Annotated in this window: 45 protein-coding genes, 1 other RNA gene and 1 pseudogene (2 of these 47 only partly in view); 42 read left to right on the top strand and 5 right to left on the bottom strand. The window is 35.7% G+C overall.

The genetic code is table 11. From position 1 onward, the window contains the following. The 6 genes from gpmI to A6J77_RS09040 form a co-directional block, all read left to right on the top strand. Window positions 1-217 carry the end of a 2,3-bisphosphoglycerate-independent phosphoglycerate mutase gene (gpmI, locus tag A6J77_RS09065; protein ID WP_083070162.1) on the top strand. It extends 1,316 nt beyond the left edge of the window, so only the last 217 of its 1,533 coding nucleotides appear in the window; its start codon lies off the left edge, out of view; its stop codon occupies window positions 215-217. 92 nt (window positions 218-309) lie between these two features. Further along, the gene (gene eno, locus A6J77_RS09060; RefSeq protein ID WP_083070161.1) at window positions 310-1,611 is read left to right on the top strand and encodes a phosphopyruvate hydratase; all 1,302 of its coding nucleotides are present in this window, start codon (window positions 310-312) and stop codon (window positions 1,609-1,611) included. 186 nt (window positions 1,612-1,797) lie between these two features. Continuing rightward, window positions 1,798-2,040 (top strand): hypothetical protein, encoded by a 243-nt coding sequence (locus A6J77_RS09055; protein WP_083070159.1) that lies wholly within the window; start codon window positions 1,798-1,800, stop codon window positions 2,038-2,040. 769 nt (window positions 2,041-2,809) lie between these two features. Next, window positions 2,810-3,076, top strand: a complete 267-nt coding sequence (locus tag A6J77_RS09050) for a hypothetical protein (RefSeq protein WP_083070157.1) — start codon at window positions 2,810-2,812, stop codon at window positions 3,074-3,076. 308 nt (window positions 3,077-3,384) lie between these two features. Further along, entirely contained in the window at window positions 3,385-5,025 is a 1,641-nt protein-coding gene (locus A6J77_RS09045; RefSeq protein ID WP_083070155.1) for a peptide ABC transporter substrate-binding protein, read from the top strand. Window positions 5,026-5,221: 196 nt separating this feature from the next. After that, on the top strand, window positions 5,222-6,895 hold the full coding sequence (locus A6J77_RS09040; protein ID WP_083070154.1) for a peptide ABC transporter substrate-binding protein: 1,674 nt from the start codon (window positions 5,222-5,224) through the stop codon (window positions 6,893-6,895). A 415-nt stretch (window positions 6,896-7,310) separates the two neighbouring features. Here A6J77_RS09040 and A6J77_RS09035 read toward each other — a convergent pair whose 3' ends face one another. After that, on the bottom strand, window positions 7,311-7,685 hold the full coding sequence (locus tag A6J77_RS09035) for a DUF3899 domain-containing protein (RefSeq protein WP_083070152.1): 375 nt from the start codon (window positions 7,683-7,685) through the stop codon (window positions 7,311-7,313). Between the two features lie 61 nt (window positions 7,686-7,746). Between A6J77_RS09035 and opp3b the strand changes: the two genes are divergently transcribed. The 10 genes from opp3b to A6J77_RS08985 all read left to right on the top strand — a co-directional run bounded on the left by opp3b (window position 7,747) and on the right by A6J77_RS08985 (window position 19,100). Continuing rightward, window positions 7,747-8,691, top strand: a complete 945-nt coding sequence (opp3b, locus tag A6J77_RS09030) for an oligopeptide ABC transporter permease (RefSeq protein WP_083070151.1) — start codon at window positions 7,747-7,749, stop codon at window positions 8,689-8,691. Window position 8,692: 1 nt separating this feature from the next. Continuing rightward, the gene (gene opp3C / locus A6J77_RS09025) at window positions 8,693-9,733 is read left to right on the top strand and encodes an oligopeptide ABC transporter permease (protein ID WP_039935894.1); all 1,041 of its coding nucleotides are present in this window, start codon (window positions 8,693-8,695) and stop codon (window positions 9,731-9,733) included. Between the two features lie 14 nt (window positions 9,734-9,747). Continuing rightward, window positions 9,748-10,929, top strand: a complete 1,182-nt coding sequence (locus A6J77_RS09020; RefSeq protein WP_083070149.1) for an ABC transporter ATP-binding protein — start codon at window positions 9,748-9,750, stop codon at window positions 10,927-10,929. Continuing rightward, a complete protein-coding gene (locus A6J77_RS09015; protein ID WP_107309486.1) occupies window positions 10,922-11,863 on the top strand; it encodes an ABC transporter ATP-binding protein in 942 nt (313 codons plus the stop codon). Before A6J77_RS09020 ends, A6J77_RS09015 begins: the two co-directional genes overlap by 8 nt. Before the next feature lie 105 nt (window positions 11,864-11,968). After that, window positions 11,969-12,202, top strand: a complete 234-nt coding sequence (gene secG, locus A6J77_RS09010; RefSeq protein WP_003143098.1) for a preprotein translocase subunit SecG — start codon at window positions 11,969-11,971, stop codon at window positions 12,200-12,202. Between the two features lie 158 nt (window positions 12,203-12,360). After that, entirely contained in the window at window positions 12,361-13,119 is a 759-nt protein-coding gene (locus A6J77_RS09005) for an alpha/beta hydrolase (protein WP_083070147.1), read from the top strand. A gap of 4 nt (window positions 13,120-13,123) precedes the next feature. Continuing rightward, window positions 13,124-15,637, top strand: a complete 2,514-nt coding sequence (rnr, locus tag A6J77_RS09000) for a ribonuclease R (RefSeq protein WP_083070146.1) — start codon at window positions 13,124-13,126, stop codon at window positions 15,635-15,637. A 28-nt stretch (window positions 15,638-15,665) separates the two neighbouring features. Next, window positions 15,666-16,139 (top strand): SsrA-binding protein SmpB, encoded by a 474-nt coding sequence (smpB, locus tag A6J77_RS08995; RefSeq protein ID WP_083070144.1) that lies wholly within the window; start codon window positions 15,666-15,668, stop codon window positions 16,137-16,139. 242 nt (window positions 16,140-16,381) lie between these two features. After that, entirely contained in the window at window positions 16,382-18,352 is a 1,971-nt protein-coding gene (locus tag A6J77_RS08990) for a fructose-1,6-bisphosphatase (RefSeq protein ID WP_083070301.1), read from the top strand. 19 nt (window positions 18,353-18,371) lie between these two features. Further along, window positions 18,372-19,100 (top strand): histidine phosphatase family protein, encoded by a 729-nt coding sequence (locus A6J77_RS08985; RefSeq protein WP_083070143.1) that lies wholly within the window; start codon window positions 18,372-18,374, stop codon window positions 19,098-19,100. A 231-nt stretch (window positions 19,101-19,331) separates the two neighbouring features. Here A6J77_RS08985 and A6J77_RS08980 read toward each other — a convergent pair whose 3' ends face one another. After that, window positions 19,332-20,672 (bottom strand): ISL3 family transposase, encoded by a 1,341-nt coding sequence (locus tag A6J77_RS08980; protein ID WP_083070141.1) that lies wholly within the window; start codon window positions 20,670-20,672, stop codon window positions 19,332-19,334. Window positions 20,673-20,982: 310 nt separating this feature from the next. Here A6J77_RS08980 and A6J77_RS08975 point away from each other — a divergent pair, with 310 nt between their 5' ends. Continuing rightward, window positions 20,983-22,089: a hypothetical protein gene (locus A6J77_RS08975; RefSeq protein WP_127885818.1), complete on the top strand. Its 1,107-nt coding sequence runs from the start codon at window positions 20,983-20,985 to the stop codon at window positions 22,087-22,089. Window positions 22,090-22,150: 61 nt separating this feature from the next. Here A6J77_RS08975 and A6J77_RS08970 read toward each other — a convergent pair whose 3' ends face one another. Beyond that, window positions 22,151-22,372 carry a CsbD family protein gene (locus A6J77_RS08970; protein ID WP_059135182.1) on the bottom strand — a complete coding sequence of 74 codons (222 nt, stop codon included), beginning with the start codon at window positions 22,370-22,372 and terminating at the stop codon, window positions 22,151-22,153. Between the two features lie 178 nt (window positions 22,373-22,550). On the opposite strand from A6J77_RS08970, the gene ssrA reads away from it, so the two are divergent. The 7 genes from ssrA (at window position 22,551) to A6J77_RS08940 (ending at window position 33,282) form a co-directional block, all read left to right on the top strand. Then, window positions 22,551-22,915, top strand: a transfer-messenger RNA (tmRNA) gene (ssrA, locus tag A6J77_RS08965). A gap of 410 nt (window positions 22,916-23,325) precedes the next feature. Continuing rightward, window positions 23,326-27,528, top strand: coding sequence for a hypothetical protein (locus A6J77_RS08960; protein ID WP_083070137.1), 4,203 nt, complete (start codon window positions 23,326-23,328; stop codon window positions 27,526-27,528). A 434-nt stretch (window positions 27,529-27,962) separates the two neighbouring features. Then, complete coding sequence (locus A6J77_RS08955) at window positions 27,963-29,282, top strand: IS1380 family transposase (RefSeq protein WP_059349306.1); 1,320 nt, start codon at window positions 27,963-27,965, stop codon at window positions 29,280-29,282. A 337-nt stretch (window positions 29,283-29,619) separates the two neighbouring features. Beyond that, window positions 29,620-30,219: an HAD family hydrolase gene (locus A6J77_RS08950; protein ID WP_227645173.1), complete on the top strand. Its 600-nt coding sequence runs from the start codon at window positions 29,620-29,622 to the stop codon at window positions 30,217-30,219. Between the two features lie 76 nt (window positions 30,220-30,295). Next, window positions 30,296-30,433, top strand: coding sequence for a hypothetical protein (locus A6J77_RS09380; protein ID WP_193756659.1), 138 nt, complete (start codon window positions 30,296-30,298; stop codon window positions 30,431-30,433). Window positions 30,434-30,827: 394 nt separating this feature from the next. Next, the gene (gene abc-f, locus A6J77_RS08945) at window positions 30,828-32,300 is read left to right on the top strand and encodes a ribosomal protection-like ABC-F family protein (RefSeq protein ID WP_083070135.1); all 1,473 of its coding nucleotides are present in this window, start codon (window positions 30,828-30,830) and stop codon (window positions 32,298-32,300) included. 85 nt (window positions 32,301-32,385) lie between these two features. Further along, window positions 32,386-33,282: a macrolide 2'-phosphotransferase gene (locus tag A6J77_RS08940; RefSeq protein WP_227645172.1), complete on the top strand. Its 897-nt coding sequence runs from the start codon at window positions 32,386-32,388 to the stop codon at window positions 33,280-33,282. Between the two features lie 218 nt (window positions 33,283-33,500). On the opposite strand, the gene A6J77_RS08935 is transcribed toward A6J77_RS08940, so the two are convergent. Beyond that, window positions 33,501-33,713, bottom strand: coding sequence for a hypothetical protein (locus tag A6J77_RS08935; protein WP_048729520.1), 213 nt, complete (start codon window positions 33,711-33,713; stop codon window positions 33,501-33,503). A 74-nt stretch (window positions 33,714-33,787) separates the two neighbouring features. Between A6J77_RS08935 and A6J77_RS08930 the strand changes: the two genes are divergently transcribed. The 6 genes from A6J77_RS08930 to A6J77_RS08905 all read left to right on the top strand — a co-directional run bounded on the left by A6J77_RS08930 (window position 33,788) and on the right by A6J77_RS08905 (window position 45,622). Continuing rightward, window positions 33,788-35,107, top strand: coding sequence for an IS1380 family transposase (locus A6J77_RS08930; RefSeq protein ID WP_083070125.1), 1,320 nt, complete (start codon window positions 33,788-33,790; stop codon window positions 35,105-35,107). Window positions 35,108-35,366: 259 nt separating this feature from the next. Next, window positions 35,367-35,624: a TIGR04540 family protein gene (locus A6J77_RS08925; protein ID WP_083070112.1), complete on the top strand. Its 258-nt coding sequence runs from the start codon at window positions 35,367-35,369 to the stop codon at window positions 35,622-35,624. Then, on the top strand, window positions 35,621-37,537 hold the full coding sequence (locus A6J77_RS08920) for an Eco57I restriction-modification methylase domain-containing protein (protein WP_083070110.1): 1,917 nt from the start codon (window positions 35,621-35,623) through the stop codon (window positions 37,535-37,537). The genes A6J77_RS08925 and A6J77_RS08920 overlap by 4 nt, the downstream gene beginning before the upstream one ends. Window position 37,538: 1 nt before the next feature. After that, window positions 37,539-40,865, top strand: coding sequence for a DEAD/DEAH box helicase family protein (locus A6J77_RS08915; RefSeq protein WP_083070108.1), 3,327 nt, complete (start codon window positions 37,539-37,541; stop codon window positions 40,863-40,865). Window positions 40,866-40,954: 89 nt separating this feature from the next. Next, complete coding sequence (locus A6J77_RS08910; RefSeq protein ID WP_083070107.1) at window positions 40,955-41,887, top strand: DUF4268 domain-containing protein; 933 nt, start codon at window positions 40,955-40,957, stop codon at window positions 41,885-41,887. Between the two features lie 81 nt (window positions 41,888-41,968). Continuing rightward, window positions 41,969-45,622: a hypothetical protein gene (locus tag A6J77_RS08905; RefSeq protein WP_083070105.1), complete on the top strand. Its 3,654-nt coding sequence runs from the start codon at window positions 41,969-41,971 to the stop codon at window positions 45,620-45,622. Between the two features lie 368 nt (window positions 45,623-45,990). On the opposite strand, the gene A6J77_RS08900 is transcribed toward A6J77_RS08905, so the two are convergent. Next, complete coding sequence (locus tag A6J77_RS08900) at window positions 45,991-47,331, bottom strand: ISL3 family transposase (RefSeq protein WP_083067782.1); 1,341 nt, start codon at window positions 47,329-47,331, stop codon at window positions 45,991-45,993. A gap of 419 nt (window positions 47,332-47,750) precedes the next feature. Between A6J77_RS08900 and A6J77_RS08895 the strand changes: the two genes are divergently transcribed. From A6J77_RS08895 to accD, 12 genes and pseudogenes are all read left to right on the top strand, one after another. Then, window positions 47,751-48,698, top strand: a complete 948-nt coding sequence (locus A6J77_RS08895) for a nucleoside hydrolase (protein ID WP_083070103.1) — start codon at window positions 47,751-47,753, stop codon at window positions 48,696-48,698. A gap of 10 nt (window positions 48,699-48,708) precedes the next feature. Then, window positions 48,709-49,373: pseudogene (locus tag A6J77_RS08890) on the top strand (DNA alkylation repair protein). Between the two features lie 96 nt (window positions 49,374-49,469). Continuing rightward, complete coding sequence (locus A6J77_RS08880; protein WP_083070098.1) at window positions 49,470-49,814, top strand: DUF2187 domain-containing protein; 345 nt, start codon at window positions 49,470-49,472, stop codon at window positions 49,812-49,814. Between the two features lie 865 nt (window positions 49,815-50,679). Then, the gene (locus tag A6J77_RS08875; protein WP_003142776.1) at window positions 50,680-50,904 is read left to right on the top strand and encodes an acyl carrier protein; all 225 of its coding nucleotides are present in this window, start codon (window positions 50,680-50,682) and stop codon (window positions 50,902-50,904) included. A 45-nt stretch (window positions 50,905-50,949) separates the two neighbouring features. Next, entirely contained in the window at window positions 50,950-51,906 is a 957-nt protein-coding gene (gene fabK, locus A6J77_RS08870) for an enoyl-[acyl-carrier-protein] reductase FabK (RefSeq protein ID WP_102950034.1), read from the top strand. Window positions 51,907-51,985: 79 nt separating this feature from the next. After that, window positions 51,986-52,918: an ACP S-malonyltransferase gene (fabD, locus tag A6J77_RS08865; protein ID WP_083070096.1), complete on the top strand. Its 933-nt coding sequence runs from the start codon at window positions 51,986-51,988 to the stop codon at window positions 52,916-52,918. A gap of 3 nt (window positions 52,919-52,921) precedes the next feature. Continuing rightward, window positions 52,922-53,668: a 3-oxoacyl-[acyl-carrier-protein] reductase gene (gene fabG, locus A6J77_RS08860; protein WP_026465984.1), complete on the top strand. Its 747-nt coding sequence runs from the start codon at window positions 52,922-52,924 to the stop codon at window positions 53,666-53,668. 12 nt (window positions 53,669-53,680) lie between these two features. Beyond that, window positions 53,681-54,922 carry a beta-ketoacyl-ACP synthase II gene (gene fabF / locus A6J77_RS08855; protein ID WP_083070095.1) on the top strand — a complete coding sequence of 414 codons (1,242 nt, stop codon included), beginning with the start codon at window positions 53,681-53,683 and terminating at the stop codon, window positions 54,920-54,922. 3 nt (window positions 54,923-54,925) lie between these two features. Next, window positions 54,926-55,435 (top strand): acetyl-CoA carboxylase biotin carboxyl carrier protein, encoded by a 510-nt coding sequence (accB, locus tag A6J77_RS08850; protein ID WP_083070093.1) that lies wholly within the window; start codon window positions 54,926-54,928, stop codon window positions 55,433-55,435. Between the two features lie 23 nt (window positions 55,436-55,458). Next, window positions 55,459-55,932 (top strand): 3-hydroxyacyl-ACP dehydratase FabZ, encoded by a 474-nt coding sequence (gene fabZ, locus A6J77_RS08845; protein ID WP_003142766.1) that lies wholly within the window; start codon window positions 55,459-55,461, stop codon window positions 55,930-55,932. Between the two features lie 52 nt (window positions 55,933-55,984). Further along, complete coding sequence (gene accC, locus A6J77_RS08840; RefSeq protein ID WP_083070091.1) at window positions 55,985-57,355, top strand: acetyl-CoA carboxylase biotin carboxylase subunit; 1,371 nt, start codon at window positions 55,985-55,987, stop codon at window positions 57,353-57,355. Between the two features lie 27 nt (window positions 57,356-57,382). Then, on the top strand, window positions 57,383-57,671 hold the start of the coding sequence (gene accD, locus A6J77_RS08835) for an acetyl-CoA carboxylase, carboxyltransferase subunit beta (RefSeq protein WP_083070090.1). It continues 611 nt past the right edge of the window; the window shows 289 of its 900 coding nt (coding positions 1-289); its start codon is at window positions 57,383-57,385; the stop codon falls past the right edge of the window.

The following is a 57,671-nucleotide window of genomic DNA, read 5'->3' as shown; positions in this document are numbered from 1 at the left end:
CATCTTTGCTGACCACGGAAACGCGGATACAGAATTAAATGAAGATGGTTCACCAAATACAGCGCATACGACAGTACCAGTGCCATTAATTGTCACTGAAAAAGGTATTGAATTACGCACTGATGGTCGTTTAGCCGATGTTGCGCCAACAATGTTAGATTTATTGAACGTTGACCAACCAGCTGAAATGACTGGTGAAACTTTAATTAAGCACTAAACAATGAATATCCGTACCTACCAATTGGTGGGTATGGTATAATATGAATGTAACAAATTTAAAAATTATTTTGAATTTAAAGGAGAGAAATTATGTCTGCAATTACTGATATTTATGCACGCGAAGTCTTGGACTCACGTGGTAACCCAACTGTAGAAGCTGAAGTTTACACTGAAGCTGGAGGTTTTGGTCGAGGAATCGTTCCTTCTGGAGCTTCAACTGGTGAACATGAAGCCGTTGAATTACGTGACGGAGACAAAGAACGTTACTTAGGTAAAGGTGTTCAAAACGCTGTAAACAACGTGAATAACGCTATCGCTGATGCAATTATCGGACTTGACGTAACTGATCAAATCGGTATTGACGCTGCCATGATCGAATTAGATGGTACAGCTAACAAAGGTAACTTAGGTGCTAACGCTATCTTGGCTGTTTCAATCGCTGCTGCCCGTGCTGCTGCTGATGAATTAAACATCCCATTATACAACTACTTAGGTGGTTTCAACGCTAAAGTATTACCAACACCAATGATGAACATTGTAAACGGTGGTTCTCACTCAGATGCACCAATCGCTTTCCAAGAATTCATGATTATTCCAGCTGGCGCTTCTTCATTTAAAGAAGCTTTACGTTGGGGTGCTGAAACTTTCCACGCATTGAAAAAAATCTTATCTGGCCGTGGTTTAGAAACTGCTGTTGGTGATGAAGGTGGATTCGCTCCTCGTTTTGACGGTACAGAAGATGCTGTTGAAACTATCATCCAAGCAATCGAAGCAGCTGGTTACAAACCAGGTGAAGACATATTCTTAGGTTTCGACTGTGCTTCTTCAGAATTCTACGAAGATGGCGTTTACAACTACGCTAAATTCGAAGGTGAAGGTGGAGCTAAACGTAACGCTGAAGAACAAGTAGCATTCCTAGAAGAATTAGTTGCTAAATACCCAATCATTACTATCGAAGATGGTATGGATGAAAATGACTGGGACGGTTGGGCATTATTAACTGAAAAATTAGGTGAAAAAGTACAATTAGTCGGTGACGACTTATTCGTAACAAACACTGAAATTTTAGAACGCGGTATTACTAACCACGTTGGTAACTCAATCTTAATTAAAGTTAACCAAATCGGTACTTTAACTGAAACTTTCAACGCTATTGAAATGGCTAAACGCGCTAACTATACAGCTGTAGTATCTCACCGTTCAGGTGAAACAGAAGATTCAACAATCTCTGATATCGCTGTTGCAACTAATGCTGGTCAAATCAAAACTGGTTCATTATCACGTACTGACCGTATGGCGAAATACAACCAATTATTACGTATCGAAGATGAATTAGGCGATTTAGCTGAGTACCAAGGTCTAAACGCTTTCTACAACTTAGAAAACAAATAATTTCTCTTAAATTAGGGCAATTGCTTGCACCTATTTAAGTCTCCATGACACTTTCGAATATTCAGACAGTTAGTACTTTTACCCCTTATTTACTAATAAGGGGTATTTTTTTATGGAAACAATTTTTTTATGGAAACAGACACATTTATTGAACGTTCAAAAATAACCAAATTAGAAGATTTATAGATGCTACATGTTAAGTGTATGATAGTTTCAATGCAGAAAAAGTATTACAGTGCAGGTTTACATCAAAACAATTTTGAAATAGGATACAATTCAAAACTAAAAAATAGCAAAATTCAAAAAAGGAATAATACTATAGTAACAATATCAGGTGAATTTGAAAAAAATATTTTAACTAAGGTACAACTGGAAGTATCAAATAAATTGAATCAATACCGATTACAAGAACTTTCTACAGAAGATTGAAGACACTAAAGATAAAATTAATAAGGGTTTAGAAGGAATTTCAAAAGAGAGTGTTAAGAAGATATGAGGAGACACAGAGAAATCAAATGACTGCAAATGAAGCTGACTTAAAGAACAAACTAATATGAATAAAAGGAATTATTATCATTTCAATGGTGATAATTTTGAGGTTACGAATAAAAGTATCTGGAATCAATTAGTAATGTACTTAGATGTGTTAGATACAGTGATAGGACTGAACAGTACAAAATACGATAAGCTTGCTTTTAATGCTTAAGTTTGTGAAATATTGTATAAAATTTATGGCAAATTAATTTCTTACTTTGAAAAAGGAATAGAGTAGTTGATTCAATCGAATTTAGCTACTAATTTTATGATTAAAAATAAGAATTATATGATCATAAAAGCAAACAGAGATTTCAAGCAAGAAACTTATATTAATTACACCAATTTACATAAGTTATCGATTTTAAAATTTAAAAAGGATTTTTAGGAGCGTAATTAATAGTGAGGATATTCATGGTGTATTTTTTAATAGCGTTTATGATTTTTCTAGCAAGAAATTGATAAGTTTCTCTGATGGTAGAAATTCATTAGTTCGAATAAAGTTTCATATAAATAATTTTTCCGTAATTATGTACGGGTCTAGTCCACATTTTTTGTTTTATTCGGTATACATAATGCAGTTCAAAAATTCAGAATTGGCAAACTATTATTAAAATCATAATTTTTGTGTAAAATAAAGGATGAATATTTGGGAGGAGTAATTATGTTTATAGTAGATTTAATTTCTAACATTCTCACTGGAATTGGAGCTATTCTATTCTGGCTATTAGCAATTTGTTTTATTCCTGTGATAATAGTAAGTCTTGATGATAATTTAAAAGTTAAATACCATAGCTTTGTTAATTTCTATAAGAAAACCTTTATGTGGTTACTTTTAATATTTGGAGTCTTTTTTGTTTTTATTATAATAATTTGGCTAGTTTCATTAACTATCGCTATTTTCGAGGGTATATTCCTCTTTTGGCTATAGTAACAGATTTGAAAACAAATAATTTCTCTTAAATTAGGGCAATTGCTTGCACCGATTTAGTCTCCATGACACTTTCGAATATTCAGACAGTTAACATCCTAGCGCAGGTACTTCGGTATCTGTGCTTTTTTTGCCTCCATCAACTTCAACTTAAGTGAAAACTGCGCATGTAATGTTGCATAAAATTTTAGAAATTCGGGCACGATTGTTTTTTCTGATAAATATTATAGCTTGATACCATTGACATAATAAAATAATGAGATAAAATGATATTTATATTAAAAATATGTTAGAAGTGGGAGATTTCAATGAAAATAAAAAAAAGTTTTTTGGTTACGCTAGCAACTGCGACTTTATTAGCTGCTTGTGGCAGTAATGGGGGGAATACCGAAGCAGCAGATGGGCAAGCGAGTGCAGTAGTTAATTACGTAGCACCAACTGAAATTGCTACGATGGACTCAGTATTAGTAACAGACATGAACAGTGCCAACTATATTGGACATGTTCAAGACGGCTTATACTGGGAAAGTGATGTAAATGAAATCCAGCCAGCCTTAGCTGAATCATTGCCTGAGGTTTCTGATGATGGGTTAACTTACACGATTAAAATGCGTGAAGATGCGACTTGGTCAAATGGCGATCCAATTACAGCACACGATTTCGTATATGCTATTCAACGATTAGCTAATCCAGATACGGCAGCACCATACTCATACTTATTAGCAGGATTTGAGAATGCAGAAGGTGTTTTAAGCGGTGAGCAAGCAGTTGAAGAATTAGGGGTAGAAGCATTAGACGATTACACAATTGAAATTCGTTTAGAAACACCAATTCCATATATTGAAAACCTATTAGCCTTCACACCATTATACCCTCAAAATCAAGCCTTCGTTGAAGAAGCAGGGGATGCATACGGTACTGATTCAGAAAATCTTGTTTTCTCAGGTCCATTTACAATGATTGATTGGGATGGTACAGGTTTAACTTGGTCATTAGTGAAGAATGACGACTATTACAATGCTGATGATATTGCCATTGATGAAGTAGATGTTCAAGTTGTCAAAGAAGTTTCAACTAACGTCAACCTATTTGAAGCTGGCGATGTTGACAACTCACTATTAACAGGTGAGTTAGCTAAGCAATATCTAAACCATGAAGATGCTGTACAACAAGCTAAAGCTAGAAACTACTGGGTATCCTTTAACTATAATAACGAAGTATTCCAAAACAAAAACCTTCGTGAAGCTATCGACTATGCAATCAACAATGAAGAATTAGCAACTAATGTTATCGGTGATGGTTCAAACCCCGTATCTACATTTGTACCAGAAAACTTTATCTTTAACCCAGAAACAGAAGAAGACTTTGTTACGGAAGTTGCAAGTGAAGATAAATACGATCCAGAAGAAGCAACAAGATTATGGACATTAGCACAAGATGAATTAGGTGTTGAAACGTTAACACTGAATTTACTAGGTGATGATGACGAGAAAAGTAAAACAACTGCTGAATATATTCAAGGACAAATTGCAAATAACTTACCAGGCGTCACTCTAACATTACAAAATGTACCTAAGAAAAACCGTTTAAGCCAGGAAGAAGCACGTGATTACGACCTAGTTATTACAGGTTGGGCTGCTGACTTTGCGGATGGTATTAACTTCTTTGAATTATTTGAAACTGATGGGCCATACAATCGTGGTGACTACTCAAATGAAGCTTATGATGCAGAAATTACAGCCGCTAAAGGTGAAAATGCCAATGATCCTGTAGCACGTTGGGAAAATTTTGTTGCCGCTCAAGAAGTATTAACTGAAGATGCAGCTTGGATTCCTTTATACCAAGAAGTAGAAACACAATTAAGAAATCCTAACTTAGAAGGCATTACTTTCCGATCTGTTGGTAACGAATTTGATTTACGTACAGCCACTTTAAACAATGCAGAATAAATACAATAATTGAACAAGTGACAAGACAACCGTTGATAAGATATCAACGGTTGTCTTTATTTATGAGTGGATTATGAATATTTTATGAAAATAATGAGAAGAAAAGATTGACAACGTATTCAAAATCTAGTAAATTATCTCCATGTTGTAATAAATATCTAATTAAGCAATTTGCTTAAATATGGAGGATGTTCTTATGGAAAGAAAAAGTTTATTTAAATCACTTGCAGTGATTGGTTTATCAGGTTTAGTACTAGCAGCCTGTGGTAATAGTAGTGACAATTCAGGTTCAAATGGTTCAGGCGAAAGCGAACAAGTATTGAACTGGACGACAACTTCTGAATTACCAACAATGGATACAACAATGGTAACAGATACAGTTTCATTTGATATGATGAACAACGTTAATGAAGGTTTATACCGTCAAAACGCTGAAGGTGAATATGAAGCTGGTGTATTAGACGGCGAACCGGAAATTTCTGAAGACGGTTCTGTATACAGATACAAAATTAAAGAAGATGCTACATGGTCAAATGGGGACCCTGTAACAGCTAATGACTTTGTATATGCATGGCAACGTTTAGTTGATCCTGATACAGCAGCGCCATACTCATACTTAGCGGACGGTATCATCCAAAATGCAACTGAAATCATCGCTGGCGAAATGGAACCTTCAGAATTAGGTGCTGTTGCAGTTGATGAAAAAACATTAGAAGTAACATATGCGAAACCCGTGCCATATTTGGAAGGTTTACTATCAATGGCACCATTCTACCCACTTAACCAAAAATATGTGGAAGAACAAGGTGATAGCTATGCAACTAACTCAGATACAGTTTTATATAATGGACCATTTGCCTTATCTGATTGGGATGGTACAAACTTGAACTGGTCATTAGTGAAAAATGATAGCTATTGGGATGCAGATAATGTTCAGTTAGATACAATTAAATACCAAGTATTAAAAGAAACTTCAACAGCACTAAACCTATTCGATTCTGGGGAAATTGACTATACAACAGTTTCGGGTGAATATGTGGCTGCTCGTGAGGGTGATCCAAACATGGATAACTCACCTGAATCATCAGTATTCTTTATTAAGATGAACCAAGAACGTAACGGTGAAGAGACACCATTAGCAAATACAAATATTCGTCGTGGTATCTCACAAGCGATTGATAAACAATCATTTGCAGACCAAGTGTTACAAAATGGCTCACTACCTGCTGACTATTTAGTACCAGAAGGATTAGCAAGTAACCCATCAACAGATGTTGACTTCCGAGAAGATTCAACTGAAGGTACAGGATTTGTTGACTATGATGTAGAAGCTGCTCAAGAAGCTTTCAATGCTGGTTTAGAGGAGTTAGGTACTGACTCAATTACACTTGAATTATTAGTAGATGATACAGAAAATGCGAAACGTTCAGCTGAATATATCCAAGGACAATTACAAACAAACCTACCAGGTTTACAAGTTCAAATTGTATCAGTTCCATTCAAGAACCGTGTAGCAGCTAATAACAGTCAAGACTACGATTTACAAATCTCAGGTTGGGGTGCTGATTATTCTGACCCAATTAACTACTTAGAATTATTCGTAACCGATGGAAACAACAACAACTCTGGTTACTCAAACGAAGAGTACGATGCGCTAATTCAATCAGCTTCAGATGAAACTGAAGACTTAGATAAACGTTGGAGCGATTTAGTCGCAGCTGAGTCTTTAATCTTAGAAGAAGCTGGTATCGCACCATTGTACCAACGTTACGGTGCTTACTTAGAGCAACCAACAGTTGAAGGCGTTGTTCACCACCAAGTTGGTGCATCGACTTCATTCAAATGGGCTTCAAAAACAGCAGCAGAGTAATTTGAGCTGATATTTGAAACTTATTGAAACAACCTGCCAAGCCTTGGCGGGTTGTTTTTATTATGATATGTGAGTAATGTTGACGCTAAATGATAATTGTGTTAGAATTTGTACTGCTTTTGGTGAATATTTCTAAGAGATTGACTAGAATATAAATAATTCTAGATATGTCACCAAATGGATTTATTTGCGTTTTAAGGCGCGTTAAGCTTGTAAGACCTGATAGTACTAAATGGGTAATAAAAAGGGCCTTAATCGCAGATTAAAACCAAATTGAAGGTGGGTTGATAGAGTTTTGCTTACTAGAAGTTAGGTAAGAAAATTAACATGATTAGGGAAGTTATGTTTCATCGCAATGATAACTAGAATAACATGTCAAAAAAAGGGCGGATAATTTGGTCCACCCCGGGTAATTCTATATAATGTAATAGGCGATTAGGAAGATTAAACTTATTGCTAATAAGCTGCCACCAATTTTTAGAAAGCCGATGTACCAGTTGCCAATTGATTGGGACAAAGTTTGTACATTTCTTTCTGAGTCATCATCATTTTTTGAATTATTTTGTGAGAAAACACTTGATTTCCACTTACGCCAGCTGTACTGAAACAGGTCAAAAGTCCCGTCTTTAAAGATTAATCCGAATAAACCAAGGATTAAAAAAGGCGCTGACAAGTAAAAGTAGCTATTGCTCAAGTAAAATAAAGTGATACCCTCTTGCAAAAAAATTGATATAATGAACGGTATCGTGGCAAAAAGCAAAAGGATGCTTTTCCAACGTTTATAAATCATTGATAGATCAAATCCTTTCAGATATGTCAATAATTTAACACAATATAGGAGGTGAAGCAATTTGAAATCGTATTACAAATATCTACTTCGAAGAGTATTTTATATGTTCTTAACAATATTTCTAATTGCAACAATTACATTTTTCTTAATGAAACTGCTTCCAGGTACACCTTTCCAAAATGAGGACCGGTTATCTGCGGAACAAATCATTATTATGAACGAACGTTATGGTTTGAATGATCCAGTGATCGTTCAATACGCACGTTACATGTTAGGTATTTTTACAGGTGATTTAGGTGTATCTTTCCAATTCTCAAATACACCAGTTACTGAATTATTAAGTAGCCGTATTGGACCGTCATTACAATTGGGTGGTCAAGCAATCTTGTTCGGTACATCATTTGGTATCATACTAGGTGTTATTTCAGCTATGTACAAGAATACTTGGATTGACTCTACTGCTACATTCGTAGCTATCTTGGGGCGTTCAATTCCTAACTTCGTTTTCGCGGTATTACTACAACTAGTATTTGCCGTACAACTAGGGTGGTTCCCAATCGCTTTATGGAACGGTTCATTTGTAGCAACAGTCTTACCGACATTAGCATTGGCCATTTCGCCATTAGCCGATTCAAGTCGTTTCATCCGTACCGAAATGGTCGACGTTTTGAATTCAGACTATATTGAATTAGCGCGTGCGAAAGGTTTGAGCAAAACAGCCGTAGCTTTCAAACATGGTGTACGTAATGCCTTAATTCCTCTATTAACATTGTTAGGGCCATTAACTGTTTCCTTGATGACAGGTTCAATGGTAGTAGAAAACATTTACGCAATTCCTGGTATTGGTGAGCAATTCGTTAAATCAATCCAAACAAATGACTATCCAACAATCATGGGTATCACAATTCTATACTCATTCATGTTAGTGTCAATGTTATTAATTGTAGATGTGTTATACGGTATCGTAGACCCACGTATTCGTGTAAGTAATGAAGGAGGGGAATAAGATGGCTGAAAACAATCAATCATATAAATCAATTGCAGCTGACAAATTCCGCCCAGCTACGCAACATGACCACGTCGCTGAACGTGAGCAAATTGCTGGAGAGTCATTGAACTTCCTTCAAGATTCTTGGCGTCGTTTAAAGAAAAATAAAGTAGCGATTGTGTCCCTAGTGGTATTGATCATTATCGTCATTCTTGCTATTTTGGCGCCAGTGATTGCACCTGCAGATCCAAATGCGCAAAACGTAGCCTTTGCTAACCTACCACCAAAGATTCCTGGATTGGAAAACTTTGCTTGGTTTGATGGTAAATCAGAAGTAGCCGGAACAGCTATTGACCAATACGCTACCAATAATGTACCAGAGGGCGTTTACTACTACTTAGGTACTGACGCTTTAGGACGTGACTTATTATCACGTGTCTTATACGGTACACGTGTATCGCTATTTATCGGTATGATGGCTGCCTTATTCAACTTAGTAATCGGTGTACCTTACGGTATTATTTCAGGTTGGAATGGTGGTCGTATTGACAACATTATGATGCGTTTCTTAGAAATCCTATCAGGTGTACCGAACTTGGTTATCGTAATCCTAATGTTATTAGTATTACAACCAGGTATCATGTCAATCATCATTGCATTAGCAATTACAGAGTGGATTTCAATGGCTCGTGTAATTCGTGCGCAAACAATGAAAATTAAAAACCAAGAGTACATCTTGGCTGCCCGCTCTTTAGGTGAATCTGCATGGAAAATTTCTTTCCGTCACATCTTACCTAACCTGTCAGGTATTATTATTATCCAAACAGTATTCTCAATTCCGTCTGCGATTTTCTTCGAAGCGTTCTTGAGTTTCATCGGTTTAGGTATTCCAGCACCAAATGCTTCTCTAGGTACATTAATCAATGATGGATACAAGACATTTAGATTCTTGCCTCATTTAATGTGGTACCCAGCGGGTGTAATCTGTATCGTCATGATTGCATTCAACATGTTAGCAAATGGTTTGCGTGATGCTCTAGATCCAAAAACGAATGATTAAGGAGTTGAGCAGAATTGAGTAATAAAACAGAAAACATTTTAGAAGTAAAAGACTTAGAAATTAATTTCAAAACGTATTCTGGTGATGTTCAAGCCATTCGTAAAGTGAACTTTGACTTGAAACATGGGGAAACGTTAGCAATCGTAGGTGAGTCTGGTTCAGGTAAATCTGTAACTGTTCGTACCGTAATGCGTTTATTAGCCAATAACGCTGATGTTAAAGGTGGCCAAATCCTTTTTAACGGCGAAGACTTATTGAAGAAATCTGAAAAAGAGATGCAGGGTATTCGTGGTAAAGATATCGCTATGATCTTCCAAGATCCGATGACTTCATTAAACCCTACAATGAAAATTGGTAAGCAAATTGCTGAACCAATTATCTTACACCAAAATAAATCTAAAAAAGAAGCCTATGCAAGAGCGGAAGAATTACTAGAATTAGTAGGTATTCCAAAAGCACACGAACGTATGGACCATTATCCACACCAATTCTCAGGTGGACAACGTCAACGTATCGTTATTGCGATTGCCTTGGCATGTAACCCACGTGTCTTAATTGCGGATGAGCCAACAACGGCCTTAGATGTAACCATCCAAGCACAGATTCTTGAATTAATGAAAGAATTACAAGATAAAATTGATACATCAATCATTTTCATCACTCATGACTTGGGTGTTGTTGCAAACGTTGCTGACCGTGTTGCCGTTATGTACGCTGGTAAAATCGTTGAATACGGTGATGTTGACGAAATCTTCTTTAACCCACAACATCCTTATACATGGGGGCTAATCGGTTCAATGCCAACATTAGATACTGCAGGTAAATTGGTTTCAATCCCAGGTACACCACCAGACTTATTGGACCCGCCAAAAGGTGACGCCTTTGCCTTACGTTCTGAATACGCGATGGAAATTGATTACGAGGAAGAACCACCGTTGTTCCAAGTATCGCCAACACATGCCGCTGCAACTTGGCTATTACACCCAGATGCACCAGCAGTAGAAGCGCCAGCTGAAATTCAACGTCGTCACAAAATCTACGAAAGCCTATCAAAAGGTATCGTGCCAGAAGGCTACAACGATGGTGCACCTCGCGTAGATTTAGATGAGCATACTGAAGTGGTTACATCAGCTGATATTGAAGGTGTGGTTGCTACAGGTGGAGTAGATATGGAAGGAGATGACGCAATTGGCTAATGAGCAAGAACCAATTTTAAAAGTTAGAAATTTAAAACAATACTTCAATGAAGGCTCAAAAGGTGAAGTACGCGCCATTGACGATATCTCTTTTGACATTTTCAAAGGTGAAACATTTGGTTTAGTTGGTGAGTCTGGTTCTGGTAAAACAACTACCGGACGTGCTGTTATGCGTTTATACCAACCAACTTCAGGTGAAATCATCTTTGAAGACAAAGATATTGCTTCATTAAAAAACCGTCGTGATATGTTAGACTTCCGTAAAGACATCCAAATGATTTTCCAAGATCCGTACGCATCTTTAAACCCTCGTATGAAGGTTGAAGACATTATTGCTGAAGGTCTAGAAATTCACGGTTTAGTGAAGACAAAAACTGAACGTAAAGCGAAAGTCGCTGATTTACTAGAGCAAGTTGGGTTAAACCCACAGCATGCTACCCGTTACCCACATGAGTTCTCTGGTGGACAACGTCAACGTATCGGGATTGCACGTGCACTTGCAGTGGCACCAAAAATGATTGTAGCGGATGAGCCAATTTCAGCCCTTGACGTATCGATTCAAGCCCAAGTAGTTAACTTGCTTGAAGAATTACAAAAGGACTTTGGCTTAACATTCCTATTCATCGCCCATGACCTTTCAATGGTGAAATACATTTCTGACCGTATTGCCGTAATGTATATGGGTAAAATAGTGGAACTTGCTGATGCTGACGAATTGTATTACCACGGTCTACACCCTTATACGAAGAGTCTTTTATCTGCAATTCCTTTGCCAGATCCAATCTACGAACGCAACCGCCAACGTATTACTTACAACCATGAACCTTTCAAAGGTGACGAATCAATGGTTGAAATCGCACCAAACCACTTTGTATACTGTTCACCAAATGAAGTTGAATTATATAAAGAAATGCGTGCAAACCAAGGCGAATAATCAAATAGAAAAGGTGACTTCGGTCGCCTTTTTTCTTTGTCCACAATTGTATGTCAACCATACTTATGGTAGAATAACTAGGACAATAAAACGGAGGGGTATCTTTTGTATAATATATTATTAACCATTCTAATTATTATCGCCTTTTTACTAATTCTAGTAGTTGTTGCACAACCTTCTAAAGGAAACAGTGCAAGTAACTTAACTGGTGGTGGCGATGCAATGTTTGGTAAAAAGAAAAAAGCACGCGGATTTGAAGCTGTTTTAAATCGATTTACAATCATCTTAGGTGTAGCCTTTATGGTGATTGCCTTACTATTAGCAAACTTATCTTCATAACATTTGGGCGGTTCTGCTAGGGGACCGCTATTTTTATGCCTTTCGTTTGCTGATGACAATGCAATTAATTGATTTAAAAGCGAATAAAACTTACAATGGAATAGCGAAGTCATTATGTATAAAGGATGATAATATATTAAGATTGAGAGTGGATATGCATGCAAGCAAAATTACCAGAACCATTTTTTTTTGAAGGTGATGAAAGGGCAGTAATTCTTTTCCACGCCTTTACAGGTACTTCGAACGACGTGCGGATGTTAGGACGTCGGTTAAATCGTGAAGGTTACACTGTTTATGCACCTCATTTAACAGGACATGGCACTATGAACGTATTCGATTTAATTAAGGAAGGCAATCCAGCTGCATGGCTACAAGACGGTCAAGATGCCTACGATTTTATGGTTGAAAAAGGCTATAAGCAGATTGCAGTTTTTGGCTTGTCATTAGGTGGGACAGTGGCTACCTCAGTGATTTTAAATAATCCGGCAATTGGTGGGGGCGTATTTAATACACCTGTTGTCACAAATCAAGCTATTACTGATTCCAATGTACCAACATCCTTTATGACCTATGCCCGAAAAGTCCAAGAATATGCTGGTAAGAGCGAAGCAGAAATTAACCAGTCGGACGACAAATTAGCCCAGCAATTACATACAACCCTTACTGGTGTACATGCCATGAACCGTGATTTGAGCGCACGACTAGATGAACTGAAAGTGCCATTCTACATCGCAGCCTCTGGTCAAGATGAACTAGTTGACCCAACCGCTGGTGAGCAGTTTGCAGATGCCATTACCACTGCACCCGTTCATCTAAATACCTTTATTTCAGCAAGGCATGTGATCACGGTCGGTAAATACCACCACGAATTTGAAGACACAGTATTAGAATATTTAACCAACCTAAATTGGGAGTGAAATAGTGAGTAGAAAAATTAATTATATGAAAAAAGAAATCCTTGCCGAGTTGGCGAGTTCAGAAGAAAATTACACAGCACAAACTTTAAGCCAAGCCTTGTCTTATGACCAAGCAGACGATTTTGCCGATTTGGTGAAAACCCTCGCTAAATTAGAGCAAGCTGGTGACATTGCCATTACAAGTAACGGCACTTTAAGTATCAAACAAGACAAAACCACTTATACAGGGGTATTTACCCAGAATGCACGTGGATTTGGTTTCGTCAAAACTGATGAACTTGAAAAAGACATTTTCATCGGTAAAGGCAAAACCAATGGTGCTTTGCAAAATGACGAAGTGCGGGTAAAAATCACCAGAGAAGCTCATCCTGCCAATGATAAGTCAGCTGAAGGTGAAATCGCTGAAGTATTAGTGCGCCATACGACACGTCTTACAGGTGAGTTTACGCCCTTTAACGATAATGATAAAGCGTCAACAGGTTTTATCGGTAGCGTGAAACCCCAAAACCATGGTTTAGACAACTTAACCGCCTTGGTAAGACCAGACGGATTACATCCAGTAGAAGGTGAAATCGTTGTTGTCGAATTAGTGGATTATCCAGATGACCAACACCCATTTGCAGTAGTGGGTAACGTCATCCAACAAATCGGTCATAAAAACGAGCCAGGTGTAGATATCCTCGCCATTTTAAACATGTTTGAAATTCCGCATGAATTCCCTAATGAAGTTTTAGATCATGCCAATGAAGTGCCTGAAACCATCTCAAATGATGACTTAAAAGGACGTAAGGACCATCGTGACCTGTTAACTATTACAATTGATGGAGCAGATGCAAAAGACTTGGATGATGCCATCTCATTAAGTAAATTGTCAAACGGGAACTTTCAATTAGGCGTTCATATTGCTGACGTGTCTTATTATGTGACAGAAGATTCAGCTATGGATAAAGAAGCCTATGAACGCGGGACGTCAGTTTATCTAACAGACCGGGTAGTCCCAATGTTACCGCAACGTTTATCTAATGGTATATGTTCATTACATCCAGATGTGGACCGTTTAACAATGACAGCTATCATGGAAATTGACCATAACGGCGGTATTGTTGATTATGATATTCATCCGTCAATTATCCACTCAGATTACCGAATGACTTATTCAGATGTGAATGCCATTATCACAGATAATGATCCAGCATTACGGGAAAAATACAGTGAAATCACTGATATGTTGGAAAATATGGCTGCCTTACATGAGATTTTATACAATAAACGTGTTAGCCGTGGTGCCATTGACTTTGATTCTCGTGAAGCGAAAATTATAGTTGACGGTGAAGGTCATCCCACAGCGATTGAAATGCTTGATCGTGGCGTTGGGGAGCGGATGATTGAATCGTTCATGTTATCAGCCAACGAGACAGTTGCTGGCCATTTCACAAGGAAAGTATTGCCATTCATCTACCGTGTCCATGAGCAACCGGATGAAGATAGGATGCAACGTTTCCTAGAATTTGTGACGGCCTTTGGTATTGTGCCACAAGGGACAAAATCTTCTATCCGTCCAAAAGATATTCAAAATGTCTTGCGCGAGGTTGAAGGCGAGACTTTCCAACCGGTTGTATCCATGATGTTACTGCGTTCGATGAAACAAGCAAAATACGATATTGAACCAATCGGCCATTATGGTTTGGCAGCTGAAGATTACACCCACTTCACATCCCCAATCCGTCGTTACCCAGACTTGATTGTTCACCGTTTAATTCACTTCTATGAAAGTCATGCACGTCCAAATGCAGACAAACAAGAGAAGATGAAGATGAAATTATCTGATATCGCAGAACATTCTTCCAAGATGGAACGTCGTAGTGTGGATGCTGAACGTGAAACGGATAGCTTGAAGAAAACAGAATTTATGCTGGATAAAATCGGGATGGAATTTGAAGGAATCATTTCGTCGGTTACTGGTTTTGGTTTATTCGTTGAATTATCAAATACAGTTGAAGGTTTAGTCCATATTTCTATGCTAAAAGACGATTACTACAACTTTGTAGCTAGCCACTTAGTAATGATTGGGGAGCATACTGGTAAAACTTACCGTATTGGGGACAGAGTGACTGTTAAAGTGATGGATGTTAACACAGATACACGTGACATCGATTTTGTCATTGTGGAGCGTGAAGATAACAGTGAATCAACTAGTTTACAGCGTCAAGAGAACCGTAAAGGTGGCCGTGGCAATAAGGGCCGTAAAGGCAACAATAGAAGCCGTAGACGTCAACAAGATAAAGAGTCAAATGGTGGCAACCGCCGAATTGACCAATCTGGTGCTAGCAAGTCCCATAATGGGAATAAGAACAAGCACACAGGTAAACCAGTTCAAAAGAGTAAAAAGTCCGCTAGCAAGCCACAGAACGGAAAAGCTAGCGGTCAAGGGCAAAATAATAAGCAAAATACCAATAGTAAGAGCAAAAAATCAAATCAAAAACGAAGCTTTGTCATTCGTCAAAGTAAACGCAAATAAAAGATTTGAACAGTTAGAAGGTGATTAAATGGCAAAAGGCAAGAAAGTGCAGAAAAATGACGATAACGTCGTTGCACGTAATCGAAAAGCCAATCATGATTTTACGATTTTAGATACAATCGAGTGTGGCGTAGTCCTAACGGGGACTGAAATTAAATCTGTCCGCCAATCACGCTTGAATTTAAAAGATGGGTTCGCAAGAATCGACCGCGGAGAAGTCTGGATGTACAATGTCCATATTTCCGAGTTTGAGCAGGGGAACATGTTTAACCATGACCCACTACGTCCACGTAAACTTTTATTGAAGAAGGCTGAAATTAGTAAGTTACAAAAAGAGACACAAAGGGAAGGTCATACCCTAGTGCCACTAAAAGTCTATATTAAACGCGGTTACGCAAAAGTCCTATTAGGTGTAGCCGAAGGTAAGAAAAAATATGACAAACGTCGTGCTTTGAAAGAGAAAGATATGAAACGAGAAGCGCAACGAGCATTGAAAATTTAATCAGGAAGCATACCTATGTTAAAAACTGCAAAGTTTATGGGTATGCTTTTTTGCTATTTTGTTACTATTTAACGATAGCAAGTTTATAGATGATTTAATATAATTATAAAAACGGAAGTGAGAAGTACTTAAATAGTCAATTTTTGAAAAATACTCATGACTTTGTTAGAAATAGAAATATTGCAATTTTTATATTCTACGAAACATGGTATGATGGTTGAAAGAAAGTGAGTGAAGTAGTGATGGACTACAATGAACGTTATTTGTTATTATTATCTGAGCAATTTCCCGATATTGCCTCAGTAACAACTGAAATCATTAATCTAGAAGCGATTATGGAATTACCAAAAGCCACAGAACATTTTATTAGTGACCTCCATGGCGAGTACGATGCTGTTGCACACGTGTTACGGAATGGGTCGGGGAATATTAAAGAAAAGATCCGTGAAGTATTCCAAAACAGGTTATCTACGAATGAAATGAACCAGTTGGCAACCCTTGTCTACTATCCTGAAGAGAAGCTAGACCGTGTGTTAGCGGATATTACAGATGTAGAGGAAGAGCATGAATTCTATACGTTAACAATTTCTAGAATGGTGGAGTTAGGACAATTTGTTGTGTCTAAATACACTCGTTCAAAGGTTCGTAAAGCTATGCCAAAAGACATGTCTTACATTCTTGAGGAGTTGCTATTTAAGGATTCTGTCTTGACCAACAAGGGGTCTTATTATTGGAACATCATTCAAAATGTAATCGAATTAGGGGCAGCAAACCGTTTAATTGAAGCCTTGTCTGAATTGATGCAAGAACTTGTTGTCGATCATTTACACGTTTTAGGGGACATCTATGACCGTGGGCCGTCACCTGATAAAATTATCGACTTGTTGGCTACTCAGAAATCCATCGATATCCAATGGGGGAACCATGACGCCATTTGGATGGGGGCTGCTTCAGGGTCACGCGTCTTGATCGCCAACGTATTACGGATTTGTGCCCGTTATGACAACTTAGAAATCATCGAGGATGGCTATGGTATTTCACTGAGACCCTTGGTGGCATTCGCGGAGGCTACATACCCGGATGACTCTATCGCAGAATTCATGCCTAAGATTGACGAAACGGTAGACCATTTTCCAGAAGAAGTAAAACAAATTGCCAAGATGCAGCAGGCAATCACGATTATTCAATTTAAATTAGAAGCGCAAGTCATTAAACGCCACCCTGAATTCCAAACCGACAACCGCCTATTCCTTGATAAATTAGACTTGGAAAAAGGGACTGTACTCGTTGGTGGGAAGGAATATGACTTGAAGAATACGACGTTCCCTACGGTAGACCCGGCAGATCCGTTCAAACTAACCGAGGATGAAGAGTTTGTGATGGCTAAATTGCAAGCTGGTTTCTTAAACTCTGACCGTCTGCAAAAGCATATTGCCTACCTATATAGTAAGGGGTCATTGTATAAAGTCTACAATGAAAACCTGTTATATCACGGTTGTATTCCGATGAATGAAGATATGTCATTTAAGGCGGTTGAAATTCACGGCCGTTCATATGCAGGACGGGAATTGTTGGATCAATTTGAGAAGTCTATGCGTCAAGCTTTTGCGGCTCAAGGACCAAATGAAGACGAAAACCCTGATTTGGATTACATGTGGTATATCTGGCAAGGGGAAGGGTCGTCGCTATTTGGAAAGACCAAGATGACGACGTTTGAGCGTTACTATATTGAGGATGCTGAAACACATCATGAGCCAAAAAATATTTACTATAGTTTACGTGATGACAAAGAGTGTGCTGAATTGATTTTAAGCGAGTTTGGTATTCATCCAGATCGAGGGCACATTGTAAACGGTCATACACCGGTAAAAGAGCGTAAGGGTGAAGACCCAGTTAAAGCGGACGGTAAACTCTTAGTGATTGACGGCGGTTTTTCAAAAGCTTATCAACCAACCACAGGCCTAGCAGGTTATACCTTACTATATAATTCGTTTGGTATGTTATTAGTGAGCCACCAGCCATTCTCTAGTATTGAGGATGCAGTGGAACATGAAACAGATATCGTATCTACACGTCGAATTATCGATAAAGAGCTAGAACGATTACAAGTGCGCCAAACCGATGTAGGGGTTAAACTGGAAGACCAAGTCGCCCAGTTAAAAAAATTACTTCATGCCTATAGAAATGGTACAATAAGACCAAGAGTAGTGTAATTTGAGGAGGAATTTATTCATGTCAAAAGGTGTGACGATTTACTTCATGCGTCATGGAGAAACGTATCTAAACTATTATGGACGTATGCAAGGGTGGGCTGATGCGCCACTAACGCCACGCGGAGAAGAAGATGTACGTAGCAGTGGTCGTGGATTGGCCGATGTAGAATTTTCAGCAGTATATACCAGTGATTTACAACGTACGGTAAAAACAGCAGAACTTATTCTAGACGAAAATAAGGCAACTGCTAAAGATATTGAAATTGAGAAACGTCCAGAGTTTAGAGAAGTCTTCTTTGGTTCTTTTGAAGGATTAGATGCAAGAGGTTTATGGGACAAAGTAACAGAGATTGTTACTGGTAAAGATGGTTCCTATACTGGCGCAACTTCAGATGAAAGTGTGCGCTTAGAATTGAATGCCTTCAAAGAAATGGATCCATACCATGATGCGGAAAACTTTATGGAATTTTGGATGCGCGTGGAATTAGGTTTGATCGACGTGATCACTAAACACAGAGAAACTGATCAAACGATTCTAATTGTGAGTCACGGGATGACTATCCGTAATATGATCCACGAATTAATCCCACAATTTAAAATTGATTCAATGCTAGATAATGCTAGTGTGTCCGTGGTTAGATATCAAGATGGTTTATACCACCTAGAAGCTTTTAACCAAACAGACCACTTTGCCCGTAAAGAAATTAATGACCAAGAAACTGATCTTGATCATGAGGATATCTCTTAATCATATAAAGTCAAATGGTGAGTACACAAGGAAATTGGTTCTTTTACAAATAGTGTTGGTAAATAATTTCAAATATCGCGAATACGTTATTTAGTATTTATTAATATGTAAATGAGCTTCAAAGAGAAAAGCTATACACGATTATGTGTATGGCTTTTTTTTGCCCTTAGGCAAGAAGATTATTATGTTGTAGCAACAAGGTCTACGAAAATAGTAATAGTTTGGCAGGCCTTAGCTTGCCATTGCTTCATAAGTGGATGGTGCTGGGTTTGAAGGTTTGTATTTTAGTTTGAATTGGACTAGTATTCTAGCGCGTAAATTAAAGAAATTAGCATATCCGAAACCAGTACGCTTAATTAATTTAATCTTATTATTAATACCTTCGGTAGGTCCGTTTGAGACGGTATAAGTTAATGAATTATGGATATATGGTAAAAACTTCTGTAAAGTTCTGATAGTTCTTCTCGCACGTCGAGGCAAGGTTATTTTCCTTGTGCTCTTCAATATTTCATCAAATAGCTCAATGTTATGCGTAGAAATTGCGTACTTAAGCTCATTCATTAGAGTATATGTTACTAATAAATCCGGCGAAATATTCAATAGGAAATCAACAATGCGCTGTTCCGAAATTTCTTCACCAAATTGGCGAACATAATATGTATCAGTGAAATTTAAGTCTTCAGCATTTTTTAGCAACAACTTCCATTGTTTTTTAAGTTTTCTGTAGTCAGATGGTCGGCTATTTTTCACGATATTCATAGCTTTAATACGAACAGAATTAATTGTCTCATTTAGTAACTTCACGATATGGAATCGATCAATTACAATCTTAGCATTAGGAAAACTAGTACGTATTACTTCAAGATAGGGTGTATACAAATCGATAGAAACAGTTTTCACACTACTTCTAGCAGCCCAAGTAAAGGAAGCAAAGTAATCGATTAGAGAAGCTTGTTTCCGATCAACAATAATATCAATCAACCTTCTATTATGGGTGTCCACAAGGACAGCACTCATCGCATTGGCTACTCGATTAGTAGATTTAAACTCATCTATACCAAGGTTACTAGGCAGATAGTTTCCTTTTGGTGATAGTCCTTTACCAGCTTTCAGTAGAATCCTAGCGACTGTTGGAGACGACACGTGATATCGTTTAGCGATTAATCGCATGGATTGTGTTTCAACTAATTCTGAACTTATCTGACTTTTTATTGAGTTTGAGATACAGCAGTATTTCTGTACTAAAGGTGTTTCAGCAATAAAGGTTTGCGCGCAATGTTTACAATAAAATCGTTGCTTCTTTAGTTTTAGCAATATCGGATTTGAAACTGAATTAGGTAATCTTATAATTGTAGGCTTAAACCCATGTTTAATCAGATCATGGCTTCCTGTATTCTTTACACCACATTGGATACAAGCCTTAGGCTTGAAGGTTAAGATGCCTTCAACGACTATATAATTCACATCTTGATACTTTTCAGTTGGAAGCATAGTCATTCCCTCTGGTACACCAATTTGAATATTATTGTCGAGAATTCCGCAAAGTTGTTTTATAATAGTTATATGGGACATGGATTTTCCTTCTTTCAGTATTCGTCGAGGTTTACTTGAAATAAGGATATCATGTCCTTCTTTTTGCGTACACAAAAATAGTGCCGATGAGACTCAATTGAATCTCACCAACACTATTTATTATAGAACCAGGAAATTTACCTTGTCTGCGCTCGCCATTTTTTATTATCGATAAATTCTATATTATAGATAAAAGCCGAAGAGAATGGGATACAACAAGCTTTATTTTACCTGCAAAATTATAAATTATGATATACTATATTGTGTATTTTTTTAAAAAAACTTAACAAAAAGAAAGGAATACTTACAAGTGGATAAAAATAGTAGTAGGTGGCAAACGATCATGGTTGTGGGTGGTGCAATGATGGCATCACTCATTGGATCTGGTTTTGCAACAGGACAGGAGCTTATCCAATACTTTGTTTCAAAAGGTTGGATGGGGCTTCTTTCAATTTTTGTTATGTTTTTAGGCTTTGCTTTTATGGGGTATACCTTATTTACAACTGGATATCGGCACCAAGATAAATTAGAAAATACCAATGATATTTTTGAATTATATTCAAATAAAATGATTGGTAAATTCTATGAATATCTTTCTATAGTAGTTATTTTCTTAACTTATACGGTAATGATCGCGGGAGCCGGTGCGACACTAAACCAGCAATTTGATACACCTATCATTGTTGGCTCAATACTGATGTTTGTAGTGGTTGCAGGTGTTGTAATGCTTGGATTAGAAGCCTTAACCAATATCTTAGGGAATTTAGGGCCTATGATTGCTATCGTTGCCATGTTGTTAGGTATATATGGTTTAATCGCTCACTTTAATGAATTACCAAATGTAGCCAATTCTATCGAAAGCGCCTTGGCGAATGGAGAAATTCAAACATCTTCAGGAAATTGGTTTGTGTCAGGTCTTAATTATGTAGGGTATAACCTTATCTTATTCGCAGGTTTTCTTAGCCAAACTGGGGGAGAAGCTAACAGCCGCAAAGACGCCGCATATTCGGGTCTAATTGGTGGGGCCTTCTTTAGTGTCGCAATCCTTGTTTCCTACTTTGGTTTCATGGCATCCTTCAATTTAGTTGGTACATCAGCTGTACCTACCTTATCCTTAGCTAATGAAGTTCATCCTTATCTGGCATATTTCTTTGTTATTATTATCATGATTGGGATCTTCACTACTGCTGTGACCTTACTTTGGAATTCAGTATCTAATTTCTCAGATGATGGTACTAAAAAGCATAAGGTTCTTACATTAATTATCGGCCTTATTGGTTTGATTATCGGTTCAATGATTTCATTTGGTTCTTTATTAAACATTGTTTATAACGTTGCTGGTTATTTCGGGATTGCCTTTATGATTCTAATGCTAGTCCGTCACATTCAATGGGGTAGAGCTACTAAAGAAAAATAGAAAAAGTTTCAAATAAAAAAACCGCTTATGACAAGCGGTTTTTCTTTATTCTTTTTAGGAATTATTCTTCGTCTTTTTTAGTAAAGCCATCTAGACGACCTTGAGCATCATCTTTTGCATCGCTAAATCTATCTTTAGCTTCGTTGACTTTTTCTTCAACTTCGCCACGAGCTTGTTGGCCTTTACCTTTGCCTTCTTGCTCTTTATCACCAGTTACTTTACCAACTGTTTCATTTACTGCACCTTTAATTTTATCGAAAGTTCCATTGTTTTCGTTTGACATAAGATCAACCTCTTTCATTTAATTATTTAAAGTATATATATATTTTACCATATATGATATTGAGTACAAATTTAAACACTTATAAACCATTGAAAGCATGAGAATGTAGGCTAAGCTAGGTCATGCACCAATGTTGACCAAAGACTGAAATATATGATATAATAAAGGATACATTCACGGGGGTGTTATTGGATTCGACAGGCATGGCCCGGTGTACAACTACTGCTCGGAGGTTACGGCTTCGCAACAACGTTACCAGTTTAAAATTAACTGACAAACAAGAAACAAACACTTTAGCTTTCGCTGCGTAAAAACAGTGAGCTAAGATTCGCCTAGCGTCACCTATGCGCTAGTTCCGAGTCCTATTATAGTAGGTTACGTTCTAAGCTTCCGTCTGGAGTAAGGAAAAGAGATTAATCAGACTAGCAATCTAATTGGTTTGTTTATTCACCATTAGTGCGCGAATCCGAGAATGAACTATAGTGGTAAAAGTTGTATAATCGGAGTGTTTGGACAGGGGTTCAAATCCCCTCACCTCCATATTATTCAACAAAGGCTTCCTAACAGTTGTAAAGGCTGGTAGGGAGCCTTTTTTAATATCTGAACTTTGCTTACAACTGCTATAAACCATTACTAACCATTACTAACCATTACCACTCGGAAAATGGTAATGGTTTTTGATTCTGTATCTTTAACAGTAGTAATTTAGGCAATAAATTTATGGGTAGATAATTTTTAGTTCAAAACCCTTTATAAAATAATCTATAACAATTGCTACGGAAGTAGATTTTATTGTTATATATGTATCTGTTTTGCTTTATAACATGACTCAGTGAAATAGATTTTCACAAGAGCCTCAATAGCGAAAGCTATTGGGGTTTTCTCTTTTATACGTTAATGCTTAAGAATGCTATAATTAATTTAATTGTATTTCTAAAGAAGGGAGAAAATAAATGATTACTTGGGATCATTTTAACGTGAATAATAACCATAAAACAAGCTCTTTTGAGAGTTTAAGCAGACTGTTGTTCAAAGAAAACTATTGTGTAGAAGGTACTATTTTGCGATCTAATCCAAACCATAAAGGAATTGAAGTTGACCCAGTTACTGGAAAAGATGGATTAATAATAAGTTTTCAGGCTAAATATTTTTCAAAAGGAATAGACTATTCTCAAATTAAAAAAAGTTTTCAAATCATTAGAGCTAATTACGAAGGTAAACTGGATAGAGTATATCTTTTTAGTAATGAAGATGTAAGTACTAATAATTCAAGTTATTTAGAGTGCGTTAAGATTTTAGAAGAAGCATCTATAGAGTGTATTGCAATAACCAACACAGAATTGCTAGAGCAAGCAGCGACATCAAAACATGCTAGTGCATTATTTTTTAATCAACATAAGTTCGATATTGAATGGTTTCAACAACAAGTACAATTGAATTTGAATTCGCTATCGTATCGCTATAATAAGAAATTTAATGCAACTACTGATATAGAAAAATCTATTGGCTTATTTTGTCAAAGTGAATTATCCGACGAATTATTGCCTACTCGTGTTTCAAATTATCTGAAGGAAATTAAATCCTATTATAAACAAAGGGGGCGAGAATTATTAGATAACATTGCCGAAGACATTCTTAAGTCAGGTGAGATAGAAAATACAAATGATTATTACAAACTAAATGAATATATTAAAAATAAATATGCAGATGCTTTTTTACGACTTGGAAATTCTTTAAATGAACTAAATGATAAAATATATTCTGCAGAACTTGAAAACGATGAAAGGGATAAATTGCTTTCTAAGAGGCAGGACTTAGAAAAAATAAAGAGCTTACTAGATAATTTATTGCTTTCAAATTTTGAAGAGAAACTAATAGATAATAAAATTCTATTGTTAAAAGGGAAAGCAGGAGTTGGCAAATCACATACTTTCGCCATCTCCGCTAATAATTTAATTTATGAAAACAGGCCAACAATTTTACTACCAGGGTATTCATTCATAAAAAATAACCCTGTTAAGAATCAATTAATCGACCTACTTAATATACCTAATATAGATATAAATAACTTATTAGATAGTTTAGATGCTCTTGGAAAATTAATAAATAAGCCGATTGTTGTTTTTATTGATGGAATAAATGAAACTAATGACAACATTATTTGGAAGAATACTATTGAAGAAATCTCTCAAATTTTAGATAATTATAATTATGTAAAATTTGCTTTTTCATTTAGACATGGATTCGAAGAGAAATTAATATCAGATTATGCAGAAGAATTAATATCAAAAGAAAAAATATCTGTACTCAACCATGAAGGACTTGATAGATTTGATTATGAACAGATAAATATTTTTCTAGACTATTACAATATAACCTTCTCGCCAACATTGTATTTTAATGAACAGATGTCGAATCCTTTATTTTTAACATTATTTTGTGAAAACTTTGCAGGATATGATATGGACATTCAAGAGATATTTAATAAAACGCTAGAAAAAATTGATCAATCATCTAGAGAAGAGATTGAATTTGATGAAGACTTTAATTTATTAAAAGAATTTCTTACTCAATTTGTATCTAAAATGCTAGCAGGAAATGGATGGACTGTTTCTAAAGAAGAAACTTTTTCGATACCATTTTGGGAAAACAACGGATTAGTATTTAAAAAGCATGATTATATTGGCTCACTAGTAAGAAATGGATTAATAAATAAATTTGAAAATTCCGACGAAATATACTACACATTCTCTTATAACTTAATACGAGATTATTTACTTGGAAGTGAAATATTCAAAAAGAGCACTAACTTAGATGAACTTGAATATAATATTTTAGATGTATTAATTGATGATGATAATCTTAACTATTCCATGGTAGATCCCTTATTGTTTACTTCAGAAATGGGATATGAAAGTTACGGAAGAGAGATAATTATACCTGTATTAGATTTTATTTACGAAGAAGATATACATTTGGCTAACAATTTAGCAGATCGTTTCATAGAATCTTTTACTATCAGAAAAAATATAAATACGAGTGTTGAAATATTAAGGAAGATACTTAATAACTACGAAGTTTCAATCGATACTTTCTATAATATGCTTATAGATAACAGTATTAAGCTAAAAAATTCAACAAATGCATATTTTTTAGATAGCCATCTTTCTCAAATGTCTATGGTTACTCGAGACTCACTATGGACAAATTTTATAAATGGCATAAGTAGTGATTCTAGTCTAGGTCAGATTATTTCTTCTTTTGAGTCTGCGAAAGTTAATACACACTCTCTAAAAAATGAGCAAATTAGACTAATGCTTATATTGTTTAGCTGGACTTTGACATCTAGTAATAGAAAGTTAAGAGATCGTTGCTCAAAGGCTATGATTGTAATTCTTAAGGATAATTATCAATTATGTTTAGACCTACTAAAAAAGTTTGAAAATACTAACGACCCATATGTAGTTCATAGATTATATGGTGTAGTTTTTGGAGTATTAGTGCGTACGAAGGACAGAACTCCTGAAACTTATAAAGAGTTAGTAAATTACGTATATAAAACAATCTTTCAGGCAGATGAAGTGTACCCAGATATCTTATTAAGGGATTATGCACGATTGATTATAGAGCTATATTTATATGAATATCCCGAAGAGTTGGACTTTTCAAGAGAAAAAATCAGACCGCCTTATAATTCTTCTGATATTCCTGAAATGGAAAGAGTGGAGTATGATTCTTTCGGAAAAAATGATTCTTCTATAGATGCAATTATCTCTTCTATGAATACTGAGAATAGTGGCCCAGGAATTTATGGAGATTTTGGAAGATACGTGTTTGATTCAGCACTAAATCAATTTAAAAACTTCGATAATGAAAATGGCTATTATTATGCTATGGATTACATTTTTAATGTTATAGGTTTTGATGGCAGGCTATTTCCACACGACATTAATAATTATTATACTGAAAGACATGATACACGGAAAGTTGAACGCATTGGTAAAAAATATCAATGGATTGCTTTATATAATCTTTTAGCTAAGGTAGCCGACAATTATTTAGTAGAAAACGATTACGATATTTCAGAAGATTACAGCGGTCCATGGAGTCCATATGTTAGAGATTTTGATCCAACACTCAATAATAGATTTAAACCTGATAAAAGTCTAATCGAATTCAACCCTAAAGACGAGTTATATTCGAAAGAATTTTTAGACGATTTTGATCGAGAAGAAACAGATATAATAGACTGGGTAAATAAGACTTCCACACTATTTGATGATATTGAAAATGAAATTAAAATAAAAGATTCTCGAGGAAATAATTGGATAATTTTAAACCACATAAAAGAAATTGAAAAAAATGAAAATATATTACGAAAATACGATGGAAAGCGACAAGAAATTTATAACATTATCCAGGCATATTTTGTTAAAGAAGAAGATTATGAAAGGTGTTTGGAAGATATAGAGACTAGGAACTTCTATGGAAGAAACTATCCTGAGGGTAGCCGTTCATATGAATTTTTTAATAGAGAATATTATTGGAGTTCTGCATTAAAAAATAATGTATTAAAAAATGAATGGTCTGCTATAGAGATTGAGACAGGAGAGTACTATGAAGAAGAAGTACGGGATTATAGTTCATCAAATTTGGAAGATTTTATTTTAGGTATCGAGAATAATGAAGAAGTAAAATATAAAAAAGTAAAACGTCCGGTAAAGGAAATTGGTTATTATGTCTTGCCAGCTAGTAATGATTTTTTATATGAGTCTCAATACGATGGTACACTTGAGGAGAGTTCAATTTCTTTTAAAATACCGAATTCAGAAATTATAAATATTTTAAAGTTAGAGCAAAAAACGATTGATGGATTTTTCTATGTAGAAGATGAGCTAGTGGCATTTGATACAAAATTAATAGATGAAGATTATGGATTGATTATAAAAGAAACTTATCTTCATAAATTCTTAGAAGAGCAGAAATACAGAGTGTTTTGGACCTTAATTGGAGAAAAAAGCTTTAGAACATCAGATAGAATGCAAATATGGAGTCAGTGGAGTGGTTATGCGTATCTTAATGAGAAATTTGATATTGCTAGTAAAATGAGATTAGAAACTCCTGGTGAGTCAAATAGATTTAATAACAAAGTCTAAAAACGAATACTACAAATCATTTCATAGTAGTTATCACAATAACATAACTTATATCCAAAACCCACAATAAGTTTTGTTAATTTTATGGTGATTTATCACTCATAATGACTGGTGTATTAGACAACGATTTACAGATGTTTTAACGGACATTGATATGTCTATCGCTTTAAACTCTGCTCTAAATGACTGTCACATCAAGATGTAAAGCTAAAAAGCTTTGAAGAAAGACACTGTCTTCTTTAAAGCTTTTTTTACATTCTTAAAAATTAATAGATTACTCCTGAATAATTCATAGTTTTTCTTTTAACGCTAACTAATGTTGATTTAACAAACTTTAACTCCGTCTTGTCCATCACCCATTAGGTGATGAAAAAAGAACCCCTTTCTGATATGGTTAATTCACGACAAACAACCAATAGAAAGGAGTTCTCTCAATGGTTACTTTACAAGAAACTGCTGCAAAATTCAATAATGATTTACATGTCTCTCATACAGGTGGTCGTTTATCCAGTGATTTTGGCTTAGTTCTTATAGATGAAATGATGGATGTTTTCCAATTTACTCAACTCGCTGAAAAAATAGTTACCTTTCAAGACGATCGAAAATATTGGACACATACAAATCATAAACTGTTGAAGCAATTAATTCTGCAGATTATAGCAGGTTATGATACAGATTCTGCGACAAATATTCTGCAACATGACCCAGTTTTACAGACTCTTTCAAGTGACGAGCCATTAGCTTCTCAGTCGTCTATCTCACGATTTTTTAATCGAGTGGGACAAGATACAATCCTCACACTTCAGGAGCTCAATCAAACATTAATCGACAAAGCCCGTCTAGTGCGTAATGATACAAACATGATTATCGACTTGGATTCTACGCATTCGGATACCTTCGGTAACCAAGAACAAACAGCTTACAACGCTCATTATGGAACGAATGGCTATCATCCATTAGTCGCATTTGATGGGCTGACCGGTGACTTCTTAAAAGCTAAACTCCGTTCAGGTAATCAATATACTTCCAATGGGGTTAAAGCATTTCTTAAACCACTGTTAGAACACTATAACCAAACGGTTCCAACGACTGATATCCTAGTACGTGGAGATAGTGGATTTGCAACGCCGGCTGTCTACAATCTATGCGATATACATGACAATTACTACGTCATTCGACTCAAAGCCAATCGAAACTTATACCGCTTGGCAGAAGAATTTGTGTTCTATGATAATAATCATCCTTGGGATGAAAAAGAAGTTTACTATCACTCAGTTTCCTATCAAGCTTCTTCATGGACAAAGCCTCGTCGTGTTTGCATTCGTTCGACACGAGAAGTCGGTGAATTACTTTTTAGCCATGCCTTTATTGTGACCAATCTTTCTGAAAACATTTCAGCGAAAAGCGTGTTTGAAACTTACAATAAACGCGGCACCATGGAAAATTACATTAAAGAAGCCAAGAACGGTTTCTTTTTCGATAAAACTGATAGTCCAGGATTTCTAGCAAACGAATCCCGTATGATGATTAGTCTACTGGCTTATAATTTGGTGAATTTCTTACGTACAAGCTGTTTTGATTCTAATTGGAAAGGGCTCCAAGTGAATACCATCCGACTTCGGTTATTCAAAGTAGCAGGAAAAATCGTCCGTACAGCTAGACAAATGTATTTGAAGCTCTCAAGTTCGCACGTTTATCAGGCCGAGTTTTATAATACATTCAGGCGAATCCAAGGGATTCGACAGTATATTTAATAAATATTCATTTTTAAAAAAATGAACAATGCCCAGGGAGAAGTGCGCCCAAAATTCAAGTTATCCTGGAATTTCTCGAGTAATCAACGAATAGAATCAAAAAATTGAAATATCTCAATGTATATAATAGAAAAACTGCAAAATATAACAGAAACATAATAAACTGGCCTCTGAAATTAGAGGTATGAATTATTCAGGTCGGACTATTAAACTTAACCGAAATACTATAAACAAAATGTCTACATGGCATACGATGCAGCGACTCCAAAAAGATGTTTACTGTTAAAAATAAAGAATAGACAAGGGGCTTGAGATGTAAAACTATATCATTTTCGATGTGGATGGAACTATTTTAGACACGGAAAAAGCAGTCTTAAATTCTCTGCAACAAACTCTAAAAGAAGAAGGACGGCAGTATAAACTAGGGAATTTACGCTTTGCTTTAGGTATTCCGGGCAAAGAGACTTTGAATCGCTTGAATATCCCAGAGGTTGATCGCGTTCATTCAAAATGGGCTCAATTGGAAACAGAGTATTCAAAGGATGCAACATTATTTCCAGATTTAGAAACTGTCATTGACCATTTAGGAAAAAGAAAAATCAAATTAGGCATTGTTACATCTAAAACTAAACAGGGAATGGTTGATACCTTTGATCCGTTAGGGCTTAGTTCGTATTTTGAAGAGATGATTACTGCGGATGATACAACGAAACACAAACCACACCCTGAACCGTTGCTGTCATGCATGGAGCGGCTAAATGCTCCACCAAGCAAAACAATATATATAGGTGATTCAATCTACGATATGCAAAGTGCGAAAGCAGCAGGAATCAAATTCGGACTTGCATTATGGGGTGCAAAAACAACAGAAAAATTTGACTCAGCAGATTATATTTTCAAACAACCAATAGATATTATAGACTGGATACAAACATAACAGACTTTCTAAAGAGCTTTATGATGACAAAAAAGATAAAGACAAAAAGAAAGGCTATAAATATACAGGTGCTGGAATGGCAATCGGTATAACCTTGGGCGTCGCTCTAGGTATTGCATTAGATAATATGGCATTTGTGGCGATTGGAATTACCATAGGCGCTGCATTTGAAGGGGCCAATAAAAAAGAAGTAGAAAAGAAAGAAAAACAATAAAAAAATAAAGACGAAGAATAATATTTAATGGTGTAGAAATAGACTTTTTCTTAAGAATTTCTTGAGAAACGAAAACAGTTGTGATATATTATGAATACATTACAACAGAGGAGCGTTGAAAAAATGATTAACTCAATGAGATTACGTTAAGGATGGCAATAAGAAGCAGATCAATCTTATCGATTAGATTGGCCTTTTTGTCATGCTTAAGTTTTCTGTATTGGGCTTTTCATTAAACGTACAGTTGTTTGACCCATAGAGGGGTAACTGTCTTTTCATACGCTCATAATAAGATCATTTATGCAGATTAAAGCCGATAAGACTTTGACCTGTATTTTTTATTGCCTAAATGAAGTTGCTATAACAGGTATAAAATATACAGGAGTGAGAAAGCATGAATAAATTAGTATTAGAATTAAAGAATGTTGAAAAAAGTTTTATGAGTCGAGATATTTTAGCGATTGATGAATTGAAGGTCTACGAAAATGAAAAAATAGGAATCGTTGGTGGAAATGGAGAAGGTAAGAGTGCTTTGCTTAATCTTATTTGTGGAAAGTTAAAACCTGATATTGGTACAGTTCATCGTACGATTTATTTTGAATATTATGAACAAATTCAAGAAGGAATGAAGCCGGATTATGAGAAGATTGACCCCGAGTATTTATCGCGCTTAGATCTCCCAGAACATGAAGTTGAAAATTACAGTGGCGGGCAACAAACACGGCTGCGCCTCGCAGAGTACTTTTCGACGTACCAATTTGGCTTATTAATGGATGAGCCTACTACACATTTAGATACCGATGGCATTCAATTTCTAGTGGATCAGTTAAAATACTATTATGGTACGCTGATTGTAGTTAGCCATGATCGTTACTTTTTAGATCAAGTCGTGGACACAATTTGGGAAGTGAATAACGGGAAAGTGACCGTTTATCCAGGTAACTATTCTGCTTATCAAGCATTAAAAAAACAAGAATTAATTGAACAACAAAATGCGTTTGAAAAATTCACAAAAGAAAAACAACATTTAGAACAGGCGGCGAAAGAGAAACAAGCGCAGGCTGAAAAAATGGCCAGCGTAAGTACTAAACAGAAAAACAAAGCTGTAAAACCTGATCGACTGGCTTCTTCCAAACAAAAAGATACGGTTCAAAAAGCAGCCCATAAAGCTGCGAAAGCCATACAAAAAAGAGCAGAACAACTGGATGAGGTTCAAAATGTTGCGGAAGAAAAAGTCATCAACTTTCCACAACCTAAAAATTTAGAGATGCATAATGACTTCCCGATTATGGGACACAAAGTTACGATTCAAAGGGGCTCTAAGGTATTATTTGACGAAGCGAGTTTTCAACTGCCATTAGGAAAACGAATTGGTATAACTGGTCCAAATGGGTCTGGGAAATCAACGTTGTTAGAGTATATTGTAAATGATGGGGAAGGTATTACCTTATCGAATAAAATCGTCTTTTCCGTTTACAAACAAAAGGCTTACCAACTATCACAAGACAAAACAATGATAGAGTATTTAAAACAAGATTCACATTTGGAGGAACCGGTTATTCGAAGCATTTTAAATAACTTAGGTTTTGATCAAACAGAAGTTGTAAAGAAATCAGTGGTCGATTTGAGTGGTGGAGAAGTTACTCGGTTAGTCATTGCGAAGTTATTTACAGATCCAAGTAATGTCCTTATCTTAGATGAACCGACGAATTTTATTGACGTACAAACAATTGAAGCCTTGGAGTTATTGATGAAAAGTTACAAAGGTACGATTCTGTTTACCTCACACGATAAATATTTTATGGAACGAGTGGCCGAACAGATATGGGAGATAAGAGATCAACGATTAAACTTGGTTGAGTACTAAGCTCATGATGCCCTTATTTTGAATGAGGGGCTATTTTTAAGCGTCTGGTGTTAAAAGGAAAAAATCTGAATAGGAGTGAATGGATATGGAAAATAATGTTTTGAAATTAGCTAGACATCATCATTTACAAATCGATGAAACGTCACTAGAATTTATTAATATGGGATTAGACTTCCAAGTTGTATTTGGAACAGATGAAAATGGTACAGAATGGGTACTTCGTATTCCTAGAAGAAAAGATGTATTTGAAAAAGTACAAATTGAAAAAAGTATTCTTGATCTTGTAAATGAGTTGGATAGTGATTTTCAAGTTCCAAATTGGGAAATTTTTACAGAAGAATTGATTGCCTACAAGAAATTAGAGGGAAAACCAGCAGTCACTACGGATATAGAAACACAAGAACAGGATTGGGTCTTCGATATTAAAAAGGTTCCAGAGAATTATATTCAAAGCTTAGGAAAGGCGCTTGCTACTTTACATGGCGCTTCTAAAGAAAAAGCCAAAGCAGCAGGACTTCCTGTTCAGTCTGCAGCAGAACTTCAAACATCCATGAAAGAACGGATGGATACAGTAAATAATCGATATAAAGTGAATAAGTCTTTGTGGGAAAGATGGCAGAAGTGGATTGATGATGAAGAAATGTGGCCAAAAGAAACAGGCTTTATTCATGGGGACCTGTTCCCTGGACATACACTGGTTGATGAACAGTTTAAAATTAATGGAATAATTGACTGGACTGAAGCAAAAGTTGCCGATGTATCCAATGATTTCACAGCATTTTACATGTTATTCAGTGAAAATCAACTGGAAGAGTTAATTGAGGCTTATAATAAAGCGGGCGGTTATACATGGCCGAAGATGAGACAGCATATTATGGAGCTTCTTTCTACACAAGGGATTACAATTGCAGAATTTGCGATGACATCTGGTTTAGAAGAGTACGATCAAATAGCTAAACAAATGTTTAGTCATGAGCAATAAAGATTTTGAAATAGAAAAGTAGACAAATCACCGAGTATAACGATTAGACAAGAAACTGAAAAAGTGGCTGAGACAACAGCTACTTTAGTTTGTTCTTACGAGGTTCCAATGAATCGATAAAATAAAAGAGGCGTCACAAAATCATTTAGATTTTGAACGCCTCTTTGTTTATTCAGAAACTGAAAATTTTTGTCCCAGTTCTAACAATATTTTATTTGTTATTCTCCACGATCCACTGTACCTACAATAGGTACGTTATCTAATACTTCTGTACCATGTGGAGATTCTTCGAAGTCTTCTTCAGCATAAACATTTCCAGCTTCGATTCCACCTTCGTGGACACCGTCTTCCCATCCTTCTGCATCTGTAACATCGTAAACAACGTCGCCTACTGCTACGTAAGCTTGACTTCCATCTTGTCCATCACCCATTAGGTGATGAAAAAAGAACCCCTTTCTGATATGGTTAATTCACGACAAACAACCAATAGAAAGGAGTTCTCTCAATGGTTACTTTACAAGAAACTGCTGCAAAATTCAATAATGATTTACATGTCTCTCATACAGGTGGTCGTTTATCCAGTGATTCTGGCTTAGTTCTTATAGATGAAATGATGGATGTTTTCCAATTTACTCAACTCGCTGAAAAAATAGTTACCTTTCAAGACGATCGAAAATATTGGACACATACAAATCATAAACTGTTGAAGCAATTAATTCTGCAGATTATAGCAGGTTATGATACAGATTCTGCGACAAATATTCTGCAACATGACCCAGTTTTACAGACTCTTTCAAGTGACGAGCCATTAGCTTCTCAGTCGTCTATCTCACGATTTTTTAATCGAGTGGGACAAGATACAATCCTCACACTTCAGGAGCTCAATCAAACATTAATCGACAAAGCCCGTCTAGTGCGTAATGATACAAACATGATTATCGACTTGGATTCTACGCATTCGGATACCTTCGGTAACCAAGAACAAACAGCTTACAACGCTCATTATGGAACGAATGGCTATCATCCATTAGTCGCATTTGATGGGCTGACCGGTGACTTCTTAAAAGCTAAACTCCGTTCAGGTAATCAATATACTTCCAATGGGGTTAAAGCATTTCTTAAACCACTGTTAGAACACTATAACCAAACGGTTCCAACGACTGATATCCTAGTACGTGGAGATAGTGGATTTGCAACGCCGGCTGTCTACGATCTATGCGATATACATGACAATTACTACGTCATTCGACTCAAAGCCAATCGAAACTTATACCGCTTGGCAGAAGAATTTGTGTTCTATGATAATAATCATCCTTGGGATGAAAAAGAAGTTTACTATCACTCAGTTTCCTATCAAGCTTCTTCATGGACAAAGCCTCGTCGTGTTTGCATTCGTTCGACACGAGAAGTCGGTGAATTACTTTTTAGCCATGCCTTTATTGTGACCAATCTTTCTGAAAACATTTCAGCGAAAAGCGTGTTTGAAACTTACAATAAACGCGGCACCATGGAAAATTACATTAAAGAAGCCAAGAACGGTTTCTTTTTCGATAAAACTGATAGTCCAGGATTTCTAGCAAACGAATCCCGTATGATGATTAGTCTACTGGCTTATAATTTGGTGAATTTCTTACGTACAAGCTGTTTTGATTCTAATTGGAAAGGGCTCCAAGTGAATACCATCCGACTTCGGTTATTCAAAGTAGCAGGAAAAATCGTCCGTACAGCTAGACAAATGTATTTGAAGCTCTCAAGTTCGCACGTTTATCAGGCCGAGTTTTATAATACATTCAGGCGAATCCAAGGGATTCGACAGTATATTTAATAAATATTCATTTTTAAAAAAATGAACAATGCCCAGGGAGAAGTGCGCCCAAAATTCAAGTTATCCTGGAATTTCTCGAGTAATCAACGAATAGAATCAAAAAATTGAAATATCTCAATGTATATAATAGAAAAACTGCAAAATATAACAGAAACATAATAAACTGGCCTCTGAAATTAGAGGTATGAATTATTCAGGGATTACTAAACGTATCTAAAGTATAGTAAAAGTAAGAATTAAATATGACAGAGGTGATTCTGTGAAAATAAAGAAATTTTACCGTACCCAACGGGAAGTTGCAGCTATTATTAATGAAATAGTTGATGAATATTGGGTAGATAATCTAACAGATGAAGAGTTAGAAGAAAATATAATCATAATTTATAAAAATAACCAACGTAAAATAATAAAAAACGATGATTTTACTACGATACTTAAGCAACAATGCGGTAAAAATCGTTTAACAGTAGTAGAAAATATAATAACTAACCAAAAAGCTAAGGAGGTGGCTTCTTGAGAGAAGATAATAGCTTGTCGCTATCAGATTTAAGTGATTCAACTAATATAAGAGAAAATGAATCACTATTAAGTTTACTGCTTAAGGATCATACCACTGGTAAGAATATAAAGTGGGGAACAGATAGCTATATTAATCATGGATATTCATTCCGAGATGATCAAGAGATTAAAATCAATCTAATTACTGGTTGGTACGAAGGTTTCATTCGACCAAGAGTAGATAAAGATATAGATCTCCAACTTGAACGTCAACGTAATAAAGCAGAAGTGTTCACACCCTCATGGGTAATTAAATTACAAGTAAATGCTGCACTTAAGGATATGGAAAAATTACCTTTAGCTGATTTTATTCAAACTAAATGGCTAGAAATTACATGTGGAGAAGCTCCATATATGGTAAACCGCTATGATATGGAAACAGGCGAAGTAATACCTTTAAAAGACCGATCAGGATTCATAGATATAAAATTTAAAAAATTGAATAAAAAAATAGAATTAGAAGAAGAATGGCTGAAGCTAGCTGTTGAAATCTATAAAGCCAGTTATGGTTATGAATATCAAGGAGACTCACTTCTACTAGCTAGAGAAAATTTAATCTTAACATTTATCGATAATTATTTTTATATGTTCGGAGCTTTCCCAAAAGAGAAAATACTATTAGAAATTACTAAAATAATAAGTCTGAATGTATTTCAAATGGACGGCTTAACATATGAAGTACCATATTCGGTTGGGGGCCTTGAAGAAAGTGGGACTCAACTTAATCTATTTGAAGAGATAGAAACTGAAGAATATATCACACCTAAACTAGCTAATATTAAGTTGTGGGGAGTAGACAAGACAATCGAATTCAAATTGCTCTCGGAAAGGAATGACACAGAAATGAAGTTTGATGTTGTAATAGGGAATCCTCCTTACCAAATGACAACTGAAGGAAATAATAGAGATGTTCCAATTTATCCTTACTTTATGGACGAAGCATATAAAATTTCAAATAAAGCTCTCTTAATTACTCCAGCAAGATTTTTATCCGATGCCGGACAAACTAAAAGCAGTTGGAATCAAGAAATGCTGAATAATCCACATTTAAAAGTTTTATATTTTGATCAATACAGTGGGAATATTTTCAAAAACACTGATATAAAGGGTGGAGTGGCAATAACATATTATGATAATGAGAAAGAATTTGGCCACATTGAAGTATTTATTCGCAGCAAAGAATTGGAGAAAATTACTAGCAAAGTATCATCAATAATGGAGAAATCTATCAACTTAATTCATCATAATCGTAGTAGCTATAGACTGTCAGATATGGTTTATAAAGATTTCCCGGAGATGAAAAATAAGGTTAAAAAATCTGAACGCTTATCAATTACATCAAATATTTTTGATAAACTTTCTGATATATTTCTGGATGAACATCCAAAGAATTTAAAGGACTTTATTGGAATACTTGGTCGCCAAAACCATAAAAGAAAAGTTAAATGGATACGTAGAAAATATATTCAAGATCATCCAACAATTGGAAAATGGAAAGTCTTTGTTGCTAAATCAAATGGTACAGGAGCTATCGGAGAGGCATTAAGTGAACCCTTTGTGGCCGAACCACATATGATACCTACTCAAACCTTTATTACTCTCGGGAATTTTGACACAGAAAATGAAGCTATAGCATTAAATAAATATATTAAAAGTAAATTTGCTAGAGTAATGTTAAGCGTTAAAAAAGCTACCCCTGATAATGCTCGTAAAGATGTTTGGAGCTATGTACCACTTCAAAACTTTCAATCAGATTCAGATATTGATTGGATGGGATCTATTTCTGATATAGATAGTCAGTTGTACAAAAAGTATAATCTTGATAATGATGATATTAATTACATTGAGACCATTGTTAAGGAGATGGAATAATATGCAAACACCGAATATTAATACCAAGACACGTATTATTCCAAAAATATATGCCTATCGAACACCAAGCAACCTGGAGAAACAGGGCTGGTTTAAAATTGGTTACACAGAGAGAGACGTGGATAGACGTATTCGTGAACAAACCCATACGGCAGGTATAACTCCTGAAAAATTGTGGGACTATGTCGCACGGTTTAATGATGGTTATTATTTCAATGATCATGATTTCCATGCTTACTTGGTTCGTAAAGGTATTCCTAGAGAGAGCGGTACTGAGTGGTTTGATTTTGAGAATGATGTAAGTAAATCAAAGAGAATGTTTTCTGCATTTATGTTAAAAGAAGACATTCATGAGTTAGAAGATTCTATACAATCTGAGAGTTACGTTTTAAGACAAGAACAAAGAGAAGCTGTTGAAATGACTGCTGGATATTTCAAAAGTCGTGAGTCAGGGGAGTTTTTGTGGAATGCTAAACCAAGATTTGGAAAAACTTTAACTACTTACGATTTGATTAAAGAAATGGAATTTTCAAATGTTTTAATATTAACAAATAGACCAGCAGTCGGAAATTCATGGGTGGATGATTACGAGAAATTTATTAAGTATGATAAAGAACATACTTACTATTTTGTAAGTGATAGTCCTGCGATTTCAAATAGGGATATATTAAGTCGCGAAGATTATTTGGACAAAGTGATAGACTCTGATAATCCAGCTCAAATTGCCTTTGTAAGTTTACAAGATTTGAAAGGTTCTGAATTTTTTGGAGGAAATATTCCGAAGTTGCGTTGGGTTAAACAGTTACCTTGGGATTTAGTAGTCATTGATGAAGCTCATGAGGCTGTAGATACAAATAAAACTGAGTTTGCTTTAGATAGAATTCAAACGGACTACATATTGCATCTTTCAGGAACACCATTTAAACAAATTGCTAGTGACAAATTTGAACCCAATCAAATATTTAACTGGTCTTATATGGATGAACAAGAAGCTAAAGCGAACTGGGATGAAAGCGAAACTGATGAACATAATCCATATGAAGAATTACCTACTTTAAATATGTATACATATCAAATGTCGAACATGATTGTTGAACAAATTAAACAAGGCGCAGATTTAGATGAAGAGACGAATGTGGATTATGCTTTTGATCTGAATGAATTTTTTGCTACTGATGATAAGGGTAATTTAATTTATGAAGCAGATATCTTAAATTGGCTAGATTCTTTAACAAGTAATCAAAAATATCCATTTTCTACTCCAGAATTAAGAAATGAATTAAAGCATACTTTATGGTTGTTGAATAGAGTTGACAGTGCCAAAGCCCTTGCTAATATTTTACGAAATCACCCCGTATTTGAAAACTATGAAGTTGTTTCTGTAGCTGGAGATGGAAGACTCGAACAGATTAACGGAGAAGAGATAGAAGTTGATGAAGAGAATGTTGACGGTCGAAATAGTGCATTAGAACGTGTAAAAAATGCAATCGCTAATAATGACAAAACGATTACTCTAACAGTTGGCCAATTGACAACAGGTGTAACCGTCCCTGAGTGGTCTGGTGTTCTGATGTTAAGCAACGTGAAGTCACCGGCACTCTATATGCAAGCTGGATTTCGTGCCCAAAATCCTCATAAATGGTCGGATAGAGATGCTGAAGGTAATCCAGTAACTTATCGAAAGCAAAATGCTTACATTTTTGATTTTGCACCTGAGAGAACTTTGGATATTATTGATGAATTTGCGAATAATTTAAATAGTTCAACCTCCGGCGGAAGTGGAACAATGGAGGAACGTGAAGAGAATATAAAGCGTTTGCTAAATTTCTTTCCAGTCATTGGTGAAGATACTGACGGTCAGATGACTGAGTTAGATGCAAAACAAGTCCTGACTTTACCAAAAAGAATAAAATCAAGAGAGGTTGTTCGTCGTGGATTCATGAGTAACCTATTATTTAATAATATTGCTGGTATTTTCCGATCTAAAAAGGCCTTAGATATTATCAATAAGTTTGAAAAAACAGAGCAGGGTAAATTAACGACAGATAAAGATAAAGTAGATTCGAAAGATGTAAAAGATTTAAACGTAGATGAAGAAGGAAATGCATTTGTAGAAGATGAAGTTGTCGAAGAGAAAAGAGACAGACTTTTTGGTGACAAGATTTACGAGAGACAAGAAATCGAGGAGATTGTTCAACCTACAGACATAGGTCTTACAACCAATATTCAAGTTCGAGAAAAGTTAAGTGATGCCCTAAGCAAAGAATTAGAGCCAAGCTTTGATAAAATGCGCACGGAGTATGGGCTGACTATTAACCAACGGAAGCAAAAGGAACGTGCTGCTAAAGAAAAGATCGATAAAGCAACCGAAACATTCGAAGCAGAGTTAAAAGTACGTCAAGCAGACCGTAAAGCACAATTAGAAGATGACGGTGCATTAGAAGACCCTGAAAAAGTTGAGGAAGAAAACAAAACCTTTATTGAAGAAACCTATAGTGATTTGAAAGCTAAAATAGAGGAAATAGTTTTAGAAACGACTACAGAAATCATTGAAGAACATGAAGTAAAACAAGAAGAAAAGAAAAAGAATACTGTTGAAGATGATATTCGATCTAATTTACGTGGATTTTCTAGAGCGATACCTAGTTTCATTATGGCTTATGGCGATGAAGATTTAAACTTAATGAACTTTGATGAGTACGTCAGTGATGAAGTATTTTATGATGTTACAGGTGTTACATTAGAAGAGTTTATTTTCTTACGAGATGGTGGTACGTATGTTGATGATGAAGGTGAAGAACAACAATTTAATGGTAACTTGTTTAACGAAGTAGTATTTAATGAATCTCTACTTGAATTTTTACGCAAGAAATCTGAGTTATCAAATTACTTTGAAGAGACCGAAGAGAATATTTATGACTATATTCCACCTCAAAATACCAATCAAATTTATACGCCTAAATGGGTAGTTCAAAAGATGGTACAACAATTAGAAGATGAAAATCCAGGTATTTACGATGATTCCTCTAAGACCTTTATTGATTTGTATATGAAGTCAGGTTTATACATCACAGAAGTTGTTAAAAGGTTGTATAACAGTGAAGTAATCAAGTCAGAATACCCTAATGAGTATGACCGTCTAAAACATATACTAGAGAACCAAGTGTATGGATTAGCTCCCACAGAAATTATTTACAGAATTGCGACGAGTTTTATCTTTAGTGAATTGACCGAAGGCATTAACCAAAAGAACTTTGTAGAATTAGATGCTTATCCATATGCAGAAGATGGAACATTAGAAGAAAAATTAGATGAAGTGTTTGAGTGATCCTGTATAGCTAAACCCCCATATCCACCAGTGAAGGATATGGGGTTTTCTTAAAAATTAGATTAAATATGAAAGTAGGTAAAATGTTAATGACAATTGGAAAATTAATTGAAGTAGATATTAGAGATCTTTGGGAACACGAACAGTATGACTTTTCTAACTGGCTTTCAAAATCAGAAAATATAGAAGAACTTAATAATATTGTTGGATTAACTCTCACAGATATTGAAAAAGAAGCTTATGTTGGTGCATATCGTTGTGATTTAGTAGCAATTGATGAGCCTACAGATACAAAAGTTATTATTGAGAATCAACTAGAGGACTCAAATCATGATCACTTAGGTAAGATAATTACCTATGCCTCTGGTTTAGATGCAGAAGTTATTATTTGGATAGTCAAGAATGCTAGAGAAGAACATAGAAGTGCGATTGAATGGTTGAATAATAACATGGTAACGGAGATAAATTTTTTCTTAATTGAACTTCACGCATATAGAATAGGTAATTCTTTACCAGCACCAAAATTTGAAATTATAGAAAAACCTAATGATTTCATAAAGAGTACTAAGTCAATAAAATCTGATATTGAGATGAATCGATCCCAGGCCGAACGATTAAATTTCTGGACAAAATTTAATGATGTAGTTACTAAGAAAGGTAAACCATTCAATACTAGAAAAGCTTCCATAGATCATTGGTATGATGTTTCTATTGGTACAAGCGAAGCACATATTAGTATTACACTAGTTAATAAAGGTGGATATATTGGTGTAGAATTATATATCAGAGACAACAAAGAGGTTTTTGATGAATTATTTACTGAAAGAGATGAGATAGAAAGACAGTTGCTATTTTCATTGGACTGGCAAAGATTAGATAATAAAAAAGCAAGTAGAATCATTACAAAAATTGAAGATTTAGATTTCGATAATCAGACAAATTATCATGAGTTAATGGATGAAGTAATTTCAAGAGTAATTGCAATGCGGAGTATTTTCAAAAAGTATTTAGCTATGAATTAATTTTAGTTAAACAATACGATGACGACTTCGGCGATTAAGTCCAGTTTTTTAAAAAAAGCACTGTAAGAAAAGGAGGAAGAAATGTTAAAAATAGAGGCTTTTAAATTCCATAGACTAACCCCAAGGCTTGTTGATACAAAACATCCTTCTTATAAAATATCAAAAAAAGCATTAGATGAGGCTTATTTAGAAGAAGATGTTAAAAACATAGCGATAACAGGGATATATGGTTCTGGTAAAAGTAGTTTTCTTAAAACATATTTTAATAAAAAAATTGAGTTTAAGAAGGGAAATATTATAAATGTTGCAATTGCAGACTTTGAAAATAACGGTGATTCATCTAATAAAATCAAGATTGCGGAACGTCAAGTTATAAACCAAATATTATACCAAATACCTTCTCATAAGATTCCATTGAGCAAGTTTAGAGTTAAAGATAAGCGAAAATGGTGGCAAGTATTATTTTTCGCGGCATGTTTATGCATGTTTGCTATTGGATTATACTCTCTATTTAATAGGGATTTACTAGACTATTTCTACTCTGATTTAATACAAGTAGAGAAAGTCATTTTATGGTCTAACTCATCAATTCTAATCTTTTTATTAATTTCATTATCTATAGCTGCAGTATGGCTATCAAGAAGGATATCTTTAAAATTTACGAGATTTAATTTTAAAGGGGCTGAGTCTGAATTGATGGATTATGATGCTGCTGAAGTATTGGATTTAGAAGCACAAGAAATTGTGTATCTAATTCTTGCATCTGATGTGAATACGATAATTTTTGAGGATTTAGATAGATTTAAAAATATATCTATATTTATTAGACTTAGAGAAATTAATAGTCTCGTAAATGCTAAATCTAGTGAAATTGTACGATTCATTTATGTAATCAGAGATGATTTGTTTGAATCAAAAGATCGAACAAAATTTTTCGATTTGATGATTCCAATCATACCAGCAGTTACTTCTTATAATTCCCGAGGGAAAGTATTAGAAATTTTTTCTGATATTGAAGATGATAAATTAAAATTAAATCCTAAAATATTAGAACAAATATCAATATATATTGATGATATGAGGCTTTTATATTCTATTAGAAATGAATACGAAATCTATTCAAAAAGTATAGAAACAGATGTTTACGCTAATGAGCTTTTTGCCTTAATAGTACTAAAAAATGTATTCCCAAAGGAATTTGAAGATTTAGAATACGATAAAGGATATTTATATGAAGTTTTAAATAAAAGAGATACTTTAATCGTTAAATATGAAGAATCATTCAAAGAAAAAATAACAGAACGCGAGGAGCTAAAAAATCAGTTAATAACTAGAGTTTCGGATTTTTTATCTGTTAATATTCCAAAAGGTTACAATTTTAATGTCAATGAGTCAACTGGAAAGTTGATGTATAATTGGTATCGGAATAAAGAAGCAAGTAGACTTATATATTATGGTAGTACTGGTAAAAATTATACATTTAATACCTTTATAGAAGAGTTAGGAAAAAGAGATTCTAGTCTGAAAGAGAGATTAGAGCAAATTAATTATGAAAATCTAGATCTTAAGATAAAAAGTTTAGATAATGAAATAGATAAACTAAATGAAGAACTAGGTAGAAGGCATACTGCTAAAACAAGTGAACTTCTTTCTGAATTAAATGAAGAAGGATTAAGCAAGTATTTTTATGAGAGCAAAGAAGAGTATAAACAAGTTATAAATAATCATTATTATTCCTTGATAAGATTCTTATTATTATCAGGACTAGTTGATGAAAATTATTGGAGATACAAAGGATATTTTCACAAAGGTTCTTTGGGGAAAAATGATAATACATTTATTAATAGAGTACTGTCGGGTAAAGAGATTAAAAATGATTTCAAACTAAATAACCCTGAAACTGTGACAGAATATTTTGAAGAAAAAGACTACCTAAGGAAAGATATCGTAAATTATGACCTAATGGATGAATTAATTGAAAAACAAAAAGGAAAAGAAATAATAGATATTTTTAGCGTTATTGTATCAACAAACGATATTGAAGCAATTGAATATATAAATGGTTATGATTATGACAAGCTTAAAAATTTAGTAGATATATTATTAAAGATAGGGTTTAATAGTTTTTATGAGGTCTTTAATGCAGGTTCTATATCATCTGATCTTAAATTAAAATTTGCAGGAATTGCATGTGAGTATAAAAACATTGAATCAAATACAGATTTTAATAAATATATGGCAAATAATAGTAAGATAATGGAGTTGGATTTTTTTGAAGATAAAGAAGCAATATTAGAGGGATTAGATAGAATAAAGATTAAATTTAATGATGTTTCCGATTTAGAGATATCTTCAAATATCACTAAAATTTTAATTAAAAAACGACTAATTGCTATTAATTTAGAAAATGTAATAAATATAATCTATAGATCTGGAATTACGACTAACAAATCAAAAAGTGATATTTTAAGTAGGTTTTTTAAATATTTAGATAGCAAATCATTATTTGAATTAAAAAAATATGTAGAGGAAAATTTAGATGAGTTAATTAATGAGTATATAGTAAAAATAAAGAATAGTGATGTTTATGCTTTTTCTGGAGAAAAAGTATTTAAAAGCATTCTAAATTCGGACTTGGAAACAGAAACTAAAAGAAAATTTATAGGTATTGAAAGATCTATCATTAGTGACATAAATTATGTTGAAGATGACAAGTTGTTAATTGAATTGTTTAACAATAATTTGGTCAACTACAATCAAAATAATCTTAATAATTACTATGAAAGATGTGGAGAGGTCTCTCCTATAATAAACTTTATAAATGATAATTATGAAGTAGAATTTTCTTTGAGCCAAGAGATGTATAAAGACCTTTTGAATTGTGTAGAAACTGAAATTAATCTATTTAAATCAATTTCTGAAGAGGTCAGTAGCCAAATTGAATTAATTAACTCTGATTTAAACTTAGAGAAATATATGATTCTTTTATCAAATAACTTAATTAAATTTAACAAGCAGAATTTAGTAACATTACTTGATACAAATGACGATAATTTAATTGTTAAATACTTTGCGGTTTTAAGTAAAGAAATTGCTTCTGAAGAAGCTTTATTATTAATTATGGATAGTGACATTTTTGAGGAATTATCTGAAGTCGTAGTTGAGAATGTACTAAACATGAATGTTTTAGAAGATAGTGATAGTATAAAACTTATAGATCAATATGATAAGAAAATTTCCCTCTTTAAGATAAATAATGCTGGTAATCAAGTAAGAAAACATGTACTAGAAAATTATTTCTTACCCTCAGATTATCAAAAAATAATAGAGGGTTTTAAAGAGTTTGATTTATGGGAAGAAATTATTTCTAAAATTAATTTAGAGTCAAATGCGTGGAGTGAGCTAATATCTAATAAAATGTCTGAAGAGTTTCTTGATAAACTAATAAGAGATGAGAATTTAAAAGAGACATTAAAAATTGAGCTTCTAAAAAAAATTATAGAAGACAGAACTCATATGTATAAATGGAAAGAGTGGATAAAATCAATAGGATCTATCAGTAGAATATCCAAAGTATTTGAAAACGGTAGACCTAAAGTTGAAAATGAAGCTGAGGATAGAGTAGCACGAACATTAGAAAAAACTGAAGTAGTGACTATTGGGAAAGATAATAGATTAAATTTTAGACCGACTAAATTTGAAGAGTTACACCACTTAAAATCTACATCTTATTGAAGTATATAAATATATTATCTAGTAAAACGGTTCTTTTACAAATAGTGTTGGTAAATAATTTTAAAGCACACGAATACGTTTTTTAGTTTTTAATAATAATTAAGAAATCAATAAAGTTAAATGCCATGCACGCTGTGATGTGTTTGGCTTTTTTCTTGCCTTTAGGCAAGGGAAGTGACCAATGGGATAACATTTCTAACAAATGGTGTTTTGTCCTTCAGTGTACGTTCCTTAAAAGCCGTGGCACCAGCGAGAGCCAAGGTCTCTCTGCTTTGAAATCGAGCCTTAGTCTCGATTTCATGCTTGTTCACGGCTAAGGACGTACACTTTCAGTCCTCTTTATTCAAAAATATACCACTATCCCTGGGTTAGCTTGCCATCCCATCAAATGTATAAGGTTTAGGATTGGATGGTTTGTAATTTAATTTGAATTGGACTAAAATTCTTGCACGTAAATGATGGAAGTTCGAATATCCAAAACCTGTTCGTTTAATTAATTTAATTTTATTATTAATACCTTCGGTAGGACCATTTGATACAGTATATTTTAAAGCGTTATGTATATAAGGCAAGAATTTGGCTAATGTTCTGATAGTTCTTCTCGTACGACTTGGCAAAGTTTGGTTCTTAGTCCCACGTAGGATTTCATTGAAAATATTGATATCATGAGTTGAAATGGCATATTTTAGTTCATTCATCAGGGTATAAGTAACTAAAAGTTCGTGTGAGATACTCAAAAGATAATCAACAATACGTTGTTCTGATATCGCTTCACCAAATTGACGAACATAATGTGTATCCGTGAAATTTAAATCTTCAGCGTTCTTTAACAACAATTTCCATTGTTTTTTGAGTTTATTGTAGTCCGATGGACGGCTTGTTTTGATAGCATTCATCACTTTAATACGAATAGAATTGATTGTTTCATTCAACAGCTTTACTATATGGAATCGATCAACGACAATCTTCGCATTAGGGAAACATGTGCGGATGACCTCTAGATAAGGTGTATATAAATCAATCGAAACTGTCTTCACGCTGCTTCGAGCAGTCCAGGTAAAAGAAGAAAAGTAATCGATGAGCGACGCTTGTTTTCTATCAACGACAATATCAATTAGCCTTCTATTATGCGTGTCCACAAGGACAGCACTCATCGCATTGGCTACACGATTAGTCGATTTAAACTCATCTACACCGAGGTGATTCGGGAGATAATTTCCCTTAGGTGATAGTCCCATACTTGCTTTCATTAAAGTTCTGGCCACTGTTGGAGAAGAGACATGATAACGTTTAGCGATTAACCGCATAGATTGCGTTTCAACCAATTCGGAGCTAATTTGACTTTTAATGGTTTTAGAAATACAGCAAAATTTTTCAACTAATGGTGTTTCAGCGATAAAAGTTTGTGCACAATGTTTACAATAAAAGCGTTGCTTCTGTAATTTAAGTAAAACAGGATTAGTAGCTGTGTTCGGTAATCGAATGATAGCTGGTTTAAAGCCATGTTTGATGATATCTCGATTACCAGTATTCTTTACACCACAGTGCATACAAGCCTTAGGCTTGTACGTAAGAACCCCATGTAAAACGAAATGATTTATTTCATGATACTTTTCAAGTGGCAACAGATGCATAGATTTTGGTATTGTAATATCAATATTATTGTCGTAAATACCGCAAAGTTGTTTTATAATAGATGTATGGGACATGATTTTCCCTTCTTTCTGTATTCGTAGTGGTTTACACGCATTAAGGATATCATGTCCTTTTTGCGTACACAAAAATAGTGTCAATGAGATTCAATATGAATTCTCACCAACACTATTTATTATAGAACCAGTAAAACTTACAATCATAAAACATAGGCGTATGCGTGAAAATTTAGTATAAACCATTACTATATAACTATAAACGTTGATGTGAAGGGGTTCAGATGAGCCCCCTCAACTCCATCAATATATCAAGGAAGTCCTCAAATTCTCATTTGAGGGCTTTTTTCTTTATATAGTAAATTGATGCATCATATATAATGCTAAATTGAGCTAATTTTTCAATTAGAGTTATCTTCATCTCATCATATAGGCTATAATTTGAGATAGAGAAGTGAAATATATTAGGAGGTTTACGGATGAGAAGAGTAATTATTGATTCAGATACTGCTGGGGACGATACAACAGCGATTTTGATGGCTTTAAAGTATTTTAAGGTTGAAGGTGTGACAATTGTTGCTGGAAATGTAGCTTTTGACCAAGAGGTTGAGAATGCCTTGACCACTATTGAAACCTATAATCCTGGTTACAAGGTCCCTGTTTATAAGGGTTACCAAAGTCCAATGATTGCCCTACCTAACGCGAAACACGATACGGTTGAAGAAATTCAAGGTGGTAATGGTATGGGGGATGCTGTTTTTCCAAAACCTAAACAAGAACCGGAAAATGACCATGCCGTAGACTTTATTATTGATACTATTAAAGCAAATCCAGGGGAAATTGAAATACTAGCTTTAGCGCCATTAACCAATATCGCGATGGCTATTAAGAAGGCACCAGAGATTGCAGCGGATATCAAGCATATTTGGATTATGGGTGGGGTAAACAACCGCTTAGGAAATATGAATGTCTCGGCTGAATATAACTTCTATGTGGACCCTGAGGCGGCTAGAATCGTTTTAAATGCGTCGACAGCAAAAACCATGGTGACTTGGGATGTTTCATTAGACTTTGGTGTTATGTACGAGGAAGATATCGAAGAAATTCAAGCTTTGAACACTAAGGGATCGAAATTCTTTTTGGATATCAATATGTTTGTCCGTGAGTTTGAACTGGCAAAACGAGGAATCGACGGGATTACTTGTACAGACTCATTATTGGTTGCAGTTGCTGCGGTACCAGAATTGATGCTTCAAGCGACTGAATATTACGTGGATGTTGAAACACAAGGTCAATTTGCCCGTGGCTACAACATTGTCGACTGGGAAGAGGAATTCAAACGTGCGCCGAATTGCCGAGTTGCAGAGAGGATTTCTAGCCAAGGATTTAAAGACCAATTGGTGAGCTTGTTAGCGGAAATTCAATAGGGAGAATTCGATGGTGAATTGGCAGTACTTAATTGAAGAAATGTATGATCATGCAAGCGATGATGCTGAACCGATGGCCAAGTACCAACGTAACCAGTTTCCATTTCTTGGTATCAAAAGCCAAACGCGCCGGGATATTTTTAAACCCTACCTAAAGGAAGCGAAAGCAGAAGCAAAGTTGCGCTTCATGGAAAATCCTAATCAAGCAATCATTGACTGGGCTTTTGTTGACGAATTTTGGTCATTTTCCGAAAGAGAATTTCAATATATTGTTTGTGATTATTTGAAAGAAATGAAGAAATATTTGCAGCCGGATGATTTACCCAGATTAAAAACATTGATTGTCCAAAAATCGTGGTGGGATTCGGTGGATGCCTTGGTTAAAACAATCGGTTATTTAGTCCATAAGAATCCTGATTTGAAGTCGGAAATGGCGGCGTGGAGCTTATCTGACAATGTCTGGTTGAAGCGGACTTCAATGATCCATCAACTGGGGATGAAGGGGCAAACAGATACTATTTCATCAATAAGGGGATGGGTTGGATTTTGCGTGATTATGCGAAAACCAACCAAACTTGGGTGGAAAATTTCTTAAAAAACCATGAGAGTGACTTGTCTAACTTAACCTGGCCCGAGGCCAAAAAGCACTTTTACCTAGAAAAAAACCAGATATAATGCGATTTTCAAGGGTCAAGTCTTTAAATTATTATTAAAATACAAAATATGGTACAATGGTAATTAGAAGGCGCATGGTTAACTAGGAGGCTATATATGAGTATTAAAGTCACAGATGAAATGCAAGAACTAGTCGGAACTGAATTACGTCGTGGTACAAGTAAGTCGAGAATTGCATCATTACTAGATTTACCCTACGATGAGGCAGTAGAAGTTATTAATACTGTAAAAGAGTCTGTACGACCAGATATAGGAGACGAAATACGCTTCACCTTCCGTGAACGCAACATGGTAGGAAGAATTGAAAAATTATTAACAAACTCAGCAGTTGTTAAAATTTATTGGGATTATTCTGATGAAGAGGTGCGAGAAATTTGCGAATCAAAAACAATTGTCAATTTTAAAGATATCGATGAGTATGTTAAAGTGCCTTCTAGCTAACATGCACGTATGAATAGTCATAAATAAAAGTCGAGATGAAAATCTCGCTTTTTTTTTTCAATGACCATCTCATTCTCCTTGTTTTCATGGGTATCTCAAACTTTTTAGCGTATATGGATATGATAGGGTATATCACTGCTTTTATATCGTATATCTGTATTGGTTATCTATTACCACCCAGATTTTTTAGCAAAAAATCCGCAAATCAAATTTGTTGTGATGATCATTCTAGTACAGCATGTCCTCCATTTTGCCTTTGAGGCAATAGGTAATTTGTTTGTTACCTAAACAATGCTAGATGATGGCCTTGAAAACAACCAGTAATATACTAGAGAATATTGAAACACAGCAGAAGTTTTAAAAGCTCTAAGACAAACATTTTCTTGTCTTAGGGCTTTTTTGCGTATTTAGTACTTTACTAAAGAAGTTACTTAGACTTTTGCGTGACAAACTCTTCTTTCTTCCTGTCTTTTAAAGATGGCAATATTTTTAGAGCTGATGATAGGAAAGACATTCCGGTTTGTTTGTCAGGGGCAAGTACCCATCCGACTTCCATCAAATCACTAAACAAATAGTCCGAATACAATTTTTGTTTCACAAAAAAACAAGTTTTTACGCACCTGCTATAAACTTAAAGGCATTAACGCTCATTTTATAGCGCTTACAAATAATTTGTTTTTTAAAAATGATAAAACTAGTTTTGATAACTAGTTGACAAAGTTATATGCATAATCTAATATCTTGTTATTGACTTTATTACATGTCAAACAAAATTAAACTTTATCGTATTTATAAATCGATATCCTTTTTATAGGGATAGGCGACCTAATATATGATTACGCAAATTATGGAGGAATATAAAATAATGACAACTTTTGAAAAAATCCAAGAATTAATCACTGAACAATTAGACTTAGAAGCTGGTGAAGTGAAAGCAACTACAAATATTCGTGAAGATATTGACGCTGACTCTTTAGACTTATTTCAAATCATTAATGACATCGAAGACGAATTCGATATCGAAATTGAAGATGAAGAAAAAATTAACACTGTTCAAGATTTAGTTGACTACGTAGAAGCAAACAAATAATTTCTGCCTACAAACTAGTCGATTAAGAGAGGAAGTAGTCCTTTAGTGAAAACAGATTTTTGGGAACGCATAGGTGTTGAATACCCAATTATCCAAGGTGCTATGGCTTGGGTTGCCGATGCGGATTTAGCATCAGCAGTTTCCAATGCTGGGGGACTTGGTGTAATTGGTACTGGACATGATCCTGTAGACTTAGTACAAGCCAAGGTTGAAAAGATGCAACAATTAACAGATAAACCATTCGCTGTAAATGTCATGTTGTTGAATGAACATGTCGAGGAAGTGGTGGATTACATTTGTCAATCTGGTGTGAAGACAATTACAACTGGTGCTGGATCCCCAGGTAAATATATGGATAGATTCAACGCAGCTGGTATTTCAGTCATTCCAGTGGTCGCTTCTGTCGGACTTGCAAAACGGATGGAACGTGAAGGCGTGCATGCCGTAATTGTTGAGGGGATGGAATCAGGTGGTCACGTGGGTCGACAAACTACCATGGCTTTATTACCACAAGTTACAAAATGTTTGGATATCCCAGTCATTGCGGCTGGTGGTATTGGTGACGGTCGTGGAATGGCAGCTGCATTTATGTTAGGTGCAGTAGGTATTCAAGTAGGGACACGTTTTGTTGTTGCAGACGAATCAAATGCCCATGATAATTTTAAAGAAAGAATTATTAAGGCGAAGGATATTGATACTGTATTAACTGGCGAATCTACTGGCCATCCAGTCCGTGTATTACGGAACAAATTGACCAAAGAATACCTTAAAGTAGAAAAAGAAGAAGCAAGTAAGGCTAATCCTGATTGGGACAGACTTGAAGCGCTTGGATCAGGTGCTTTACGTCGTGCTGTTGTTGAAGGGAATTTAGACACGGGTTCATTTATGGCCGGCCAAATTGCCGGATTAGTGGATAAACGTGAAACAGTTTCAGAAATTATTCAATCATATATGACGGAATGTAAACAAACAATTGCTGCTCGAGCAAGTGAATGGCTTTAAAGCTGAGAATTAAATTGACATATGTGAGCAGTGGGATGGTTTGTGCATTTCACTGCTTTTCTATTAAGAGGAGACGAACATGGCAATAGCTTTTTTATACGCTGGTCAAGGCGCACAGTATACAGGGATGGGGCAAGACTTACTCAACCATCATCCTGAGATTGCAACTTACTTTGACAAAGCCTCAGAAGTTCTAGGCTATTCAATGAAAGACCTATGCTTTCAAGAAGATACACAATTAAATCAAACAGAATACACACAACCCGCTATTTTAACCGTATCAACAGCCTTTACAGCTCTATTAAGGGAGGCAGGCATTACAGCCGACTACCTAGCTGGATTAAGCCTAGGCGAGTACACAGCCCTTGTTGAAGCGGGCGTATTGTCCTTTGAAGATGCGGTTGATTTAGTGAGCCATCGTGGTCGTTTTATGCAAGCTGCTGCGCCTATAGGTGCCGGCAAAATGGTAGCCGTGATGAAAGCTGAACGCGCTTTAATAGAAGATATCTGCGAGCAAGTGTGCGAAGCTTCTGGTCAATACGTTGCACCAGCAAACTATAATACACCAAAGCAAATCGTAATCGGTGGTGACGCTTCGGCAGTAGATACTGCAGTCGCTAAGTTGACTCAAGCAGGCGTGAAGAAAATGGTGGAATTAAACGTTTCTGGTCCTTTCCACACGGCCTTATTATCACAAGCAAGTGACCAATTAGTTGATTATTTAGACAAATTTGATTTTAAGCCACAAAGAGTACCGGTTATTTCAAATACAACAGCTACAGCGCACCAGGATGGACAAGTAAAAGACTTGTTAATCCAACAAGTGATGAAGCCAGTTAAATGGTCAGATTCAATTGAATACTTAATTGAACAAGGGGTAGATACGGTCATTGAAATTGGCCCTGGTAAAACCTTGTCTTCATTTATGAAACAAATCAATAAAGAGATTAAGATTTACCGAGTTGAAGACGAAGAAACCCTGCAGGCAACTATCGCAGGATTGAAAGGATAAGCTATGACTGAGAATACACAAGAATTAAAGAAAACAGCCCTTGTCACAGGCGGTAGCCGTGGTATTGGTGCAAGCATCGCTCACAAGTTTGCAGACCAAGGATACAATATTGTCATTGTTTCCCGCTCTGGTTCTACTGAAAACCATATCCAGGCTTTAGAAAGCAAAAATGTTGTGGTGAAGGATTTCAAGGGTGACGTAACGGATACCGATTTTGCCAAAGAAATCATGACTTTCATCAAAGCAAATTTCCAAACCATCGATGTATTAGTGAATAATGCTGGTATTACCCGCGACACGCTACTAATGCGTATGAAAGAAGCAGATTTCGATGCAGTGATCGATATTAACTTAAAAGGGACATTCAATTTCATTCAAGCAGCTAGCAAACTAATGATGAAGCAACGTCAAGGTGCCATTATTAATATTGCATCAGTGATTGGTCAAATGGGTAACGTTGGTCAAGCTAACTATGCAGCTTCAAAAGCTGGGATTCTTGGTTTAACGAAGGCTGCAGCACGTGAATTAGGTATGCGTGGTGTCACAGTTAATGCCATTGCACCAGGCTACATTGAAACAGAAATGACAGATGAAATTCCAGAAAAAGCCAAAACGGCTATGCTGGAAAATATTCCTTTACAGAAACTTGGACAACCATCGGATATCGCTGAAGCCGTGTACTTCTTAGCTAACCAAAGCTATATCACAGGTACAACGCTTGATGTCAACGGTGGCTTGTATATGAATTAGGAGGCAATAAATATGACAAACAGAGTAGTCGTAACAGGTATGGGTGCTATTACACCTATCGGAAATGACGCAAAAACATTTTGGACCAATTTAAAAGCCGGCGAGCACGGTTTCGGGCCGATCACAAAATTTGATGCCAAAGATCTAAATGCGAAATTAGTGGCTGAAGTAAAAGACTTCAATCCAAAAGATTTCATGGACCGTAAAGAAGCAAAACGTATGGACTTATACAGTCAATACGCAGTAGCTGCAGCCATCGAAGCTGTTGCGGACGCGAATCTAGACGTTGAAAATGCTAACGTTGACCGTATCGGAGTTTACTTAGGTACTGGTATCGGTGGTATTCAAGAAATCGAAAAAGGTGTGTTAAAAATGCAAGATAAAGGAATCAAACGAGTGAATCCTTTATTCGTGCCTGTTTCTATTTCAAATATGGGTGCTGCCAATATCTCTATGCACTTTGGCTTAAAAGGGCCAGCTTTAACTATGGTTACAGCTTGTGCTTCTGCTAACAATGCTATTGGTGAAGCTTTCCGTTATATTAAACACGGTTATGCAGATGTCATGATTGCTGGTGGTGCTGAGGGTGCGATTAACGAAATCGGTTTAGGTGGTTTCGACAACCTAACAGCGACAAGTGATTCAACTGATCCAAACCGCGCTTCAATCCCATTCGATAAGGACCGTAATGGTTTTGTGATGGGTGAAGGTGCTGGTATCTTGGTATTAGAATCCTTAGAATCAGCGCAAGCTCGTGGCGCAAACATCTATGCTGAAATCGGTGGTTACGGTTCTACTTCAGACGCTTACCACTTAACTGCGCCATCTGAAGATGGTTCTGGTGCAGCGAAAGCGATGTTAAACGCTTTAGAAGAAGGTAACATCGCTAAAGAAGAAGTTTCTTACATAAATGCTCACGGTACAAGTACCCCAGCAAATGATTCTTCTGAAACAGTTGCGATTAAACGTGCATTTGGTGAAGAATTGGCTTATAAAATTCCAGTTTCTTCTACAAAATCATCAGTTGGTCACTTACTAGGTGCTGCTGGTGCTGTTGAAGCCATTGCAAGTATCATGGCTATCAAAGATTCATTTATTCCAGCTACATTAGGCTACAAGAATCCAGATCCATTATGTGATTTAGATATCGTACCGAATGTTGGACGCGAGCAAGAAGTGAACGTTGTTGTCAGCAACACTTTAGGTTTTGGTGGACACAACACAGTTATTGCCTTTAAAAAGGTTGGTGAATAAGGCTTGAAACACGAAGAAATTAAAGATTTAATCAGCCAGATTGATTCGTCTACAATTCAAGAGTTTTCATTCCAAACACAAGCGGATTCTTTATACATTTCAAAAATTAAAGAACGTCAAACACAAACTGAAAACACTGTAAACACAAGCACTAATCAACATGCTATCACAAACGCAGAAGCTACATCAACTACAGCAGCCAAAGAGACGACTAGTCAAGAAACCACAGCGCCTGCCACAGAAAAAGCAACACCTAGTGCACCTACTATGTCAGCTGGCAAAACGATTGACAGTCCTTTAGTTGGTGTTGTTTATCTAGCTAAGAACCCTGATCACCCAGCCTTCAAGAAAGTAGGCGACAGCGTTGAAGCTGGTGAAACTGTTTGTATCGTTGAAGCGATGAAAGTGATGAACGAAATTCCAGCTGATATTTCTGGAACAGTCGTGAACGTCTTAGTTGAAGACGGCCAAGTTGTTGAATTCGGCCAACCATTATTTGAAATTAGCGAATAATTATTCTAAAGGAGTATTAAAAAATGACTGAATATGCAGAACGTAAAGAACCTGTTCTAACAGCTATGCAGGTACAAGAAATCATCCCTAACCGTTTCCCAATCTCATTTGTGGACCGAGTGGATGAAATTATCCCAGGTGAAAAAGTTGTTGCCCGTAAAAACGTGACGATCAACGAAGAATTCTTTGTTGGTCACTTCCCAGGAAACCCTGTAATGCCTGGTGTTTTACAAGTAGAAACAATGGCACAAGTGGGCTCAATTCCATTATTATCTCAACCAGACTTTAAAAATAAAATCGCTTATTTAGCTGGTTTAAACAACGTGAAATTCCGTAAAAACGTTGTACCTGGTGACGTACTTGAAATCACAGTTGAAATTGTGAAATTGAAGAAACGTATGGGTATCGGTAAAGGAACTATCCGTAATGAATACGGCGAGGTTTGTTCAGAAGCAGAAATGACCTTTATCATTTCTAACGTAGATAAAGTCGACTAGTTTGCTGGTCCAACCTGAAATAGGGCAAACGGCATAGAATAAGAGGTATTTGATGATTAATAAAGTATTAATAGCGAATAGGGGCGAAATTGCCGTCCGCATTATTCGTACATGTATTGAATTGGGAATCGAAACAGTGGCTGTGTATTCAACCGCTGATAAGGATGCCCTACATGTGAAATTGGCTGACGAAGCAGTCTGCATCGGAGGGCCAAAATCAGTCGATTCTTATTTGAATATGCAAGCCATTCTTTCGGCAGCTGTGGTCACGAACGTGCAAGCTATCCACCCAGGTTTTGGTTTCCTAGCAGAAAACAGCAAATTTGCTAAATTATGCGCAGAAATGAATATTGAGTTTATCGGGCCAAGCCCAGAAGTGATTGACTTGATGGGTGACAAGCAAAATGCTAGAGATACCATGAATGCAGCCAAAGTGCAAACTGTACCTGGTTCTGACGGTATCTTGGAAAGTCCTGAAGATGGAATTGAGATTGCCAAAGAAGTTGGCTACCCAGTCTTACTGAAAGCTACTTCTGGAGGTGGGGGTAAAGGAATGCGGATGGTACATGAAGAAAGCCATTTTGTAGATGCTTACTATGAGGCATCACGTGAAGCAAAAAATGCTTTTGGTGATGACCGTTTATACATGGAGAAAGTTATTTTCCCAGCCCACCATATCGAGGTTCAAATCTTAGGGGATAAATTCGGCAACGTCATCCATTTAGGTGAACGTGAGTGTTCAATGCAACGGAACCATCAAAAGGTGATTGAAGAGACGCCAAGTCCCTTTATTACTGAAAAGACGCGGGCCCAAGTGACTCAAGCAGCGGTTCGAGCGGCTGAGCAATTAAATTATGAATCTGCTGGTACCATTGAGTTTTTAGTGGATGCAGACCAAAATTACTATTTCATGGAAATGAATACGCGTATTCAAGTTGAACATCCAATTACGGAGATGGTTACGGGTGTTGATATTGTAGCTCAACAGCTACGGATTGCTTCTGGCTTACCTTTAGCCTACGAACAAAAAGATATTACCTTTACTGGTCATGCCTTAGAGTGCCGGATCAATGCAGAAATGCCAGAAAAAAACTTTATGCCATCTTCAGGTACGTTTGACTTTGCGCATTTTCCAGCGGGCGGTTTAGGCATTCGTGTGGATTCTGGCATTTATGCTGGGTACAAGTTGCCACCTTACTATGATTCTATGGTAGCGAAACTGATTACGCATGGTGACAATCGTCCACAAGCCATCAACCGTATGCTACGTGCGGTTTCAGAAATGACTATTAAGGGTGTGGCGACAAATCAACAATTCCAATACGACCTACTATTTGATGAGGCCTTTGGAAAAGGGAACTATACCAATGATTACCTGGAAGCTAAATTCTTACCTGAATGGGCGAGGAGTCATCAAGCATAAATTAGTACGAAAGAAAGTAGATGAATTATGGCATTAAAACGCAGAAAAGCATATATTCCTATGCCAGAGGAAGATCAAGCAAAATCGAGCTTTCCTACAGATCCAAATAACCAAGCCTTCGTGCCAGATGGCATGTGGCAAAAGTGTCCGCAATGTCACCAAACGATTCTAACCGACGACTTGGGTGCTGAAAAAATCTGTCCACATTGCCAATACCACTTTAGAATTTCATCTAGTGAGCGATTAGCAAACGTGGTGGACAAAGGGACTTTTGTTGAAATGTTCCAACTAAAGGATAACCGCAATGAAGATCCTC

This window comes from Aerococcus viridans (genome assembly GCF_002083135.2).
GTDB lineage: Bacteria > Bacillota > Bacilli > Lactobacillales > Aerococcaceae > Aerococcus > Aerococcus viridans_C.
The sequence above is the reverse complement of the archived record's forward strand: the minus strand, read 5'-3'. Positions and strand labels throughout refer to the sequence as shown.

What these genes read in the sequence shown, in the direction of transcription:
- opp3C (WP_039935894.1), top strand. Translation starts at nt 8,693, where the DNA reads ATGGCTGAAAACAATCAATCATATAAATCAATTGCAGCTGACAAATTC.
- fabG (WP_026465984.1), top strand. Translation starts at nt 52,922, where the DNA reads ATGACTGAGAATACACAAGAATTAAAGAAAACAGCCCTTGTCACAGGC.
- A6J77_RS09380 (WP_193756659.1), top strand. Translation starts at nt 30,296, where the DNA reads ATGGCAATCGGTATAACCTTGGGCGTCGCTCTAGGTATTGCATTAGAT.
- A6J77_RS09045 (WP_083070155.1), top strand. Translation starts at nt 3,385, where the DNA reads ATGAAAATAAAAAAAAGTTTTTTGGTTACGCTAGCAACTGCGACTTTA.
- A6J77_RS08985 (WP_083070143.1), top strand. Translation starts at nt 18,372, where the DNA reads ATGTCAAAAGGTGTGACGATTTACTTCATGCGTCATGGAGAAACGTAT.
- A6J77_RS08980 (WP_083070141.1), bottom strand. Translation starts at nt 20,672, where the DNA reads ATGTCCCATATAACTATTATAAAACAACTTTGCGGAATTCTCGACAAT.
- A6J77_RS09055 (WP_083070159.1), top strand. Translation starts at nt 1,798, where the DNA reads ATGCTACATGTTAAGTGTATGATAGTTTCAATGCAGAAAAAGTATTAC.
- A6J77_RS09035 (WP_083070152.1), bottom strand. Translation starts at nt 7,685, where the DNA reads ATGATTTATAAACGTTGGAAAAGCATCCTTTTGCTTTTTGCCACGATA.
- eno (WP_083070161.1), top strand. Translation starts at nt 310, where the DNA reads ATGTCTGCAATTACTGATATTTATGCACGCGAAGTCTTGGACTCACGT.
- smpB (WP_083070144.1), top strand. Translation starts at nt 15,666, where the DNA reads ATGGCAAAAGGCAAGAAAGTGCAGAAAAATGACGATAACGTCGTTGCA.
- abc-f (WP_083070135.1), top strand. Translation starts at nt 30,828, where the DNA reads ATGAATAAATTAGTATTAGAATTAAAGAATGTTGAAAAAAGTTTTATG.
- A6J77_RS08880 (WP_083070098.1), top strand. Translation starts at nt 49,470, where the DNA reads ATGAGTATTAAAGTCACAGATGAAATGCAAGAACTAGTCGGAACTGAA.
- A6J77_RS08935 (WP_048729520.1), bottom strand. Translation starts at nt 33,713, where the DNA reads ATGGGTGATGGACAAGATGGAAGTCAAGCTTACGTAGCAGTAGGCGAC.
- fabF (WP_083070095.1), top strand. Translation starts at nt 53,681, where the DNA reads ATGACAAACAGAGTAGTCGTAACAGGTATGGGTGCTATTACACCTATC.
- A6J77_RS08930 (WP_083070125.1), top strand. Translation starts at nt 33,788, where the DNA reads ATGGTTACTTTACAAGAAACTGCTGCAAAATTCAATAATGATTTACAT.
- A6J77_RS08910 (WP_083070107.1), top strand. Translation starts at nt 40,955, where the DNA reads ATGACAATTGGAAAATTAATTGAAGTAGATATTAGAGATCTTTGGGAA.
- A6J77_RS09040 (WP_083070154.1), top strand. Translation starts at nt 5,222, where the DNA reads ATGGAAAGAAAAAGTTTATTTAAATCACTTGCAGTGATTGGTTTATCA.
- A6J77_RS08940 (WP_227645172.1), top strand. Translation starts at nt 32,386, where the DNA reads ATGGAAAATAATGTTTTGAAATTAGCTAGACATCATCATTTACAAATC.
- fabZ (WP_003142766.1), top strand. Translation starts at nt 55,459, where the DNA reads ATGACTGAATATGCAGAACGTAAAGAACCTGTTCTAACAGCTATGCAG.
- A6J77_RS08915 (WP_083070108.1), top strand. Translation starts at nt 37,539, where the DNA reads ATGCAAACACCGAATATTAATACCAAGACACGTATTATTCCAAAAATA.
- A6J77_RS09005 (WP_083070147.1), top strand. Translation starts at nt 12,361, where the DNA reads ATGCAAGCAAAATTACCAGAACCATTTTTTTTTGAAGGTGATGAAAGG.
- A6J77_RS08895 (WP_083070103.1), top strand. Translation starts at nt 47,751, where the DNA reads ATGAGAAGAGTAATTATTGATTCAGATACTGCTGGGGACGATACAACA.
- fabD (WP_083070096.1), top strand. Translation starts at nt 51,986, where the DNA reads ATGGCAATAGCTTTTTTATACGCTGGTCAAGGCGCACAGTATACAGGG.
- A6J77_RS08970 (WP_059135182.1), bottom strand. Translation starts at nt 22,372, where the DNA reads ATGTCAAACGAAAACAATGGAACTTTCGATAAAATTAAAGGTGCAGTA.
- A6J77_RS09050 (WP_083070157.1), top strand. Translation starts at nt 2,810, where the DNA reads ATGTTTATAGTAGATTTAATTTCTAACATTCTCACTGGAATTGGAGCT.
- A6J77_RS08900 (WP_083067782.1), bottom strand. Translation starts at nt 47,331, where the DNA reads ATGTCCCATACATCTATTATAAAACAACTTTGCGGTATTTACGACAAT.
- A6J77_RS08875 (WP_003142776.1), top strand. Translation starts at nt 50,680, where the DNA reads ATGACAACTTTTGAAAAAATCCAAGAATTAATCACTGAACAATTAGAC.
- accC (WP_083070091.1), top strand. Translation starts at nt 55,985, where the DNA reads ATGATTAATAAAGTATTAATAGCGAATAGGGGCGAAATTGCCGTCCGC.
- A6J77_RS08905 (WP_083070105.1), top strand. Translation starts at nt 41,969, where the DNA reads ATGTTAAAAATAGAGGCTTTTAAATTCCATAGACTAACCCCAAGGCTT.
- A6J77_RS08990 (WP_083070301.1), top strand. Translation starts at nt 16,382, where the DNA reads ATGGACTACAATGAACGTTATTTGTTATTATTATCTGAGCAATTTCCC.
- A6J77_RS08960 (WP_083070137.1), top strand. Translation starts at nt 23,326, where the DNA reads ATGATTACTTGGGATCATTTTAACGTGAATAATAACCATAAAACAAGC.
- A6J77_RS08955 (WP_059349306.1), top strand. Translation starts at nt 27,963, where the DNA reads ATGGTTACTTTACAAGAAACTGCTGCAAAATTCAATAATGATTTACAT.